The following is a 57,671-nucleotide window of genomic DNA, read 5'->3' on the forward strand; positions in this document are numbered from 1 at the left end:
CGGATTTTCTCGGTATGGACGATGCCATTCTGTATTCCTCCTGTTTTGACGCCAACGGAGGTTTATTTGAAACGCTGCTAGGTGAAGAGGATGCGATTATCTCCGATGCGCTTAATCATGCGTCGATAATCGACGGTGTACGTCTGTGCAAAGCCAAACGCTATCGTTACGCCAACAACAATATGGCGGAGCTTGAAGCGCGTTTACAGCAGGCGAAAGATGAGGGTGCGCGCCACATTCTGGTCGCGACTGACGGTGTTTTTTCCATGGATGGCGTGATTGCCAACCTCAGGGGCGTGTGCGATCTGGCCGAGCGTTTTGATGCGCTGGTAATGGTCGATGATTCCCATGCCGTTGGCTTTGTCGGCGCAGAGGGGCGGGGGACGCACGAATATTGTGACGTCATGGGCCGCGTGGATATTATCACTGGTACACTCGGCAAGGCGCTGGGTGGCGCATCAGGCGGTTATACGGCGGCGCGTCAGGAAGTGATCGACTGGCTGCGTCAGCGCTCGCGTCCTTATCTCTTCTCGAACTCTCTGGCACCCTCGATTGTTGCTGCGTCTCTTGAAGTTTTGTCGATGCTCGAAAAAGGCAGCGAACTGCGCGAGAAGCTTCTCTCCAATTCCAAACTGTTCCGAGAAAAAATGACCGCTGCCGGTTTTACGCTGGCCGGTGCCGATCACGCCATTATCCCGGTCATGCTCGGCGAAGCGCGTCTGGCACAGGATTTCGCCGCTCAGTTGCAACAGGAAGGGATTTACGTCACCGGTTTCTTTTATCCGGTGGTCCCACAGGGACAGGCGCGTATTCGTACCCAAATGTCCGCGGCGCATACTACGGAACAGATCGAACAAGCCGTTGACGCCTTCACCCGTATTGGCAGAAAACTTGGCGTGATCGCCTGAGGAGTGTCCATGAAAGCGTTAGCAAAACTGAAACGTGAAGAAGGTATCTGGATGACCGATGCGCCGGTGCCGGAGTTAGGGCACAACGATTTGCTGATCAAAATCCGCAAAACGGCGATCTGCGGCACTGATGTGCATATTTATAATTGGGACGCATGGTCACAAAAAACGATTCCTGTGCCGATGGTGGTCGGGCATGAGTATGTTGGCGAAGTGGTCGGGATCGGGCAGGAAGTTAAAGGCTTCAGTCTGGGTGACCGGGTGTCCGGCGAAGGGCACATCACCTGCGGGCATTGCCGTAACTGTCGCGGTGGTCGAACGCATCTTTGCCGTAATGCGCAGGGCGTAGGCGTTAACCGTCCGGGCGCATTTGCGGAATATCTCGTTTTGCCGGCGTTCAATGCCTTTAAAATACCTGACAACATTTCCGATGATCTGGCCGCGATTTTCGACCCGCTCGGCAATGCGGTGCACACCGCGTTGTCGTTTGATCTGGTTGGCGAGGATGTATTGATCAGCGGTGCCGGACCGATCGGCATCATGGCCGCGGCAATTTGTAAACACGTCGGCGCGCGTCACGTAGTCATTACTGACATGAACGAATACCGGCTGGAACTGGCGCGCAAAATGGGCGTTACGCGGGCGGTCAATGTGAGCCAGCAAAGCCTGCCAGAAGTGATGGAAGAGCTGGGCATGACCGAAGGGTTTGATGTCGGGCTGGAAATGTCAGGCGCACCCGCCGCCTTTCGCAGCATGCTCAGTGCTATGAACCACGGCGGCCGAATTGCGATGCTGGGTATTCCTTCAGCTGAAATGGCCATAGACTGGAATCAGGTGATTTTCAAAGGGCTGTTTATCAAAGGGATTTATGGTCGTGAAATGTTTGAAACCTGGTACAAAATGGCAGCGCTGATCCAGTCGGGATTAGACCTCACGCCACTGATTACCCACCATTTCCCGATTGATGACTTCCAGAAAGGCTTCGACGCCATGCGTTCCGGCCATTCAGGAAAAGTGATCCTGGACTGGTAATATTCTCTGAAATGACAAAGGCCCGCTATATCAGCGGGCCTTTGTTTATGTCTGGCAAAAAAACTCAAGCTGCCGGATCCGCCGTTTGCTTTTCAGCATCCGTCAGATAACGTACTTTGCGCGTGTAATCCTGCCCTTTAAACAATAACTCGTTATCCGGCGAGGCCAGATACTTTTGCCATTCAGTCAGCGGAAAACCGCCGTGTGCGCCAATCACTTCTTTGGGAATAATTGACGGTGTGCCGCCAATTTTCTTCGACACCGGCCAGTTCATCCAGTCGCCTAAATTAACGCTTTTGATGTCCAGCGTGTCGAGCATCGCGGCAAGGGGTAATTGATCCGTTGGCGGCTGATTGTCAGGCAGAATATTCCAGGTATCGCGAAAGAACATAATCCACAGCGGACACAAACGTTCCCAGGTTTTACGCGTTGCGGCTAAGAATGCGCCGTTGACGTGATCAACGATGTAAGGCCGCACGCTGTCTTTGTAATAAGCCGGAATGATCGCCGGATCGCATCCGTCGAGTTTTGCGATCATTTTTCCCTGACGGAAGCTCGAGTAAATGTGATTTTCATGCAGCTGGATTTCGGGCATCTTCAGCAAGTTCAAATCAGAATCGATCATCAAAATACCGTCGGTTCTGGCCTGCAAAGGAGCCATCAGTTTGATCAAACGGCTGAGATAAATTTGCTTATAGCGATAGTCGCCGGACTTTGTCTCCGGGTTCAGCGTCACAATGCGGACTTTTTCCGGCAGCGGCCTGAACTGGCTGGCGTCCTGATCGGTCACGATAACAATTTCCTGCAGCTGGGTGGCAAATTTGTCAGCAAATTCTGCGCACAAACAGGCTTCTTCAATATAGTCAGCGCCCGCGGAAGGGATTACCACGGACGTCACACTGTTCTCAGGCTTGCCTGCTGTCACTGTCTGCGAATAAGGCAGATTGTGGCGCGAAAGAATGTGACGATATTTTGAATTCAGGAATTTGAACATGTTCAGCCTTGTTTCTTTTTGACACTGCTTAAAACGGTTTCAACGCCAGAGACATATTTCTCAATGGCAAATTTATCGCGAACATTGGCGTTCGCCTGCTGTGCTATTTCGTTACGAAGGTGCTCGTTAAGATACAACGTTTTCATATGGTTAAAGAGCATCTCAACGTCGCCGTACTCGAATAACATGCCGGTTTCAGCATTCTTTACCAGTTCAGCGGTACCGGTTACGTTGGAACCAATGACCGGTGTTTCCAGCAGCATCGATTCTAAAACAACACGCGGCAGGCCTTCGCTTTTCGACCCTAAAATAAAGGCATCGAACGCGGACAGATATTCCAGCGCGTTGCTTTGAAAACCGGTAAAGACCACTTTATCCATCATGTTCAGGCTTGCAGCCTGCTGGATAAGGCGACGTAAATTTGGCCCTTCGCCGACAAAAACCATCATCCATTTTGCTTCCGGGAAAGCCCGGTTAAATTTATCCAGTGCAAGCAAGGTGAAATGATGTGCTTTACGGTTGATCAGCGAGCCGATGCTGCCAAAGATAAAAGTATCATCGGTCGCACCCAATTCCTTACGGATGTTGGCCCCATCGGGCAAGGGTTGATTGATATCAATACCGTTGAAAACGGTAAAACAGAGCTCACTGCGCACTCCGCGCTTTAGCAACTGTTCCTGCACGCCCTGAGAAACAGAAATAATGCTGTGGCAGAACTTATTCACAATGCGCACGACATCGCGGTTCAGTACCGGCTCGATGCGGCAATGCTGGACAATGGCGGTCGGTAAACCTGCGGTAGAATAATAGCCTTCAACATTCGAACTGGGCTGATTGTTCATATACAAAATATCGAACTGTCCGAGCTCAAGCAGGGAATGGATCTTGCGAATGTTGGGGTTGATTCGCCAGATTTTATCAATGGAGTAAATTGCTTTCTGACGCAGATGACTGCTGAAGAAAAACAGGGTACGCAGCACTTCTTTACTGATTTTAGCCCATGCAGGTTGTTTGACCTGCGGGATGAAGAAGACGGGAACGTTCAGCGAGTTCAGTATCTGGCTGATGGTTTCCCCGTTATCCCGCGAATAATCATTGTAAAAGCAGCAGCTAATTTCAAATTTTTCCCGATCGATTCTTTTCAGCAGCTCTAACATACTGTTAGTGCCACCTCCCCATTCTTTGCCGCTGTCGAGCAGCAGAATTTTAGATCGATCTTGTCCCATTTGTGAGCGCCCCTGCGCAGTCTGAATCCCAAAACATGCAGCGCCCATTATAGGGGGCAAATTCTTTAAGCTCTACCTATTTGGTTTTGAGTGCTAAAATCATATTTATCAATATGTTGGATTCTTATTTATTTTCTTTGCGTCAGGGTTTATCTCTGTAGCCGGTTCAACCGGTACGGATCCCCGCATTTGTGGGAACGTTGTTAACGTATGATACTGGCGCTCAATGAACAGGACAGCCGGCGTCGTCACCAGACTTTCACCGATGGCTTTAAACATGCTATCCGCATAAATCTGAGGAACAGGATGTTTCACGCGACAAACGCTGATGCCTTTAGCTGCTGATTTGGCTGGTGTGGTCTTTGGCGGCTTACCCGCAGAGGCTGAACTGCGTATTGGTTCATTGAGCAGATCGCTTGGCCGCACCAGTACGATATCGGAAGGCAAATTCGGCAGCATTTGTTGCAGTACTTTCACCGTCGTGGGATGCGGATGGCCTATAGCGATCGCATAGCCATTTTTGCGTGCCAGTTGAATGGCGCGCTCAAACTGACGGCGAATTTCAGCCTCATTTTGTACATCATCTAAAAAGACGTTGCGCTTGATGACTTTCACTCGGGTTCCCTCAGCGGCCTGGACCGACTTGGTATTACCGATAGTCATGCTGTCGAGGAAGAACAGATTGTGGGCGTTCATGGCCTGCATGACGTTTTCCATGCCGGTCAGGCTTGAAGTCATGGCGCTGCCCATATGATTGTTGATGCCAATCGCGTAGGGAATATTGGCGATCGCCTGATCGACTATCCGCTTCACTTCCCCGGCACTCATGGAGGGCGTCAGCGTATTTTTTTCCAGCGGTTGTTTGCTCAGCGGTGCCATCGGCAGGTGGATCAGAATTTCACGCCCCTGCTGGTGGGCCTTGTTCATCATCATCTGCGAATCGGGTGCATTGGGGAAAATCGCCACGGATACCGCTTTTGGCATCTGAAGTACCTGGTTTTCCTCATGCTGGCGATAACCAAAGTCATCAATCAGAATGGATAATTTCGCTGCCTGAACCTGACAAACGAATAACGCAGTACCACAAAGGGCAGCTAAAACGGACTTTTTATATTGCAATGCTATCTTCCCAACCACGGCTGTGGGTTAACGGCCTGGCCCTGACGACGAATTTCAAAATACAACGATGGCTGGCCCTGTCCGCCGCTGTTCCCTACTTTGGCAATGGCCTGACCGGTTTTCACCTGATCGCCCACGCTGACCAGCGCATCCTGGTTATACCCGTAAAGGCTCATGTCACCCCTGCCGTGGTCGATCACCACAACCAGCCCGTAGCCTTGTAACCAGTCCGCCAGAATGACGCGGCCTTCTGCAATTGCACGTACATCACTGCCTTCACGTGCCGAAATTACAATTCCTTTCCAGCGTAGTTCACCCTGCAACTGTTCGCCGAAACGGTGTATCAAAGAACCGGTCACCGGCCACATATTCTGCCCTGATGGCCTTCCCAGCCCGCCGGTGCGCGCCATCAGCGATTGCTCGCTTTGCGTCGGTTTGTAGGTGGAGCCTTTTTTCTTCGCCTGCTGTTCTTTCGCCCGCACAGCGGCGGCTTCGCGCGCTTCTTTCTCAGCACGGGCTTTTGCAGCACGCTCAGCGGCCGCAATTTTGTTTTGCAGGCTCGATTCGTTGGCACGCAGTTCTGTCAGGCTTTGCTCATCTTTTTGCAAAGAGGACTCGAGTGCTGTCAGCGTTTGTTTGCGCGCTGCACGAGCTTGCTCAAGTTTTTGCTGCTGAGTCTGTTGCTCGCCTAACAGATTCTTCTGCTGAGTTTGTTTGGACTCCAACGCAACCCGCTGTTCGCCGAGCGTGGTGCGCGTTTGTTTGAGTTCTTCGATGGTCTTCTGGCGGGCTTCATTCAGATAGCCGAAATAGGCCAGGATCCGCTCGCTGCGTTCGCTCTCTTCACTACTGAGAAGCAGTTGCAGGCCTTTATGCTGACCGATGCGGAATGCGGAATCGAGCTGTTTGGCGAGAATGCCTTCCTGCGTTTTTTGCTGTTTCTGCAATTTGTCGATAGACAGCGTCAGCCCGGAGATATCCTTCCCAAGCGTACTCAGCGTCGATTGTGTGCTGCGAAGTTGGGAGCTGGCTGAAGCAATGGTTTTTTCCTGCGCCTGCAATTGTTGTAACAGCGTGCCACGTTGTTGTTTCTGCTGTTTAACGCTTTTCTCTTTTTCTGCGATGTTTTGCTGAATGGTTTTGAGCTGATCTTTATTATCATCAGCATGGGCAGTAAGAGAGAGCGTCATTAAGGAGGCGCAAAGCAATAAGGCTGAAGATGGGAAGGCGGATACGACCTTGTCCGAAGCGGAAAGGCGGGTTCTCATCAGGCTGAAATGAATGAATTTGCTCAAACTTTTTTCCGCTTGTCGACCGTGGATGATAGACAATATGGCTGTCCCTGGCCGTATCGTAACACTAATCAACCGGCTGATGCACAAACAAAAAAGGCGTACCCACCTGAGCGGATACGCCTGTATTTCAGTGTTTTTAAGGAAATTAACGTGCGATAAACAGCGGTTTGCCGCTCATTTCTGGCGGAATTTCCATTCCCATCAGAGAGAGCATAGTCGGCGCGATATCCGACAGCTTACCGCCTTCCACGGCTTCTGCGTTGCCGCCGATATAAATCAGCGGGACAGGCAGGCTGGTGTGCGCGGTGTGCGCCTGACCGGTGGCCGGATCACGCATCTGTTCTGCGTTACCGTGGTCAGCGGTGATCAGCAACTGGCCGCCAACGGCTTTCACGGCTTCAACCACTTGCGCAACACAGTTATCCAGCGTTTCTACTGCATTGATGGCTGCCTCATAAACACCCGTGTGGCCGACCATGTCGCCATTCGGATAGTTACAAATGATGGCATCGTATTTGCCGCTGGCAATGGCGCCCAGCAGTTTGTCTGTGAGCTCTGCGGAGCTCATTTCCGGTTGCAGATCATAAGTTGCCACGTTCGGCGATTTCACCAGAATACGGTCTTCGCCAGTAAACGCGTCTTCCATACCGCCATTAAAGAAGAAGGTCACATGTGCGTATTTCTCAGTTTCGGAGATGCGCAGCTGCGTTTTTTCGTGCGCCATCAGCCATTCACCCAGTGTATTTTTCAGGGATGCAGGGGGATACGCGCAGGCTGCGTCGATGTCGGCAGCATATTCGGTCAGCATGACGAAATCGCCGAAGTTGATCACTTTTTCGCGGGTAAAACCGTCGAAGTCCGGGCTTATGAAAGCGCGGGTGATTTCGCGTGCGCGGTCGGCGCGGAAGTTCATGAAGATCATCGCGTCGCCATCGTTGATCGCGGCGGTTTCTTCCCCGGCAGCCTGTAACACAGTCGGCTTCACGAATTCATCATTTTCATCGCGGGCATACGCAGCTTGCAGGCCTGACAGTGCGTTTTCGGCCGTGAACGCGCCTTTTGCTTCAGTCATCAGGTCATAGGACAGTTGTACGCGATCCCAACGATTATCGCGGTCCATGGCGTAGTAACGGCCAACGATTGATGCAATGCGGCCAGTGCCGATTTCAGCGAATTTCTCAGTGAAACGTTTTAAGGCAGATTCTGCGCTGCGCGGTGGCGTATCGCGGCCATCGAGGAAAGCATGCAGATAAATCGCTTTTGCGCCGCGACGATGAGCTAATTCGACCATCGCCATTATGTGGTCTTCGTGGCTATGAACGCCGCCCGCAGAGAGAAGACCCATGATGTGAACCGCTTTGCCCGCATTGACGGCACGATCTACAGCAGCGGTCAGTACGCTATTATTAAAGAAATCGCCTTCTTTGATCTCTTTATCGAGGCGGGTCAGATCCTGATAGACGATGCGGCCAGCGCCTAAATTGACATGGCCGACCTCGGAGTTGCCCATCTGGCCGTCTGGCAGACCGACGTCCAGACCGGATGCGGCGATTAGCGTATGGGGTTGGGTCGCCCAAAGATTATCCATGACCGGTGTTTTGGCATTCAGAATCGCGTTGTCTTGTTGTTCTTCACGATGGCCGTAACCATCAAGAATCACCAGAACCATCGGTTTTTTGTTGCTCGACATGTCAATTGACCTCAGTTAAAAAGATGAAATGCTCAATAGCCTCGCCGGCTGAACAGGCGTAAACAGGCGCGGCTATAAGCATTCAGGCGGGCTGATTTTACCCCAGTGAGCGAGGCGAATAGCCGTGAGAGATCAAAGATGGGGTGAGGTGAGGGTTAACTTTCATCATAAAGGCGTGTTAATTTTTCGGGATGTGCCGCAGATTGTGGCATTAGCCCGTGCTTACTGGCTGTATTTGCTCCGACGCGCAGGTATACTCTGAAGCCTTGAATTTTCCCCTAACTGACGGGAGTTGCTACACCCCATGCAAGATATTATGCCATTCATCAGTGCGCATCCGGTTCTCAGCCTGGCGTGGGTTGCGTTACTGATTGCAGTAATTGTGACCACCTTTAAAACACGTTTTTCTAAAGTGAAAGAGATCACCCGTGGTGAAGCAACCCGCCTGATCAATAAAGAAGATGCCGTCGTCGTCGATGTGCGTACGCGTGAAGAGTTCCGCAAAGGCCACATCGCCACGTCCCTGAATGTGCTGACCACAGACATCAAAAGCAATAATCTGGGTGAGCTGACTAAACATAAAGCGCAGCCGGTTATTGTGGTATGTGCTTCAGGCCAGACTTCCCGCACAGCGGCAGAAGGTCTGATCGCGGCCGGTTTTGAGCGTGTTTTCACGTTGAAAGAAGGCATCAGCGGCTGGAGCAGTGAAAATCTGCCACTGGCGCGCGGTAAATAAGATCTCAGCCCAATCGCAACGGCATTAAAATCTACGACTTAGAGGTGGAACCCATGGCTAAAATTGAAATCTACACCAAGGCAACCTGTCCTTATTGCCATCGTGCGAAAGCCCTGCTTAATAGCAAAGGCGCTTCATTCGATGAAATCGCAATTGATGGCGATGCGGATAAACGTGAAAAGATGATCGCCCGTAGCGGTCGTTCAACCGTTCCTCAGATTTTTATCGATGGACAGCACGTTGGCGGTTGCGATGATTTACATGCACTTGATGCACGCGGTGGCCTTGACCCATTACTGGGATAACTGGGGCGGCTGCGTATTTTCATTAAGTGTTTAAAGGACTTTTAACTCAAGGGTACTACTCACATGTCAGAACAAAATAACACCGAGATGGCTTTCCAGATCCAGCGTATTTATACCAAAGATATCTCTTTTGAAGCGCCAAACGCACCTCAGGTTTTCCAGCAAGACTGGCAGCCAGAAGTGAAACTGGATCTTGATACTGCTTCCAGCCAGCTGGCTGAAGGCGTGTACGAAGTTGTATTGCGTGTAACGGTAACTTCTTCACTGGGCGACGAAACCGCGTTCCTGTGCGAAGTTCAGCAAGGTGGTATCTTCAGCATCTCCGGTATTGATGGCAACCAGATGGCGCATTGCCTGGGTGCATATTGCCCGAACATTCTGTTCCCGTATGCCCGTGAGTGCATCACCAGCCTGGTTTCCCGCGGTACCTTCCCGCAACTGAATCTGGCACCTGTCAACTTCGACGCGCTGTTCATGAACTATCTGCAACAGCAAGCTGAAACCGAAGGTGCTGAACCACATCAGGATGCCTGATGAAAACCGTCAATGCGTCAATGACTGTAATCGGTGCCGGCTCGTACGGCACCGCTTTAGCAATTACCCTTGCCAGAAATGGGCATCCCGTTGTGCTGTGGGGACATAATCCCGACCACATCAACGCCTTGCAACGTGCCCGTTGTAATCAGGAATTCCTTCCTGATGTGCCATTCCCCGACAATCTGCTGCTCGAAACTGATCTGTCTGTCGCGTTAGCGGCCAGCCGCAATGTGCTGGTTGTCGTGCCGAGCCATGTGTTTGGTGACGTGTTGCGTCAGTTGAAACCGCATCTGCGCGCTGATGCGCGTGTGGTATGGGCGACCAAAGGTCTGGAAGCAGAAACCGGACGTTTGCTGCAGGATGTCGCGCGTGAAGAACTCGGCGATACTATCCCGTTAGCCGTGATTTCTGGCCCGACGTTCGCCAAAGAGCTGGCGGCGGGAATGCCGACGGCGATTTCTCTGGCGGCTACGGATGCCAATTTTGCCGACGATTTACAGCAACTGCTGCACTGCGGCAAAAGCTTCCGCGTTTACAGCAACCCCGATTTCATCGGCGTGCAGCTGGGCGGTGCGATTAAAAACGTGATTGCCATCGGTGCCGGTATGTCTGACGGCATTGGTTTCGGTGCAAATGCCAGAACGGCATTAATCACCCGTGGTCTGGCAGAAATGAGCCGCCTCGGAACTGCGCTGGGTGCCGATCCTGCTACCTTTATGGGCATGGCAGGCTTGGGTGATTTGGTGTTAACCTGCACAGACAACCAGTCACGTAACCGCCGCTTCGGTATTATGCTGGGGCAGGGAATGGATGTTCAGGCAGCACAGAACACCATCGGTCAGGTTGTTGAAGGCTATCGCAACACCAAAGAAGTACGGGTTTTGGCGCAGCGCCATAACGTTGAAATGCCTATTACGGAACAGATTTACCAGGTCTTATACTGCGGTAAAGATGCCCGTGAAGCAGCCACGAATTTACTTGCCCGTGCGAGCAAGGACGAAAAACACAGCCACTGACCGGCGATAAGTAGCATAGCCACCTTGTCGGAGATCTCCACAGGGCGGCTTTTTATTATCCGAATCTGCAAAGTCGTAAGGAACAGTGATGTCGTTAGAAGAATTAGAACTGGTCTGGAATAACATTAAATCAGAGGCGCGAGCGCTGGCGGAGTGTGAACCTATGCTGGCGAGCTTCTTCCACGCGACGTTACTTAAGCATGAAACGCTGGGCAGTGCGTTGAGCTATATTCTGGCCAACAAACTGGGCAACCCGATCATGCCTGCGATGGCCATCCGTGAAGTCGTCGAAGAAGCCTATCGCAACGACGAGCAAATGATCCTCTCCGCCGCGCGCGATATTCTGGCAGTGCATCAGCGCGATGCTGCCGTCGACAAATACTCCACGCCGCTGCTTTATCTGAAAGGATTCCACGCGCTACAGGCTTATCGCATCGGCAACTGGCTGTGGAAACAGGACCGAAAAGCGCTGGCGATCTATTTCCAGAATCAGATTTCCGTTTCCTTCGGCGTGGATATCCACCCTGCGGCGCGTATTGGTTGCGGCATTATGCTCGACCACGCCACAGGGATTGTTATCGGTGAAACGGCCGTCGTCGAAAACGACGTCTCTATTCTGCAATCCGTCACGCTCGGTGGTACCGGTAAAACATGCGGTGACCGACATCCGAAAATTCGTGAAGGTGTAATGATTGGGGCGGGCGCGAAGATTCTCGGCAATATTGAGGTCGGCGTGGGCGCGAAGATTGGAGCAGGGTCTGTGGTCTTGCAGTCAGTGCCCGCACATACCACGGCTGCAGGTGTGCCCGCGCGTATCGTCGGCAGGCCGGAAAGCGAGCGTCCTTCGATGGATATGGATCAGCACTTTAACGGTATCGTGCAGGGTTTTGAATTCGGCGACGGTATCTGATACAAAAATGGCATGTTTCTGCATGCCATCGTTTTACTTTCTTCCCTTCGGAGTTATTCCTTTAGCAAAGCACCGGGATATCCCAGCTGACGCCACGCTTCATACACTACTACAGACACGGCATTCGAAAGATTCATGCTGCGGCTTTCCGCGAGCATCGGAATGCGAATTTTATGACTGGCGGGCAGATTATCTAAGATGTATGCCGGAAGGCCGCGGGTCTCGGGACCAAACACGAGAAAGTCATTATCCTGATAGCTCACCGCGCTGTGGGCAGGCGTACCTTTGGTGGTCAGTGCGAACAGGCGCTGTGGATTTTCACTGCTGAGAAAGGCATCGTAATTCGCATGATGTTTGATGCTGGCGAATTCGTGGTAATCAAGCCCTGCACGGCGCAGACGTTTATCGTCCCAGCCGAACCCTAAAGGTTCGATGAGGTGAAGCTGACATCCCGTGTTGGCACACAGGCGGATGATGTTGCCGGTATTTGGCGGGATTTCTGGTTCAAATAAAACGATGTTAAGCATGCGTCCCCCTGATAGAGGGACGCAGAATAACAGAAACTTAGCGCTGGTGCAGTGGCAGCCAGATAATCAGCCTCAGGCCGCCCAGCGGGCTGTCTTCGGCCCTGACCTTACCGCGATGCTGCTGAACCGCCGTATCGACGATAGCCAGCCCAAGGCCGGTACCGCCAGATTCACGGTCGCGCGCTTCATCGGTGCGATAGAACGGGCGGAAAATTTGTTCGCGATCGGTTTCACTGACACCCGGACCGTCGTCGTCCACGGTGATAGTGATCCCGTCACTGTCGTGGGCGAAATTCAGTGCAATGTGGTGATGTGAATAACGCAGGGCATTACGCACGATATTCTCCAGCGCACTGTCGAGCGCGGCAGCATTACCGATGAGCTTCCACGGACCCGGAGGTGAGGTCACTTCCAGCGTTTTGCCCATTTGCTCAGCTTCAAACTGCGCATCGTCAATCACACCGGCCCACAACTCATTAGCCTTCAGTGTTTCCCGCGACAGCTCATTCTTGTGCTGACTGCGTGATAACACCAGTAAGTCGTTGATCATGCTATCGAGACGTTGCGCTTCGTTTTCGATGCGTTGCAGTTCTTTGCCTTCACCGTGACGACGACGCATCAGCGCGGTAGCCAGCTGGAGACGGGTCAATGGGGTACGCAGCTCATGCGAGATGTCCGAAATCAGCCGTTGCTGTGCGGTCACCATGCGTTCGAGAGCGCTCACCATCTGATTGAAACTGGCACCGGTAGCGAGGAATTCCTGCGGGCCAGCCTCGAGTTCCGGATGCTGTTTGAGATTTCCCCGTGCCACATCGTCCGCCGCATTTTTTAATTTACGCGCCGGTTTTGCCAGGCTCCACGCCAGCCAGAGCAGGAGCGGTGCACTGATCAGCATCGTGACAATCAGCAGCAGCAGCGGCCGGTCAAACATCAGGTTAATGAAGTCAGACTGCGAACTGCTGGCCGGACGCATCAGATAGAGCTGATAGTTGTCTTCGCCGTCACGAACCGAGAACGGGCCGACCATTTCCACGCGACCGTATTTTTTCTTTTTCGGACGATCTGAGTTATCAGACTGCCCGATAAAGTTACGCACAATTTGCATTTCATTGCGTTGCGCACCAATGACCCGGCCTTCGCTTGTGACCAGTAGCAAGCGCTGGCCCGGCGGTGCCCACTTGTCGATCGCGCGGAACAGCCTGCGCCACCACATCAAATCATTTGCCGGATCGTTCGCCAGCTCAGCTTCGACGTGTTGCTCAATCATCAGACCTTGCCGTTGCTCGTTATCAAGCAACGGCGTTATCTGGCGTGAATCGAGTTTCGGCACCATCAATACCAACATTAACACCAGTGCTAATGTGAACCAGAAAATGGCAAAAATACGTGCCGTAAGGCTGTTTATCATGAAGCAGAAACCATCAGATAACCGCGTCCACGAAGGGTTTTAAACCATGGATGTCCGTCCTGACGATCGGGCAATTTTCGGCGTAAATTCGAAATATGCATATCGATGGCGCGGTCAAACGGTGTCAGCCGTTTCCCCAAAACTTCCTGACTCAGATGTTCACGGGAAACAACCTGGCCGAGATGTTTTGCCAGTAAATACAACAGCGTAAACTCAGTACCCGTTAAATCCAGCGCTTCGCCGTCAAAGCTGGCTTCCTGACGCCCCGGGTTCAGCTGCAAGCCATCGACTTCCAGCGTTGGGGAACCATTATTTTCATTGGTCTGCTGTTGTTCGCTCCAGTTGGAACGGCGCAGCATTGCACGAATACGCGCGACCAGTTCGCGGTCATTAAACGGCTTTGGCAGGTAGTCATCGGCGCCGAGTTCCAGCCCCAATACACGATCCAGTTCACTGCCGCGCGCGGTTAACATAATCACTGGCGTCTGATGACGCTGGCGTAATTCTTTAAGGGTTTCAATGCCGTTTTTCTTCGGCATCATGACGTCAAGCAACAGCAGATCGATAGTGTTATCGACTTTCTCTAATGCCTGCTCACCGTCGTAAGCAACCACAACATTAAAGCCTTCCATTTCGAGCAATTCTTTCAAAAGTGAAGTCAGTTCACGGTCATCATCAACTAACAAAATTTTATTCATTGTATTTACCTCTAGACGCAAAATACGTCATCAATTGCCGCTATTCCATGACTTTACGTACTTTTACAAGCACTGACGCTTGTTTGCAGCAGCAGGTTTAGACTGCTTTTCAATGATTCGCGATGAGCGATAAAGACTTTTAGGAGTGTGTGATGTTTAAGGCAGCTTCACTAGGTTTGGCCACGCTACTGACACTGAGTTCAGGTGTCGCTTTAGCAGAGGGTGCAAAACCGATGTCGGCGATGCCAGCAGAACATAATAGCACGATGTTGGATAAGCCTCAGGAACGCAACACCATGTTTGATGGTGTAAATCTGACGGAGCAACAACGTCAGCAAATGCGTGACCTCATGCATCAGGCGCGAAAAGATTTGCCTGATATAAATGTAGAACAGTTAGAAACGATGCACCGTCTGGTTACCGCTGAAAAATTTGACCAGAAAGCTGTGCGGGCCCAAGCCGAATTAATGGCTCAGGAGCAGGTGGATCGCCAGGTCGAAATGGCCCGCATCCGCAACCAGATGTTTAATCTGCTGACGCCTGAGCAAAAGAACGTACTGAACCAGAAACACGAGCTGCGCATTGAACAGATGCGACAGCAGTTATCTGGCTTACAAACCCCTTCTGCCCAGAAGACGAGTAGTACCAGCACGACCGAGTAAGATCCCTGTTTTTCCTTGCCATAGACACCATCCCTGTCTTCCCCCACCGAAAGGTGGGGTTTTTTTTGCCTTGAGTTTGCGATCTTTACCTCATCGGGAATTAACAAGCTGGAAATCTGCCCGTAACGAACGGGAAATATCTTGTAAAAGCCGTATGAATCAGTAAATTGCGAAGTACAGAGTGATGTATGCGTGTTCTTGCTGACTTGAATCAATTCAGCTTCGCTGTTTTGTTATACTATAGGCTCAAACGCTAATAAGCCCTTTGGCTGCACGAGTTAAATCCGCCCAACAGGCAGGCTCAAGATTCTTAAGAAATTGCATCTACAAGTTCAGAGGTAGTCATGATCAAAAAAATTGGTGTACTGACAAGCGGTGGCGATGCCCCAGGTATGAATGCTGCGATCCGTGGCGTTGTGCGTGCGGCTTTATCAGCAGATTTGGAAGTTTACGGTATCGAAGACGGCTACCTCGGCATGTATGAAAACCGCATGAGAAAACTGGACCGCTATAGCGTTTCAGACATGATCAACCGCGGTGGTACTTTCCTGGGTTCAGCACGTTTCCCTGAATTCCGCGATCCGGGCATGCGTAAAATTGCTCTGCAGAACATGAAAGATCGTGGCATTGATGGTCTGGTAGTGATTGGTGGTGACGGCTCCTACGCTGGCGCAGACCTGCTGACCAAAGAAGGCGGCATTCGCTGTATCGGCCTGCCGGGCACAATCGACAACGACGTAGCAGGCACCGACTACACCATCGGTTTCTTCACTGCACTGGGCACTGTGGTTGAAGCAATTGACCGTCTGCGTGACACTTCTTCGTCACACCAGCGTATCTCTATCGTTGAAGTTATGGGCCGCTACTGCGGTGACCTGACTTTGGCTGCTGCCATCGCCGGTGGTTGCGAATTTATCGCTATCCCTGAAGTCGAATTCAAACGTGATGATCTGGTTGCTGAAATCAAAGCCGGTATCGCGAAAGGTAAAAAACACGCTATCGTCGCCATCACTGAAAAGTTAGATGATATTGATGAGCTGGCTAAATATATCGAGAAAGAAACCTGTCGTGAAACCCGTGGTACCGTATTGGGCCACATCCAGCGCGGCGGTGCGCCAGTCGCTTACGATCGTATCTTAGCTTCCCGTATGGGCGCTTATGCGGTCGACCTGCTACTTGAAGAAGGCCGTGATTATTCTCAGGGCGGTTTCTGCGTCGGTGTTGAAAACGAAAAAATGGTGCATGAATTAATCTCCGTGTGCATCGCGCCAGAAAATAAGAAAAGCAAATTTAAAGAAGACTGGTACAACACTGCTAAAAAACTGTTCTAAAACAGCGGATTGTCTGAGTCAAAGAGCCTCCTTAACCGGAGGTTTTTTTTAGTCTGGTTTCTGGTTATTCCATAAAGTAATAGTAAAAAACCTTTTATTCTTTATTCGTTTTCTTTTTCTCTGGCACGCTCTCTTCATCAGACCAAACAAATGAAATCCATAGAAACTATCTTCGGGAGAGAGTGCGATGCGTAAATGGGGTGCAGGCCTGGCATTACTGCTGGTAGCAACAGGGGCGATTGCCAAAGACATTCAGATTCTGAACGTGTCGTACGATCCAACCCGCGAATTCTATGAACAATACAACAAAGCCTTCAGCAAATACTGGCAGGGCAAAACCGGCGATACTGTGACCGTACGTCAGTCACACGGCGGTTCAGGCAAGCAGGCAACGTCGGTGATCAACGGGATTGAAGCCGACGTGGTGACGCTTGCGCTGGCTTATGACGTGGATGCGATTGCTGAACGTGGCCGGATCGACAAAAACTGGATCACCCGTCTGCCGGACAATTCTGCGCCATACACCTCGACCATCGTGTTCCTGGTACGTAAAGGCAACCCGAAACAAATTCATGACTGGAATGATTTAATCAAACCGGGTGTATCCGTGATTACGCCGAACCCTAAAACATCAGGCGGTGCGCGCTGGAACTATCTGGCTGCGTGGGGTTACGCACTGCATCACAACAATAATGACAAAGCCAAAGCGCAGGACTTTGTGAAAGCGTTATACAAAAACGTCGAAGTGCTGGATTCCGGTGCACGTGGCGCGACCAATACCTTCGTGGAACGTGGTATCGGCGATGTGCTGATTGCATGGGAAAACGAAGCGCTGCTGGCAACCAAAGAAGTGGGTAAAGACAAGTTTGAAATCGTGACGCCAAGCGAATCCATTTTGGCTGAGCCAACGGTTTCTGTGGTGGATAAAGTGGTTGATAAGCGTGATACCCGCACCGTGGCGGATGCTTATCTGAAATATCTCTATTCACCGGAAGGCCAGACCATCGCGGCAGAAAACTATTATCGTCCACGTGATGCGGAAGTAGAGAAAAAATTCGCGTCTGAATTCCCTAAGCTCAAACTGTTCACGATTGATCAGGTGGCAGGTACATGGGCACAGGCGCAGAAAGAACACTTCGCGACTGACGGCATTTTCGACCAAATCTCCAAACGCTGATGCGCTGAGTTAAAATATTCAGGCAATAAAAAACCCCGGCATGCCGGGGTTTTTTGTGCGCAGAAGAAACAGACTTACGCTTTTTTAGCTTCGGCTGCCGCTTTCACGATCACAGCGAATGCATCAGCTTTCAGAGATGCGCCGCCAACCAGAGCACCATCGATGTCTGGCTGAGTGAACAGTTCTGCTGCATTAGCCGCGTTAACAGAGCCGCCGTACTGGATGATCACTTGTTCAGCAACCGCAGCGTCTTGTTTTGCCACGTGGTCACGAATGAACTTGTGAACGGCCTGAGCCTGCGCAGGCGTCGCTGATTTGCCGGTACCGATCGCCCAGACAGGTTCGTAAGCGATAACTGCACCTTCGAACGCTTTCGCACCCAGGGTGTTCAGTACTGCGTCCAGCTGCTTGGCGCAAACGGCTTCAGTCTGACCTGCTTCATTTTCTGCTTCGGTTTCACCGATGCACAGAACCGGGATCAGACCAGCGTCTTTCAGCACGCCGAATTTCTTGGCGATGAACTCGTCGCTTTCTTTGTGGTAAGTACGGCGTTCTGAGTGACCGATGATGATGTATTTCGCACCGATATCTTTCAGCATGTCGGCAGAGATTTCACCGGTGAATGCGCCGGACAGGTTAGCATCAACGTTCTGAGCACCCAGCGCGATACGGCTGCCAGCCAGAGCGTGTTTAGCCTGTGACAGGTAAACTTCTGGTGGAGCAATCGCAACGCCACAACCTTCAACTGTGCTCAGTTCAGTGCGCAGAGCAGCAATCAGTTCGTTAACCATGTGGGTGCTACCGTTAAGCTTCCAGTTACCCATCACTAATGGATGTCGCATGTTTTTTCCTCCAAAAGGGGACGCGAGTGTCGATTAAAATTTCTGCCAAACAAGCAGATTACCTGTCCAACAGTATAGAGATCATTGAAGGCAAAGGCTTTGCTTTTTGTCATTAAATACCGTCATGTCATGGCTCAGCCAGTGCCAGCTTGACGGGCTCAACGGCAAACGTCAGCCCTTTTTCTCCATTATCTGAAACCACAAAACGCACCGCGCCGACCTCCTGCTGGTAATACTGCTGCCCTTTGCCTTTTTGGATAAGCGATGCCACTTTTGCCACGCTTTGTTCTGTCGAAAGGGTGGCATCAAACTGACGCATGAGATTCGCCATGTAGCTTATTGCCAGTGCGCGCGCGGCTTTTTCCTCTGCCCCCTGAATCGGCAGATAGGTGATTTGCAGCGTTTTGATTTTGCCGGTGCCTTTTTCCAGCGCGGTAGAAGCGTAGAGATTTTCATTAATCTTGCTGGCCGCGCGGGTCAGCGGGCTGTTAGCCACTTTTTCATTGATGGAGCGGAATTCACCAATCTGTTGAGTCGGATTGGCTTCATTATATTTTGCGCGAAAGTTAACAAGCGTCGTTTCAAAGGTGGGCGCGCCTGCGAGCAGATAAGGTGCTTTCGGCATTTCTTCCGTGCCGGAGTGATCGACCGGCGGCTCGGCGATGGCCATCTTTGCGCCTGCGAGCATCAGCAATACCGGGAGTGCCAAAGATAAAAGGGTTTTTGCAGCATTCATAAGTTTTTTCTTATCGTATCTGAATAGTCCGATTAAAGCGGGGATCGGGGGGTAATGTCAAAAGGAGACCGTAAACATTCTCACGGCGACGATCGCTGGGTTACACTCGCTCCGGTTTATCAATTTACTCCCATTGTCTTCTATGGAACTGACTGTCAATGACGTTACAGCACGCACTGTTTTCTTTTAATGGCCGGATGGGCCGCCGGGATTTTTGGCTCTGGATGGTCAGCTGGCTCGTCCTGATGGCGGCTGATTTTCTCTTTGCCGCGCAGGAATGGATAACTTATCAGTCCGCCGGATTTGCGCTGGTCGTTTTACTCTGGCCGACCGCCGCTGTGCTGGTGAAAAGGTTACATGACCGCAATAAGTCGGCGTGGTGGGCGCTGTTGTTTGTACTGGCCTGGATGTTGGTCGCCGGTAACTGGGCCGCAGCGATGCCGCAGACGTGGAGCTGGGTATTAGGCCGGCTGGTGCCGTCGGTTATCTTTATTATGCTGATTATCGACTGCGGTGCCTTTATCGGTACACCGGGCACAAATCGCTTTGGCCCGGAGCCGGACGAGGTCAGGTTTAAATAGAGGCTTACCAGTAATGCTCGCTGGTCATGTGCCCCGGCTTGCGTTTGAGATGTTTGCGCATACCCCGGGTGTCTTTCAGCACCTGCTGGGTATCGCGTACCATCTGCGGATTGCCGCACAGCATAACGTGGCTGTCGTCGGCGAGCATTTTCAGGCCGACCGCTTCTTCGAGCGTGCCGTTCTCAATCAGTGCAGGAACACGCCCGGTCAGCGAGCCAGAGATTTCTTCGCGGCTGACCACGGTCTGGATGTGCAGTTTGCCTTCATAGCGGCGCTGAAGTGCCTGCATCAGAGGCAGATAACTGAGATCGGCTGCGAAGCGTGCGGCGTGTACCAGAACGATATTTTTGAACCGCTCCAGCCCTTTACCTTCCTGCAAAATCGATAAGTACGGCCCGATTGCGGTCCCGGTCGCCAGCATCCACAACTGGTCGCACTCCGGCACTTCATCGATCACGAAGAAACCGGCGGCCTCTTTCGTGACCTGAACTTCATCACCGGGCTGCATCACGTGCAGATGCGGGCTGAGTTTTCCTTCCGGTACGTTGACCAGGTAGAATTCCAAATCGCTGCTGGACGGCGGATTCACGTAGGAATAGGCGCGCTGAACGCGCTCGCCGCCGAGTTCTAACGAGAGTTTGGCAAACTGGCCTGCGGTGAAAGGATCGACTGGCGCATTGACCGTGATGCTGAACAAATTGTCCGTCCAGTGCTCAACTTTTGTGACTTTTCCCGTGACCCAGTCAGCCATAAAAACTCCCGTCTTTTTTGATTACCCAATATAGGTGCTGATTTTATTTCAATTTTTTTCGATCCCTTATCGGTTAAATGTTATCAGCCTGTTCCTTGCCCGTTATGCCCTGTCGAATTCCGTACACTTTGCGTTACACCACTGGCTCCTGCCGCTGCCAGCAAGGGCACAGGAGAGTTGGCCCTAACCCTCGCTTATTCATCTTAATTTGTTAACTTATGCGCCGCCGTAACACGCTCAATTTCGCGGTTATTTGTTCTGCACTTTCCCAACTCCATTTGATAATGAACTGAAAAATGAAAAATCTGGAAAACATTCACCTGTTAGTGATGTTGATTTTGCTGGTGGCCGTCGGGCAAATGGCGCAAACCATTTACGTGCCGAATATCGCGGATATGGCCACCAGCTTGTCTGTCAAACCGGGCGCGGTACAGCGTGTGATGGCGGCGTATCTGATCACCTATGGCGCTTCGCAGCTGATTTATGGGCCGTTGTCGGACAATATTGGCCGCAGGCCAGTGATCCTGACCGGGCTAATGATTTTTCTGATCGGTGCGGCTGGCGCGATGATGTCCTCCAGTCTGAACATGTTGATCGTCACCAGCGCTGTGCAGGGAATGGGCACCGGCGTGGCGGGCGTGATGGCGCGAACCATGCCGCGCGATCTGTACAGCGGGGGCGCATTACGCCATGCCAACAGCCTGCTGAATATGGGCATTCTGGTCAGCCCGCTGATGGCACCGGTGATAGGTGGCGCGCTCTCAGCATGGTTAGGCTGGCGTGCCAGTTTTGGTTTTCTGCTGATCCTGTGTGCCGGTGTGGCGTTCTCAATGTATCGCTGGCTGCCGGAGACGCGCCCGGCATTCACCGCCGATCATCAGCCACGCAAAATGTTGAGCAGCCTGCGTCTGTTGCTGGCCGACGGCAACTTCAGCCGTTATCTGGTAATGCTGGTAGGCGCACTGGCCGGTGTGGCGGTGTTTGAGGCGAGCTGCGGCGTACTGATGGGCGGCGTGCTTGGCCTGAGCGGGCTGATGGTCAGCATTCTGTTTATCCTACCGATCCCGGCGGCTTTTTTTGGTGCCTGGTACGCTGGCCGTTCGGAGAAAAGCTTCCAGCAACTGATGTGGCACTCGGTCATCAGCTGTCTGCTGGCGGGGCTGACGATGTGGATCCCCGGCTGGCTGGGCATCATGAATATCTGGACGCTGATCGTTCCGGCCTCTTTATTCTTCTTCGGCGCCGGAATGTTATTCCCGCTGGCGACGACGGGTGCGATGGAGCCTTTCCCTTATCTCGCGGGTGCGGCAGGTGCGCTGGTGGGCGGATTACAGAATATGGGATCGGGGCTGGTGGCGTGGATGTCGGCGATGTTGCCGCAAACCGGTCAGTTCAGTCTTGGCCTGCTCATGTTTGCGATGTCGCTGCTGATTTTGCTGTGCTGGTGGCCGATGTCCAACCGTCAGCAAGAGCAGGGTCATACGGTGTAATCCTCTTTTCAGGCCAAAACAAGCAGAGCAAGTCGCTCTGCTTTTTGTTTTTCTGGCGTCTGATCAGATAATAAATTCGTGCAGCGCAGCGTCTTTGCGGTCGAGATAATGTGTCGAGCGGATACGGCGGATGGTGCGGGATTTACCACGGATCAGCAGGGTTTCGGTGGTCGCCATATTGCCCTGACGGCTGATGCCTTCCAGCAAATCGCCCTTGGTGATGCCGGTTGCCGAGAAGATAACGTTATCGTTGCGCGCCATGTCATCGAGTTTAAGGACTTTGCCCGCTTCGATGCCCATCGCTTTACAGCGCGTTAACTCTTCTTCGCCTATGCGGCGATTTTCAGGCGTATCGCCTTTCACGTCATGGCGCGCCAGTAAACGGCCCTGCATGTCGCCATCCAGCGCACGGATCACTGCGGCCGAAATCACGCCTTCCGGTGCGCCGCCGATGCCGTACAACACATCGACTTCACTTTCAGGCATACAGGTCAGAATGGTTGCGGCGACATCGCCGTCCGGGAAAGCAAACACGCGGACGCCGGCGGCGAGCATTTCACGGATCGCCTCATCGTGACGTGGTTTCGCCAGCACGGCGACGGTCAGTTCGGTCAGCGGTTTGTTCAGCGCGCTGGCAATGTTCGCCAGATTTTCCGCCAGCGTCAGATCCAGATTAATCGCGCCTCTGGCGCCCGGACCCACGGCGATTTTTTCCATGTACATGTCAGGCGCATTGAGGAATGAGCCCTGATCGCCAACCGCCAGCACTGCCAGCGCGTTGGACTGGCCCATTGCCGTCATGCGTGTGCCTTCAATCGGGTCGACCGCGATATCCACCGCGTCGCCGTTGCCGGTTCCCACTTTTTCGCCGATATACAGCATTGGCGCTTCATCAATTTCCCCTTCGCCAATCACGATGGTGCCATCAATATCGACGTTGTTGAGCATGATGCGCATCGCCTGAACGGCGGCGTTGTCGGCGAGGTTTTTGTCGCCACGGCCAAGCCACTTATAACCGGCTAGCGCGGCCGCTTCGGTCACACGGGAAAACTCGATTGCTAATTCACGTTTCATTGGGAAGCCTGTAGAAAGAAAAAAAGAGGTCGGTGAGGCAAGGCTCATCTGTGGGGGGATTTTAGCACAGTGGGAAAGACGCATAAAAAAACTCCCCAGAGGGGAGTTTCAGAATGGGTGTTGGCGTTAAAAAATGACGGTTACTCGTCGTGATCTTCCCAAGAACGCACGCGGGCAACGGCTTTCTGCCAGCCTTTGTAGCGAACATTGCGTTCTGTAGTTTCAATGCTCGGACGGAATTCGCGTTCGATAGTCGCTTTGCTGCGCACTTCGTCCAGATCGTTCCAGAAACCGACGGCCAGACCGGCGAGGAAGGCTGAACCCAACGCGGTGACTTCCAGAACGGCAGGGCGCTCAACACGTGTGCCAAGAATATCTGACTGGAACTGCATCAGGAAATTGTTGGCGACAGCGCCGCCGTCCACGCGCAGGGATTGCAGGCGGGTGCCTGAATCAGCCTGCATTGCGTCAAGTACGTCGCGCGTCTGGTAAGCGATGGATTCCAGCGTTGCACGGATGATGTGATTGCTGTTCGCGCCGCGGCTCAGGCCGAAGATCGCGCCACGGGCATACGGGTCCCAGTAAGGCGCGCCGAGGCCGGTGAAGGCTGGTACCACGTAAACACCGTTGGTGTCTTTGACTTTGCTGGCGAAATATTCGGAGTCTGTCGCGTCGCTGATCAGCTTCAGTTCGTCGCGTAGCCACTGAATGGAGGCACCGCCGACAAAGACCGCACCTTCCAGCGCATAGTTTACTTCACCACGCGGACCGCAGGCGATGGTGGTCAGCAGGCCATTTTTCGACGTCACGGCTTCTGTACCGGTATTCATCAGCAGGAAGCAGCCGGTGCCGTAAGTATTTTTCGCCATACCCGGTTGAACGCACAGCTGGCCATACAGCGCGGCCTGCTGGTCACCCGCGATACCGGCGATCGGAATACGCGTACCGCCTTTACCACCAATGTTGGTCTGGCCGTAAATTTCTGAGGAAGGACGGACTTCCGGCAGCATGGCGCGCGGGATATCCAGCACTTCCAGCATGCGTTCATCCCATTCCAGATTGTGGATATTGAACATCATGGTACGGGAGGCGTTGGTGTAATCGGTAACGTGAACGCGTCCCTGAGTCATTTTCCACACCAGCCAGGTATCAACGGTGCCGAACAGCAACTCGCCGCGGGCAGCGCGTTCACGGGAGCCTTCAACGTGGTCGAGGATCCATTTCAGCTTGGTACCAGAAAAGTAAGGGTCAACCACCAGGCCGGTGTTGTGACGGATGTACTCTTCCATTCCGTCTTTCTTCAGCTTTTCACAGATCTCAGCAGTACGACGGCATTGCCACACAATTGCGTTGTAAATCGGCTTGCCGGTTTCTTTTTCCCACACGATAGTGGTTTCACGCTGGTTGGTGATACCGATACCGGCGATCTGATCCGAATTGATGTCGGCTTTCGCCAGCACTTCTACCAATACCGAGCTTTGCGATGACCAGATTTCCATCGGGTCGTGTTCTACCCAACCGGATTTCGGGTAGATCTGGGTGAATTCGCGCTGTGAAACGCTGACGATGTTGGCATCGTGATCCAGAACTACGGCGCGTGAGCTGGTCGTACCCTGGTCGAGCGCAACGATGTATTTTTTTTCGTGAGTCGTATCTGCTGACATAATTTTCATCCTGCGAATAAGTAAGCTATGGAACAGTTTAGCCGATCAGGCCTTACGCTGTTTGGTAGGCTGCTGCGCTTTGTCTTCCGCAATATCATTGATCTGATGCGGCAGATGGCGGCTAATCAGCGCTTTATAGCCTGCGGCACCCAGTATCGCGCCGAGTAACGGGCCAAAAATCGGTACCAGGAAGTAAGGGATATCACGTGCGCCGGTGAAGGCCACTTTGCCCCAGCCCGCAAAGAAAGCGAACAGTTTTGGACCGAAATCACGTGCCGGGTTCAGGGCGAAGCCGGTCAGTGGGCCCATGGAGGCACCGATGACGGCAATCAGAATACCGATCAGCAGCGGAGCCAGCGGGCCACGCGGAAGGCCGTTACCGTCGTCGGTCAGGCCGAGGATCAGTGCCATCAGAACAGCGGTGATCACCGTTTCAACCAGGAAGGCCTGAAGCACGCTGATATGCGGGTTTGGATAGGTCGAGAAAATACCGGCCAGATCCAGACTTTCCACACTGCCGCGCACCATGTTGTGGCTTTGCTCGAAATCGAAGAACAGGTTGTAATAAAGGCCGTAAACCAGTGCAGCTGCGCAGAAGGCGCCTGCGACTTGTGCGATGATGTAGGGCAGAACTTTGCGTCCTTCAAAGTTCGCGAACAAACATAAGGCGACGGTGACAGCCGGGTTCAGATGTGCGCCCGAAATCGCGGCGGTCAGGTAAATGGCCATTGCGACACCGAATCCCCAGACGATACTGATTTCCCACTGGCCAAAGGATGCTCCGGCAAGTTTCAGCGCAGCAACACAGCCTGCGCCAAAGAAAATGATAAGCCCGGTACCCAGAAACTCAGCGATGCACTGACCTTTTAATGTGGAACTCATGGTTTGGCTCATAGTTTGATCCTGCTAAGGATGATGTTAATGGTTAGTTATAGTTTTTCTGTCTTGCGTACGTGAACGTAATCGGATTTTGCCGTTCATCATTAAATGAGAACGTAATGTGAATTTATCGTTAACGAGCATAAACGAGAAATAGCGAAATCAATATTTGTGTGTTGCGTCATAAAAATGAGCGATTTCGCGTGTTCAAAGGTCATACTGACGGGTAAAAAAGCCACGCTGTGACAACTTCGCGAAGGGGTTACCGCTCATCGCGTATGTCAGAATGGCGCTCAGAGTATTCGGTATTCAGTGATATTTCTGGTGAGTGCCTCTGCTTTTTAAGCATTTCCTGATACCCGGCCCGTTAAAATTGCAACAGACTGCGTGCTGAGAGGGGTTCTTGCTAGACAGGGCATGGCTGGCTACATACAATCACCCGTTAAGACACCCGCCGGTTTTGAAGGGTTCAGACGTTTTTCTGGTTTGAATTTGTTATAAAAATCGACGAAGTGCAGGAATTTTTGAGCCGTGTCCGGACGATGCGGCAGAACATAAGATGTGCGCCTTGCGAACATAAGGGGACCGAAAAATGTCATTTGAAGTATTTGAGAAACTAGAAGCTAAAGTTCAGCAAGCGATCGATACCATTACTCTGTTGCAGATGGAAATCGAAGAACTGAAAGAGCAGAACAACACCCTGTCTCATGAAGTTCAGCAGGCGAGTGGTAATCACGAGTCGCTGGTGCGTGAAAATGCGCAACTGAAAGAAGAACAACACGTGTGGCAGGATCGTTTGCGTGCACTGTTGGGAAAAATGGAAGAAGTCTGAGGACTTCCGCCGAAGCGCTTGATGTATAAGCATAAAAAAGGACGCCAGGGCGTCCTTTTTTGTTGCTGAAAGCGAAGATTATTCGATATCGAGCGGGTCTTCTGAAAGGATGATACCGGTGTTATCAGCATACAGATGGTCACCGGAGAAGAAGGTCACGCCGCCGAAATTGACACGAATGTCGCTTTCGCCGATCCCTTCACTGCCTGCGCCCGCCGGAATCGCTGCCATCGCCTGAATGCCAATATCGAGCTCTTCCAGATCGTCCACCTGACGAACTGCACCGTAAATCAAAATGCCTTCCCATTCGTTTTGCAGAGCCTGACGTGCCAGACCGGCATCAAGCAACGCGCGACGAACAGAACCCCCACCATCGACCACCAGCACGCGCCCACGGCCATTCTCTTCCAGCAGGTCATAAAGCAAGCCATTGTCTTCGAAACACTTCACTGTCGTGATTTGCCCGCCAAATGAAGTACGTCCACCAAAGTTGGAGAACAGGGGTTCGACAACATTCACTTCTTCATGGTAGATATCGCAAAGTTCGGAAGTATCGTATTTCATAGGATTTCATCTGGTTGCTGCATGAGTGTTCAGTATATCCCTTTAGAGCGGATGTTGGCAAAATCATCAATTGTTAAATGTGAAAAGCAGCGCGATTAGCGCACGCCTGGCTACTTTTCATCAATTGAGTAACAGACCTACTGCAAACAATACGTTAGTCAGTAACGCAGCTTTTACCATGTGCTCCAGCAGAGGGCGCACTTCCATTGACGTTTTGGCGTGATTCACGCGTTTGATGTGAACAGCCAGCATCGGCAGTGCCAGAAGGAACAGCCAGCCGGTCCAGTGATGCAGGTGAACGGCAGAGAATATCGCCAGACAAAGCGAGGCGGCGCTCAGAATAATGGTGTGATAACGGCGGGCATTTACCGGCCCGAGGCGCACTGCCAGCGTATTTTTGCCGTTGGCGCTGTCGGTTTCGATATCGCGCAAATTGTTAATGTTGAGCACCGCAGTAGACAGCAAACCGGTTGCCGTTGCTGGCAACATGACTATCCAGTCAAAATATCCGGCCTGCAAATAGAATGTCCCCGCTACGCTTATCCAGCCAAAGAAAATCAGTACCGAAATATCTCCGAGCCCCATGTAACCGTAAGGGCGGGTGCCTACTGTGTAGGTGATCGCCGCGCCAATCGACAGCAAACCGAGGATCAGGAAACCGACCACGTCGCTCGGCTTATGACACGCTACGGCGATAAGCGCGATGCCGCAGACAATGGTCAGCGCGATGGTCAGCATAATGGCGCGCTTCATCTGTGCAGCCGTAATCATCCCTTTTTGCATTCCGCGCAAAGGCCCCACGCGATCCGGCGTATCGCTGCCTTTTTCGGCATCGCCATAATCATTCGCCAGATTCGACAAGATTTGCAGACACCCGGCGGTGAGCAACGCCAGCAGCGCGATCAGCGGATGAAAAACGCCTTGCAAGCTGGCAATAGCAGAACCCATGACGATAGAGGCAAAAGCCAGAGGCAGCGTTTTAGGACGCAGGCTTTCGAGCCAGGCGCGGGTGGGCGTCGTCGGAGTGCAGGGAGTCATAGTGCTCATAGTGGATTCGCTCAGGTGAACAAGTCAGTCCGAAATCAAAAAAAACAGGGAGGCAAACGCCTCCCTGAAGATCACTTTCGGAACGTATGAGCAAATTATAAGATAAAACGGCTCAGATCTTCATCAGCTACCAGCTGATCAAGGTGGCTTCTAACATAATCTGCATCAATGTTTATGGAAATACCGTTGCTTTCACTGGCGTCGTAAGAGATATCTTCCATCAGACGCTCCAGAACGGTATGCAGACGACGCGCACCAATGTTCTCGGTGGTTTCGTTTACCTGCCATGCCGCTTCAGCGATACGGCGGATGCCGTCAGCAGTAAAATCAATCGTCACACCTTCGGTCGCCATCAATGCTTTGTACTGATGGGTCAGGGAAGCACTTGGCTCGGTCAGGATGCGTTCGAAGTCTTCGGTCGACAGCGCCTGCAGTTCCACACGGATCGGCAAACGACCCTGCAATTCAGGGATCAGATCAGACGGACTTGCCGTCTGGAAAGCGCCGGAGGCAATAAACAGAATGTGATCCGTTTTCACCATGCCGTGCTTGGTGGACACCGTACAGCCTTCCACCAGCGGCAGCAGGTCGCGCTGGACACCTTCGCGGGATACGTCAGGACCAGAGCTTTGTCCGCCGCGTTTACAGATTTTGTCGATTTCATCGATGAACACGATCCCGTGCTGCTCAACGGCTTCAATCGCCTGTTCTTTCAGATCTTCCGGATTCACCAGCTTTGCCGCTTCTTCTTCAATCAGCAGCTTGTAGGCTTCTTTGATTTTCAGCTTGCGCGGTTTCTGTTTCTGCCCGGCCATGTTCTGGAACATTGACTGTAGCTGGTTGGTCATTTCTTCCATGCCCGGAGGGGACATGATTTCAACGCCCATCGGCCCGGAGGCCAGACTGATTTCGATTTCTTTGTCGTCGAGCTGACCTTCACGCAGTTTTTTGCGGAAGTTCTGGCGCGCGGCAGAAGGTTCCTGCGCTTCGTCCGGCTGGCCCCAGTTGTTTTTGGCAGGCGGGATCAGCACATCGAGAATACGTTCTTCGGCCAGTTCTTCGGCGCGATGGCGGTTTTTGTCGATCGATTGCAGACGGATCATTTTCACGGCGGAATCGGTCAGATCGCGGATAATAGAATCCACTTCTTTCCCGACGTAACCGACTTCTGTGAATTTGGTCGCTTCGACTTTAATGAACGGCGCATTGGCCAGTTTTGCCAGACGGCGGGCGATTTCGGTTTTACCCACACCGGTTGGACCGATCATCAGAATGTTTTTCGGGGTGACTTCATGGCGCAGCGCTTCGTCGAGCTGCATGCGGCGCCAGCGGTTACGCAACGCAATGGCCACGGCGCGTTTCGCCTTATCCTGACCAATGATGTAGCTGTCTAGTTCGCTGACAATCTCGCGCGGGGTCATCTCAGACATAATTTTCGATCCTTACGCTTTAGAAGACAATTCTTCGATGGTGTGGAATTGGTTGGTGTAGATACAAATGTCACCGGCGATGCTCAGCGATTTTTCGACGATATCACGCGCGCCCAGCTCGGAGTTTTCCAGCAGCGCGCGGGCAGCCGCCTGTGCATAAGGTCCACCGGAACCAATCGCGATCAGATCGTTTTCAGGCTGAATCACGTCACCGTTGCCGCTGATAATCAGCGAGGCATTTTCATCTGCGACGGCCAGCAGCGCTTCCAAACGACGCAGCATACGGTCGGTACGCCAGTCTTTCGCCAGTTCTACAGCGGCTTTCACCAGATGACCCTGATGCATTTCCAGTTTGCGCTCGAACAGCTCAAACAGCGTGAAGGCATCAGCCGTACCGCCGGCAAAGCCCGCGATCACTTTATCGTTATACAGGCGACGTACTTTTTTCACGTTGCCCTTCATGACGGTATTTCCCAATGTGGCCTGGCCATCACCACCGATAACGACCTTGCCGTTGCGGCGTACACTTACAATTGTTGTCACGAGCGGTTCCTCGTTGCAGACGGGAAAGATCCCCGCAGGCTTGTGGGACACGCTGTGTGTCTCACAAGCTTACGAGGCATATTGAAAGTATAGATTGGGGAAGGATTACGGGTTTTCAACCCCCGGTTGCGAGGGGAATGCAACCGGAGATGCCTGCGTTCTTCAGGCGGGCTAAGGTGCTGTCGGCACCTGAACGATTGTTATAAGGGCCGATTACGACGCGATTCCAGCCGCCGCCAGTGGTGATACGGCCTTCAAAACCTTCGAAAGCCAGCTTGGCGCGCTGGGATTCCGCCTGTTCGGTACCGTGGAAGGAACCGCACTGAACCATAAAGCGCTGGGTTTTTTCCTGCTCTTTCGGTTTCTCCGGGGCAACCTGCGTGATCGCAGCAGGTTGCTGCGTTTTAGGTTGTTCCTTCGGCTGCTCTTTCACCGTTTCTTTCGGCACAGGTTTTGGCTTCGGCTGTACCGGTTGTGTCTGAACCTGAGCCTGCGGCGCCCGTACCGGCTGGGTTTGCGGTGTGTACGTTGGCTGCTGCTGGACCTGACGCGGCTGGGTCTGCACCGGCTGCTGCTGCGTATAAGTCGGCTGCTGTTGTTGCTGAACCTGACGCTGCGCTGGCGCAGTACGCGTGGCCTGATTCGGATCGTTATACGGCACTTCAGACAGCTGTGTTGGCGTCTGGCGCATATCGGCCTGCATCTGCTCAAGCAGCTGACGTTGTTCCGGCGTCAGCTGAGTTTTGGATTCTACCTGGCCGCCCGCCGTCGGTTCTGTTGGCGTGGTGACGCCCATCTGACGGTTTTCCAGTTCTTTAATATAGCGCCAGCGTTCTTCCGGTTTAGGCGGCAAGCCGTTACCCGGACGAACAGGATGGGTTGGCACGACGACGGCTTCTTCGTGCTTATTGTGAGCAATAAAATAGAGGCCACCGACAAACACCACCAGCACCGCAACGGCTAACACCACCATGGTTTTGGAGATCGTTGTGGAATTGCGTTTTTTACTCCGGCTGGTACTTTTCCGCCGCGCTCCTGAGCGCCCACGGCTTACATAGTCTTTCTGTGCCACTATCGTTTCGCTGTGTCGTGATGATTAAAGAAGAAGTGCGTCATGTTACTTAACCCTGAACATTTACTGAAATTAAAACTTCATGATTGGATAAAAAAACAACTCACGCTTTGGGTGCTGCTGTACTTTCGCGAACGATGAGCTCGCTGTCGAGCAGCAGTGAACCGTTTTGTCCCGGATTCCCTTGTAACTGTTCAAGTAATAATAACATGGCCTGTTGACCAAGCTGGAATCTGGGCTGCGCCACGGTGGTCAGCGGAGGGTCGGTGAACTGACTGGCTTTGATGTCATCGAACCCGACAATCGACAGATCTCTGGGAATATTTAGACCCATTTTCTTCGCCTGGAACATCGCACCAATCGCCATCACGTCGTTGTGGCAGAAAATCGCCGTCGGCGGCGTCGGCTGTGACATCAGCTCAATAACCGCTTGTGCGCCTGATTCATAGCTAAAATCACCATGCACGGTCAGCCCGCTTTCGACGCTCATGCCGTTACGGCGTAGTGCCTGAACGTAGCCCTGTGAACGGTACTGGCACAGCGGCATGTGTTTCGGACCGGCAATGCAGGCAATGCGCTGATGCCCGAGCTTAAGCAGATAATGCACGGCTTCGAAGGCGGCGGTCAGGTTGTCGATGTGTACGGTCGGCAACTCGAGTTCCGGCGCAAATTCATTGGCCATCACCATTGGCGGCAAATTACGTTGTTCTTCTTTGCTGGCGTCGAAAGGTAAATCGGAGCCGAGCAGAAGCATGCCGTCAATTTGTTTGGTGATGATCAGATTGATGAAGGTTTTTTCCTGCTGGTTCTGATGAGCGCAGTCACCGATAAGCACCAGATAGCCACTTTTCGCCGCCGTATGCTCGATCCCCTGGATCAAATCGGCAAAAAATGGATCGCAGATATCCGGGACGATCACCAGAATCGTGCGTGATTCGTTGCGTTTCAAATTGCGTGACATGGCATGAGGGGAATATCCCACGGCCATGACCGCCTGATCCACTTTCTGACGGGTGGAAGCGGAGACTTTTTCCGGATTCATTAACGCGCGGGATACCGTTGCTGTTGAAACGCCTGCCTGTTCAGCCACATCTTTCATTGTCGCGGCGGGTAATTCTTTCTTGTGCTCCAACGCATCTCTCCTTGCAACTGCATCAAACGGACACGACAACATCAACCTTCCTTACCTGCTACGCCTGCGTGCTGTGTAGCTCATCACATTCTAAACAGAATGTGAGTAGGATTTGTTACCTAATTTGCATGAAAAGTGTGATGCAGATGCTTTTTTTCGATCCATCACGCAGAAATCCCAAGGTTTTATAGGAATTAGCTGTCGATGGGATCCACATCCAGCGTCCATTTCACCTTTCTGGCCTGCGGCAGGCTGGCGATAAGCGGCTGAGAACTCTTGATCAAATGCTGTAAAACGCGACGGGAAGGATGCTGTAATAACAGCTGCCAGCGGAAGCGGCCGTTGCGTTTAGCCGCGAGTGCGGGAACCGGCCCTAAAATCCACAGCGAATCATCTTTCAGCGGGCTGGATTCCAGCAAATTACGTAACTGCTGGAGGAACAGCGGGGCTTGCTGATTATCGTGATCTTCAGAGCGGATCAGGATATGGCTGGTGTAAGGCGGTAAAAAGACGCTTTTGCGCTCGGCGAGCGTCTGCCGGGCAAATTCGTCATAACCTTTTTGCAGTAAAACCTGCAACAGCGGATGTTCAGGATGGTGGGTTTGCAGCACCACTTCGCCCTGTTTACCGGCGCGGCCTGCGCGGCCTGACACCTGTGTATACAGCTGGGCAAAGCGTTCTGCCGAGCGGAAATCCGCCGAGAATAGCGCGCCGTCGACGTCCAGCAGTGACACCAGCGTAACGTCGGGGAAGTGATGACCTTTCGCCAGCATTTGCGTGCCGATAAGAATGCGGGCACCGCCGCGGTGGATTTCGTTCAGATGCAGTTCCAGCGAACCTTTACGGCTGGTGGTATCGCGGTCGATACGGGTAATCGGCGTATCCGGAAACAGTGGCGCGAGTTCGTTTTCCAGCTGTTCTGTGCCGACGCCGACGGAAACCAGTTGCGTCGAGCCGCAGTGCGGACACTGATGCGGCACCGCACGCTGGCTGTCGCAGTGATGACAGCGCAGCTGGCGCTGGTTCTGATGAATTGTGTAATAGTGATCGCAGCGCTGACACTCGGCTATCCACCCGCACTCATGGCACAGCAGGGCAGGCGCGTAGCCACGACGGTTGAGGAACAGCATGACCTGATTATCGGCTTTCAGATGCTCATGCATTTTCTGGATCAGCGGCTGCGACAGCCCGACTTTCAGCTGCAACCCTTTCAGATCAAGCAGATTCTGCCGGGCGAGCTTAGCGTTACCGGCGCGCTTGGTCAGCTTCAGCTGGCGATATTTTCCCAGTTCAACGTTATGTAACGTTTCCAGCGCGGGCGTCGCCGAGCCCATGATAATAGGAATGTTTTCTGCGTGAGCGCGGTACACCGCCAGATCGCGGGCGTGATAGCGCCAGCCTTCCTGCTGCTTATAAGAGCTGTCGTGTTCTTCATCGATGATGATCACGCCAAGGCGGGCAAACGGCGTAAACAGCGAAGAACGCGTGCCGATCACAATACCCGCTTCGCCGTTGCGGGCGCGCAGCCAGACGGCGAGACGTTCGCTGTCATTGAGGCCGGAATGCAGGACATCCACAGGCGCACTAAAACGTTCGCGAAAGCGGGCGATAGTCTGCGGCGTCAGGCCGATTTCCGGCACCATCACCAGCGCCTGCCGCCCCTGTTCGAGGATGTTTTCCAGCACGCTGAGATACACTTCTGTCTTACCCGAACCGGTTACACCGGCCAGCAGCCAGGCGGAAAATTGCTGATCTTCACTGCGGATTGCCCCAACGGCAGTGGCCTGTTCAGTGTTCAGACGTAAACGCTCGCCGACCACCGAAAAATCTTTGCGCCAGTCTGCAGCGTCGGGCGCGATGCTGCGTAAATCCGTCAGCCCTTTCGCCCGCAGCGCCTGCAACGCCGTATCGGTGAGATCCAGATCCGCGACCTGATGACGGTACACCGGTTTTTGCATCAACGCGGCCATCGCCTGCTGCTGTTTTGGCGCACGCTTGAGCGAATCGAGCGGCGTCGCGCGCCCCTGCTCGGTGGCGAACCATTGCCACAACGGCGTCAGCTCGGCGGGTTTCCCCTGTCTCAGCAACACCGGCAGCGCGTGGAACAGCACTTCACCAATCGGGAAATGGTAATAATCGGCGGCCCAGAACAGGATGCGCCACAAATCGGGGGTAAAAAGGCTGGTGCGGTCGAGCACATCGCGCACGGGTTTCAGCTTCTCCAGACCGAATTCGCTGGAGTCACTGATCTTCGTCACAATACCAATCGCGTCGCGTTTACCAAAAGGCACACTGACCCGACAACCCTGCGTCACCTGCATTCCGGGTGGCAGTAAATAATCGAAAGTACGGGCAAGCGGAACAGGTAAAGCAACGTGGGCAACAGGCATCGGGGGTCCAGACTTTAAAAAAATGACGAGATAGTGTACACTGAGTCCTTCGAAATGCATGAACATCATTGCGCGGCTATCAGAGATTCTGTATGATTCGCCGCCTTTAGTGCATTTCGTACTAAAGCCTATCATCCACTACGCGTGGTGTCTGACGGAACAGGGTTGGATAGCGACGCGGCCTTAAGAAGAGGTTTTCCCATGAAACAAGGTATTCACCCTAAATACGTAGAAATTACTGCAAACTGCTCATGCGGTAATGTTATCAAAACTCACTCAACTGTGGGTCACGACCTGAACCTGGACGTTTGTGGCGAATGCCACCCGTTCTATACTGGTAAGCAACGTGAAGTCGCTACCGGTGGCCGTGTTGACCGCTTTAACAAGCGTTTCAGCGTGCCAAGCAGCAAATAATATTGCTGGCTTGAGAGCAAAAAAAGGCGCCGATGGCGCCTTTTTTGTTGCCTGTCGTTTTACATCCCGCCAGACAAATCTTCCTGATGAAATCCTGCGTTAATCATCCGATACACTGAAACCCGCACAATCATCCGCACGGGATTTTCAGCTGTAATCAGCTCATCAATATTCCCAGGTATCAGGATCCACACCCAGTTCACGCATCAGGATCTTCGCCGCTTCCGGGATTTCGTCACTGCGTTCTTTACGCAGGTCTTCGTCATTCGGCAAAGGCTGACCGGTAAAGGCATGCAGGAAAGCCTCACACAATAATTCACTGTTGGTCGCATGACGCAGGTTGTTGACCTGACGACGGGTGCGTTCATCGGTGAGAATTTTGAGGACTTTCAGCGGAATGGATACCGTGATTTTCTTAACTTGTTCGCTTTTCTTACCGTGTTCAGCGTAAGGGCTGACATATTCGCCGTTCCACTCAGCCATGGGACACCTTAAATTTATCAAAAAATAAAATTCTGAAAACCCGGCGATTATGCCCGATTTTCACTGTTCTCACTAAGCAAATGTCCGTATTTAACAGGGTTATCTCACGATTTTCCCTGCGGCATTGTGCATTTTGTCGCCTGACGCAGGCTTGTGTTCAGTGGCCTGTGCGTCCGCGATCGGCCAGACATTCTCATAACGCCATAATTTTAGCGGGTATTGCGCCGTTGCTCAATCTATACGCAAAGAAGTTTAGATGTCCAGATGTATTGACGTCTATAACTGCGGGCGTTACTCTTTATCTCCTCACCCTTCGCATATCGCAGGAAGAAAAGACTATGACGCACAAGCAAGCCACCATTGCCGTGGGCAGTGGCCTGAACAATGATCAGCAGTATGGTTGTGTAGTTCCGCCCATCGCGCTTTCCAGCACCTACAACTTTGAAGACTTCAATCAGCCAAGAGCCCACGATTATTCACGCCGCGGTAACCCGACGCGTGATATCGCTCAGCGTGCACTGGCGGATCTGGAAGGCGGCGCGGGCGCGGTACTGACCAGCAGTGGTATGTCTGCGATTCATCTGGTGTGTACGGTCTTTCTGAAACCTGGCGATTTACTGCTGGCCCCGCACGACTGTTACGGCGGCAGCTATCGTTTGTTCGACAGCCTGAGCAAGCGCGGCGCGTATCGCGTACGTTTTGTCGATCAGGGTGATCCGCTGGCGCTGGCCGAAGCGCTGAAGGAAAAACCGGCGCTGGTGCTGATCGAAACCCCGAGCAATCCGCTGCTGCGCGTGGTGGATATTCAGGCGATTTGCACGGCATCTCATGAAGCGGGTGCGTTGACGGTCGTTGATAACACCTTCCTCAGCCCGGCGCTGCAAAACCCGTTGCAGCTCGGTGCGGATTTAGTTGTTCATTCTTGTACTAAATATCTTAACGGCCATTCTGATGTGGTCGCCGGTACGGTAATATCTAAGACCGCTGAACATGCGACGGAACTGGCCTGGTGGGCAAACAACATCGGCGTCACCGCCGCCGCCTTTGACAGCTATCTGTTGCTGCGTGGTCTGCGCACGTTAACGGTTCGCGTGAAACAGCAGCAGGAAAATGCACTGGCGATTGTGGCTTATTTACAACAGCAATCGCAGGTCAAAAAGCTGTATCATCCGTCGCTGCCGGAAAACCAGGGGCATGACATTGCCCGCCGTCAGCAACGTGGCTTTGGCGCGATGATCAGTTTTGAATTTAACGGTGATGAAGCGCAGCTGCGTCATTTCCTGAAAGAATTGAAGTTATTTACCCTCGCAGAATCCTTGGGAGGTGTCGAAAGCCTGATTTCTCATACCGCCACCATGACGCACGCCGGTATGGCGCCTGAGGCGCGTAAAGCCGCCGGGATTTCTGACAGCTTGCTCCGTATTTCTGTAGGTCTTGAAGACAGTGAAGATTTGATTGCTGATCTGGAACACGCATTCCAGTCAGTGGCAACGAGGTAAGTATGAATGCAATAGCGGTCGCAGCACCGGCGGGAAGCCGGCAGTTGCACAAATTTGGTGGCAGCAGTCTGGCCGACGTGAAATGTTATCTGCGCGTCGCAGGCATTATGTCCGAGTACGCCAAACCCGGCGACATGATGGTGGTGTCGGCGGCGGGCAGCACGACGAACCAGCTGATCAGCTGGTTGAAACTGAGCCAGACCGACAGGATTTCCGCGCATCAGGTCCAGCAGACACTGCGCCGTTATCAGAGTGATTTGATTTCCGGTCTGCTACCGCCGGAAATGGCTGAGCCGCTTATTGCTTCCTTTATTCACGATCTCGAACGTCTGGCCGTGTTGCTCGACGGTAAGGTTACCGACGCGATTTATGCGGAAGTGGTCGGGCACGGCGAGATCTGGTCGGCCCGCCTGATGTCGGCGGTGCTGTGCAAGCTGGAGCTTCCGGCTGCCTGGCTGGACGCCCGCGAATTCCTGCGTGCCGAACGCGCCGCGCAGCCGCAGGTGGATGAAGGCCGGTCTTATCCGCTGCTGCAACAGCTGCTCGCGCAACATCCTCAGCAATATCTGGTGGTGACCGGCTTTATCTCGCGCAATGACGCGGGCGAAACCGTGCTGCTTGGCCGTAACGGCAGCGACTATTCCGCCACCCAGATTGGCGCACTGGCCGATGCCAGCCGCGTAACAATCTGGAGCGACGTTGCCGGTGTGTACAGCGCTGACCCGCGTAAAGTGAAAGATGCGTGTTTGTTGCCGTTGCTGCGTCTGGATGAAGCCAGTGAACTGGCGCGTCTGGCCGCTCCCGTTCTCCACACCCGTACTTTGCAGCCGGTCTCCGGCAGCGACATCGATTTGCAGCTGCGTTGCAGCTACCAGCCGGAGCAGGGCTCGACGCGCATTGAGCGTGTGCTGGCGTCCGGTACCGGTGCCAAGATTGTCACCAGTCACGATGATATTTGCCTGATCGAAGTGGCGATCCCGTCCGGTCACGATTTTGGTCTGGCCCACAAAGACGTCGAATTGTTGCTCAAGCGCGCGCAGGTCAAACCGCTTTGTACCGGCGTACATCCTGACCGCAATTTGCTGCAACTTTGCTACACCTCCGAAGTGGCAGGCAGCGCATTGCAGGTGCTGGAAGAAGCAGCGCTGCCGGGGCGTCTGACGTTGCGTGAAGGGCTGGCGCTGGTGGCGCTGGTCGGTGCGGGCGTGTGTAAAAACCCGCTGCACAGTCACCGTTTTTATCAGGAAATGAAAGATCAGCCGGTGGAATTTATCTGGCAGGCCGAAGACGGGATTAGCCTGGTCGCGGTTCTGCGCATTGGCCCGACGGCGCACCTGATTCAGGGGCTGCACAAAACCCTGTTCCGCGCTGAAAAACAAATCGGCCTGATGCTGTTTGGTAAAGGCAATATCGGTTCGCGCTGGCTGGAGCTGTTTGCCCGCGAGCAAAAAAACATTTCCGCCCGCAGCGGTTTCGAGTTTGTGCTGGCCGGCGTGGTCGACAGCAAACGCAGCCTGCTCAATTACGACGGGCTGGACGCCAGCCGTGCGCTGGCCTTCTTCGATGACGAATCACAGGCGCACGACGAAGAGTCGCTGTTCCTGTGGATGCGTGCGCATCCTTACGACGATCTGGTGGTGCTGGATGTCACCGCCAGCGCCGAACTGGCCGATCAGTATCTGGATTTCGCCAGCTATGGATTCCATGTCATCAGTGCCAACAAACTGGCGGGTGCATCTGACACCAATAAATACCGTCAGATCCGCGATGCATTCTCCAAAACCGACAGCCACTGGCTGTACAACGCTACCGTTGGCGCGGGTTTACCGGTGAACCATACGGTGCGTGATTTACGCGAAAGCGGCGACAGCATTCTGGCGATCAGCGGGATTTTCTCCGGCACATTATCCTGGCTGTTCCTGCAATTCGACGGCACGCTGCCATTCACCGAACTGGTGGATCTGGCGTGGCAGCAGGGGCTGACGGAACCGGATCCACGTGATGATTTATCGGGTCAGGACGTCATGCGCAAGCTGGTGATTCTGGCGCGTGAGGCCGGTTATGACATCGAGCCGACGCAGGTTCGCGTGGAATCGCTGGTGCCGCCAGCTTGCGCCACCGGTTCTGTCGATCAGTTCTTTGAAGACGGCGAGGCGCTGAACCAGCAAATGTTGCAGCGTCTGGAAGCGGCCCGTGAAATGGGGCTGGTGCTGCGCTACGTGGCGCGTTTCGATGCCAATGGCAAAGCGCGCGTGGGTGTCGAAGCGGTGCGTGAAGACCATCCACTGGCGGCTCTGCTGCCGTGCGACAACGTCTTTGCCATCGAAAGCCGCTGGTACCGCGATAACCCGCTGGTCATCCGCGGACCAGGTGCCGGGCGCGATGTCACTGCTGGCGCATTACAGTCTGACCTTAACCGCCTGACGCAATTGCTTTAATTCTTCTGCGCCCTCCCCTGTGAAGGGGAGGGCTGGGTTGGGGTATAGCAAACGCGGCCGAAATGCCTGCCAATCCCCCTCCCAATCTTCCCTTCGCAAGAAGGGGAACGAATCCCGACATCTTCCTCACTCCCTATCACCAAGATGAAATTCTTTCAGTTTGCGTGAAGATTAATCATCCCCCGACATCATTTTCACGTTGACAGGTTGCCTGCTTTCCGTCATTTTCTATCTATACGTTTAGACGTCCAGACGTTCATCATAAAAAATCATAATGAAAACGCAGTGTTCTATGAGGTAGTGTTATATGAGCTTTTTCCACGCTAACCAGCGCGAAGCGCTGAATCAAAACCTGGCAGAGTTGCAGGGTCAGATTAACGTCTCTTTCGAGTTTTTCCCGCCGCGTACGAGCGAGATGGAAGATACGTTGTGGAGCTCTATCGACCGTCTGAGCAGCCTCAAACCTAAGTTTGTTTCCGTCACCTACGGCGCAAACTCCGGCGAGCGCGACCGCACGCACAGCATCATTAAAGGCATCAAAGAGCGTACCGGTCTGGAAGCCGCCCCGCACCTGACCTGTATTGACGCCAATCGCGACGAGCTGCGTCAGATTGCACAGGATTACTGGCAGAGCGGTATCCGTCACATCGTGGCGCTGCGCGGCGATTTGCCTGCGGGCAGCGGCAAGCCGGAAATGTACGCCACCGATCTGGTGCATCTGCTGAAAGAAGTCGGCGATTTTGATATCTCTGTCGCGGCTTACCCGGAAGTTCACCCGGAAGCGAAAAGCGCGCAGGCAGATCTCATCAACCTGAAGCGTAAAATTGATGCCGGCGCCAACCGTGCTATCACACAGTTTTTCTTCGACGTGGAAAGTTACCTGCGTTTCCGTGACCGCTGCGCCGGTCAGGGCATTGATGTGGAAATCGTGCCAGGCATTCTGCCGGTCTCTAACTTCAGACAGCTGACGCGCTTTGCGACCATGACCAACGTCCGTGTACCGCACTGGATGAACAGCATGTTTGAAGGGCTGGATGACGACGCCGAGACCCGCAAAATGGTCGGTGCCAATATCGCGATGGACATGGTGAAAATCCTCAGCCGCGAAGGCGTGAAGGACTTCCACTTCTATACTCTGAACCGTGCAGAAATGAGTTATGCGATTTGTCATACGCTGGGGGTTCGCCCTGACATTGCTGTCCCCGTTCGTGCCTGATTTATTGCATCAAAAATGCTGAAAACAAAAAACCCGCGAATTCGCGGGTTTTTGCTTAATTGCTGTCAGACAGGGCTAGCCGGTATTGCGCATACCCGCTGCCACGCCGGCAATCGTCACCATCAGTGCCTGTTCGATATTGGCATCCTGCTTGCCCTCTTTTTCCAGCTCGCGTGAACGGTGCAGCAGTTCAGCCTGCAGGACGTTCAGCGGATCGGTATAGACGTTACGCAGTGCGATGGATTCAGCAATCCACGGCAAATCTTCCATCAGGTGATCGTCGTTGGAAATCGCCAGAATCACTTTGATGTCGCTGGCCAGCTGATCGCGCAGTTGCTGGCCGAGCGGCCACAGTTCTTTTTCCACCAGACGGTGATCGTAGTATTCCGCCAGCCACAGGTCGGCTTTGGCAAACACCATTTCCAGCATCCCGATGCGGGTGGAGAAGAACGGCCAGTCGCGGCACATGGTTTCCAGTTCATCACGTTTACCGTCATCCACCACGGCCTGCAAACCGGCACCGGCGCCCAGCCAGGCTGGCAGCATCAGACGGTTTTGTGTCCACGCGAAGATCCACGGAATGGCGCGAAGGCTTTCAACGCCACCGCTGGCTTTACGTTTCGCAGGGCGTGAACCCAGCGGAAGCTTAGCCAGTTCCTGCTCCGGCGTTGCGGCGCGGAAGTAAGGCACGAAGTCTTTATTCTCGCGGATGTAACCACGGTACATCTTGCAGGACACGTCGGACAGTTGTTCCATGATGTCCACCCAGGCTTTTTTCGGCTCCGGCGGTGGCAACAGGTTGGCTTCCAGAATGGCGGAGGTGTACAGCGCCAGGCTGCTGATGGTGACTTCCGGCAGGCCAAACTTGAAGCGGATCATCTCGCCCTGTTCGGTTACGCGCAGGCCACCTTTCAGGCTGCCCGGAGGCTGAGACAGCAATGCCGCCTGCGCCGGTGCGCCGCCACGGCCGATGGAACCGCCGCGTCCGTGGAACAGAGTCAGAGCAATTCCGGCTTTCTCGCAGGTTTTGATCAGTGCATCCTGCGCGCGATACTGCGCCCATGACGCCGCCATCACGCCCGCGTCTTTCGCGGAATCGGAATAGCCAATCATCACCATCTGTTTGCCCTGAATGAAACCGCGATACCAGTCGATGCTCAGCAACTGCTTCATCACGTCGTCCGCGTTGTTCAGGTCGTCCAGCGTTTCGAACAGTGGCGCGACCGGCATCGGGAACGGGCAACCTGCTTCTTTCAGCAGCAGATGCACAGCCAGCACGTCAGACGGCGTGCGTGCCATGGAAATCACATACGCGGCGATAGAGCCTTCCGGCGCTTCTGCGATGACCTGACAGGTATCCAGCACTTCTTTGGTATCGGCGCTCGGTTCCCAGTTGCGCGGGACCAATGGGCGCTGAGAATTCAGTTCGCGGATCAGGAACGCCTGCTTGTCAGATTCTGACCAGCTTTCATAATCGCCCAGACCCAGATAACGGGTGATTTCTGCGATGGCGTCGGTGTGACGGGTACTTTCCTGGCGCACGTCGATGCGCACTAACGGCACGCCGAAGCAGCGCACGCGACGCAGGGTATCGAGCAACTGACCGTTGGCGATGATCCCCATGTTGCAGGCTTGCAATGACTGATAGCAGGCGTACAGCGGTGCCCATAGCTGGTCATTTTTCACCAGCAAATCGTGCGGACGCGTCACACGTTCACCTTTCAGACGCGCTTCCAGATAGACCTGCGTGGAGGTCAGCTGCGCGCGCAACTGCTTCATGATTTCGCGGTACGGCTCGAGGATATCCGCGCCGCCCGCCAGTTCACGCAGTTCAGGCGTACATTCGGTCATCGACAGTTCCGACACCAGCACGGCAACGTCGCGCAGGAACAGATCGGTCGCTTTCCAGCGGCTCAGCAGCAACACGTGACGGGTAATATCGGCGGTCACATTCGGATTGCCGTCGCGGTCGCCACCCATCCAGGAGGTGAAGCGTACAGGCACGGCTTCTACCGGCATTTTGTAATCCAGCGACGTTTCCAGCTGCTCGTTGAGTTCGCGCAGGAAAGCAGGAACGCCTTCCCACAGGCTGTTTTCAACGACCGCAAAACCCCATTTGGCTTCATCTACCGGAGAAGGGCGGTTCTTACGGATTTCATCGGTGTGCCATGACTGCGCGATCAACTGGCGCAGGCGGCGCATAATCTGTTTGCGTTCGTAATCGGCCAAATCGTTGTGGTCGAGCTGCTTGAGGCAGTTATTCACTTCGACCAGTTTATGGATCAGCGTGCGGCGGGCGATTTCGGTCGGGTGCGCGGTCAGGACCAGTTCGATGGAAAGCTGTTCAACGGCGTCACGTAATTGCTGATCAGAGAGATTTTTGGATTTCAGACGGTCGAACAACAACGCCAGCGCTTCGGGATTGCTGGCCGCCTCGCCGTGCGGCGAAATACTGTGATATTGCTCAGCCACGTTGGCTAAATTCAGGAACTGGCTGAATGCGCGGGCAACCGGCAGCAGTTCATCATTTGACAGATTTTGCAGCGTTGACAGTAATTCCTGACGATCCGCTTCGTTTCCGGCGCGGGAGGATTTCGACAGTTTACGAATTTGCTCAACACGATCGAGGATATGTTCTCCCAACGTATCTTTGATCGTATCGCCCAGCAGTTTACCTAACGTACTGACATTACTTCGCATTGCGGAATATTGTTCGTTCATATCACCTCTGACCCGTTCTCTCGTTTAATTTTTATATTCTGTAAATAACTTTCACCCGTCAGGCATTCTTGCCCCGTTCACCCTGCCAACCTGGCCCTACTTTTCAAAAGCAGCCCCTGTTTTAACCCAAAAAGCCCCGATCACTCACGTGAAAAATGGTCTTTTTAGCAATGTCGCTGAAATTTAATTACAACCGCGACGATATCAGTTTGGCTAATCCACTTTTGCGAACTCGTTTTGTACAGTAGCAAAGGGCGCCCCGGAGCGCCCTGATTGTTTCTTCATCAACCCTGATTCAGGATCAGTGATAACAGAAGTGATGCACAACCTGAGATATCAGCTCGCGTGTCGGTTTAATGAACGCGGTATCAATATATTCATCTGGCTGATGCGCCTGATCGATAGAACCGGGGCCAAGCACCAGTGTCGGGCACAGCTCCTGAATAAATGGCGCTTCGGTGCAGTAGTTAACGATTTCCGTTTCCACACCCAGCAACTTCTCAACCACCTGCACCAGCTGATGATCCGGCGGGCATTCATAGCCAGGAATCGGCGGATGCAGTTCTTCAATCACGATACGCCCAGGCCAGCGCTGACTCACTGGCTCCAGCGCTTCGTTCAGCAGGCCGTTGATTTCGGACAGTGTCAGACCCGGCAGCGGGCGGATATCCATATGCAGTTCACAACAGGCGCAGATGCGGTTTGGCGCATCGCCGCCGTTGATATGACCGAAGTTCATGGTCGGATAAGGGATTACGAAACCACTGTGGTTGTATCGGGTTTTCAACGTATTGCGCAGGGTCATTAAATGGGTAATCGACTCGTGCATCAGCTCAATGGCGTTCACGCCGCGTGACGGATCGCTTGAGTGGCCGGACTGACCTGTGATGCGAATGGCGTTCGATAAATGACCTTTATGCGCACGAACCGGCTTCAGCGAGGTTGGTTCGCCAATGATCGCGCAGTCAGGGCGGATTTTCGCATTTTTAGAAAAATAGCTGGCACCGGCCATGGTGGTTTCTTCATCGGCGGTCGCCAAAATATACAGCGGTTTAGTCAGTTTTGTCAGATCGACGTCGCGCAGCGAATCGAGGATAAACGCGAAGAAACCTTTCATGTCGGCAGTACCCAAACCATAGAGCTTATTTTCGTGCTCGGTTAGGGTGAAAGGATCACGCGTCCAGCGGCCATCGTCGAACGGAACGGTGTCAGTATGACCGGCCAGCAGTAAACCGCCCGCACCTTCACCGGTACTGGCTAACATATTGAATTTGTTTCGGGTTCCCGGCACTGGCTGCACTTCAACTTTAAAACCTAAATCACCAAACCAGCCTGCCAGTAAGTTGATTAGCGTTTCATTGCTCTGGTCCAACGCGCTGTCTGTGGCGCTGATGGAAGGGGTTGCGATTAACGCCCGATAGAGCTCAATAAAAGGAGGTAATTTCATCTTCACTGTTGACAGCCTTTAGTTAGGGTAGTATTCATATTCATGCAATAATTGTGAATAAAAATACAATAAGCCAGCGCGTAAGGAAACCGGAAAAAATCCCGGTAAGGTAAAACGACACGGCTGAATCTCGCGGGTGAGCGGCGTACAACGCAGTGACCACCTGTTACCTGTTGAAGTCCCTGTATCGCAAAGCCATACAGATAAGTTGAGAAGGTGAACAGATCCTATGTTGAATACGCTGATTGTTGGTGCCACAGGTTATGCCGGAGCTGAACTCGCTGCCTACCTGAATCGCCACCCACATATGAACATAACCGGTTTAACGGTTTCAGCGCAAAGTGCAGATGCAGGAAAATTGCTTTCTGATTTGCATCCTCAATTAAAAGGTATTGTCGATTTGCCTGTTTTGCCGCTGACGGATGTTGCCGAAGCTGCAAAAGGCGTCGATGTCGTGTTTCTGGCGACCGCGCATGAAGTCAGCCACGATTTAGCTCCGCAGTTTCTGGCGGCGGGCTGCGTGGTGTTTGACCTGTCCGGTGCCTTCCGCGTCAAAAAACCTGAGTTTTATACCGAATTCTACGGTTTCGAGCACCAGCACCTCGAGCTGCTGGATAAAGCCGTGTACGGCCTTGCCGAATGGCAGGCGGACAAACTGAAAGAGGCGCAGCTCATCGCCGTGCCGGGCTGCTATCCGACCGCGTCGCAGCTGGCGCTCAAACCGCTTATCGAAAACGGTTTGCTTAATGACAGCCAGTGGCCGGTGATCAATGCTACCAGCGGCGTCAGCGGCGCAGGGCGTAAAGCCACGCTGGGCAACAGCTTCTGCGAAGTCAGCCTGCAACCTTACAAACTGTTCAGCCATCGTCATGAACCTGAAATCGTTGAGCACCTCGGCGTGCCGGTGATTTTCACGCCGCATCTGGGCAACTTCCCGCGCGGAATTCTGGCGACCATCACCTGTCGTCTGAAAGCGGGTGTAACGCAGCAGGAAGTGGCGCAAGCCTTTCATAATGCGTATCACGATAAACCTCTGGTGCGTCTGTACACCCAAGGCGTACCTGCGCTGAAAGACGTGGTCGGGCTGCCGTTCTGCGATATCGGTTTTGCCGTGAAAGGCGAACATCTGATTGTGGTGGCGACGGAAGATAACGTGCTGAAAGGCGCGTCGGCGCAGGCGGTGCAGTGTATGAACATTCGCTTTGGCTTCCCGGAAACGCAATCACTGCTTTAATAATCAGTCAGATTGTCAGCAAACAGAAAACAACCGTCCCTGAGCGTTTATTCAGATGCGCAGGGATGTTAGATTAAATTAAACATATTGTTATTCATTAACATAAACAATCGGTCGAGGCGCAAACAGCTATGAATCCGTTAGTCATCAAATTGGGTGGAGTGTTGCTGGATAATGAAGAAGCGCTTGAGCGCCTGTTCATGGCGGTCGTCGCTTATCGTCAGGAATATCAGCGCCCGCTGGTGATCGTTCACGGTGGCGGCTGCCTGGTTGATGAGCTGATGAAAAAGCTGAATCTGCCGGTCGTTAAGAAAGCTGGCCTGCGTGTCACGCCTGCTGACCAGATTGACATCATTACCGGCGCACTGGCCGGAAGCGCCAACAAAACCCTGCTGGCGTGGGCCGTCAAAAATCACATCAACGCGGTCGGCTTGTCACTGGCAGACGGTGGCTCAGTCAGCGTAACGCAACTGAGCGAAGAGCTGGGCAACGTCGGCAAAGCCGAAGCGGGTAACCCGGCGCTGATTAACACCCTGACCGGCGCAGGCTACCTGCCGATCGTCAGCTCTATCGGGATCACGGCAGCCGGTGACTTGATGAACGTCAACGCCGATCAGGCCGCGACAGCTCTGGCCGCCACGCTGGGCGCAGATCTCATTCTGCTCTCCGACGTCAGCGGCATTCTTGACGGCAAAGGTCAGCGCATTCCGCAAATGAGCGCGGAAAGAGCTGAACAGCTGATCGACCAGGGTATTATTACCGACGGCATGATCGTCAAAGTTCACGCCGCGCTGGACGCCGCACGCACTCTCGGACGTCCGGTGGATATCGCCAGCTGGCGTCACGCCGAGCAATTACCGGCACTGTTTAACGGCGTCGCAATCGGAACACGTATTCTGGCGTAACACCTTTCGGCAGACACTTTCTAGGGCGCAGCGTAGTGCGCCCTTTTGCATAAAAATTTCAGGAGCGGGAACATGGCACTTTGGGGCGGACGTTTTACTCAGGCGGCGGATCAGCGGTTTAAAGAACTCAATGACTCACTGCGTTTCGATTACCGGCTGGCAGAGCAAGATATCGTCGGTTCGGTGGCGTGGTCGAAAGCGCTGGTCACCGTCAACGTACTGACGGCTGACGAGCAGATTGAGCTCGAAGGCGCGCTGAACGTGCTGCTCGAAGAAGTCCGTGCGAATCCCCGCGCTATTTTAGCCAGTGATGCAGAAGATATTCACAGCTGGGTCGAAGGCAAACTGATCGACAAAGTCGGTAACCTCGGCAAAAAACTGCACACTGGCCGCAGCCGTAACGATCAGGTCGCGACTGACCTCAAGCTGTGGTGCAAAGCGCAGGTGATTGAACTTGGCGGCGCACTGCATCATCTGCAACAGGCGCTGGTCGCGACTGCAGAAGCCAATCAGGATGCCGTGATGCCGGGTTATACCCATCTGCAACGTGCCCAGCCGGTGACCTTCGCGCACTGGTGTATGGCGTATGTGGAAATGCTGGCGCGTGACGAAAGCCGTCTGAAAGATACCCTGACCCGTCTGGACGTCAGCCCGCTGGGTTGTGGCGCACTGGCCGGTACCGCTTATCCGATGGATCGTGAACAGCTGGCCAGCTGGTTAGGTTTCGCTTCTGCAACCCGTAACAGCCTCGACAGCGTGTCAGACCGTGACCACGTGCTGGAGTTACTGTCCAACGCGGCCATCAGCATGGTTCACCTTTCGCGTTTCGCCGAAGATCTGATCTTCTTCAACACCGGTGAAGCGGCGTTTATCGATCTGTCTGACCGCGTGACCTCCGGCTCTTCACTGATGCCGCAGAAGAAAAACCCGGATGCGCTGGAGCTTATTCGTGGCAAATGTGGCCGCGTACAGGGCGCACTGACCGGCATGATGATGACCATGAAAGGCCTGCCGCTGGCCTACAACAAAGACATGCAGGAAGATAAAGAAGGGCTGTTTGACGCACTCGACACCTGGATGGATTGCCTGAATATGGCGGCACTGGTGCTCGATGGTATTCAGGTCAAACGCCCGCGTGCGAAAGAAGCCGCGCAGCAGGGCTACGCTAACTCCACCGAACTGGCGGATTATCTGGTCGCCAAAGGCGTCCCGTTCCGCGAAGCACACCATATTGTGGGTGAAGCGGTGGTGGAAGCGATCAATCAGGGCAAAGCGCTGGAAGCGCTATCGTTGCAGGATTTGCAGAAATTCAGCAGCGTGATTGGCGACGATGTTTACCCGATCCTCGAACTGCAATCCTGCCTCGACAAACGCGCAGCCAAGGGCGGCGTTTCTCCTCAGCAGGTTGCACAGGCGATTGCTGATGCGAAAGCGCGACTCGGGATGTAAATCTTTTCGTTCTCCCCCTGCGAAGGGGGAGAACGAGAGGGGTTTTACAAACGACGGCAGTTCTACAAACAAATGTCTTTCCACGCTCTCGGGCTTTGCGTCAGCACGTCGCTGCCGCTTTCTGTGACCAGAACATCATCCTCAATTCTCACGCCGCCAAGACCCGGAATATAAATTCCCGGCTCGATGGTGATCACCATCCCCGGTTCCAGCGACTGCGTGTTTTGCGGGCTGAGCGCGGGGGCTTCGTGGACATCCAGCCCTAAACCGTGACCAAGATTGTGACTGAAGTAGCCGCCGTATCCGGCTGCCGCGATAATGTCGCGCGCCACGGCGTCGAGCTCCTGACAGCGCATTCCTGGTCTGACGGCGTCACGGGCGGATTGTTGTGCCGTCAACACCGTGTCGTATAACGCTTTCAGCTCAGGGTTGACGTTACCCAGCGCAAATGTCCGGGTCATGTCGGAGCAGTAATGCTGATACACCGCGCCAAAATCAATCGTCACTATTTCTCCTTCTGCCAGCTTTTTATCCGTCGGACGCCCGTGCGGCAACGCGCCGCGTGTGCCGGATACCACCACGGTATCAAACGACGTTTTACTGCCACCGGCCTGACGCACCGCCATTTCGAGATGATCCGCCAGTGCCTTTTCGGTTATACCGGGCTGAATCCGCGGCATCACTGTTCGTAAAGCCTCGTCAGCGATAGCCGCAGCCTGGCGGATTTTCGCGATTTCATCGGGATATTTATGCACGCGCAGAACCGACGCATCCCAGTGTTGCAGCCGTACGCTGCACTGCTTTTCCAGCGTTTGCCATGCCAGATGAGACAACGCGCTGGCATCGGTAAAGAGCGTGCCATGGTCGGAAAGATGCTCTGCCAGCGGATGTTCGGTGGTGAGCGTGATGACGTCTGTGCCGGGGTTATTGAGACGACATTCAGCGCTGTAGCGACCATCGACCAGCATCAGCAGTTTGTCAGCGGTGACCAGCACATAGCCGGATGCGCTGTAGAGCTCGGTCAGCGCATATTTGCTGAATCTGTGCGGGTATTTGGCATTCGGCCATGCGCTGGCGCAGAACGGTAAGACGTTGCTGACGGCTCATGGTTCCTCCCGTGAGCATGTCAGGGCGTGGGTGCGCCCTGAGGAGATGAAGGTCAGGCGACTTCGAGCAGACCTTTTTTGATCAGACGGTTGCGATAGAACACGCAGGTCACGGCGATAAACAGCGAACCGCCAAGCAGACCGATCAGATAAGCCGGAATGTTGGTGATGAGCGGCCATGCCCAGATGGCGGATTCTGGGAACCATTGCACCGCGCCCAGCGAAACCCCGAGCAGTGCGCCGATGATCGCGCCAGTCACGTACACCGGAATCACGAATCCCGGACGTTCCAGCGCGAACGGAATCGATCCTTCTGAAATTCCCATAAAACCGAGGAAAATCGCAGTGCGGCCAATCTGATTGAACTGACGGTCGTACACCCGGCGGCCTACCAGCCATTTGTCGATCACCGTCGAAAGGCCGAGGCCGAACGACGGAATGACCACGGCCAGACAGCGCGCGGTGATCGGCAGCACTTTCTCGGTCGTGAAGCCGAGAGCGACGAATCCTGCGGCTTTGTTTACAGGCCCGCCGAGGTCAAACGCCGTGGCGGCGGCCAGTAACGTGGCGTAGAAATAGGTGCCTGCTGCGCCTGCGGCCTGCAACGCTTCTTTGATGAGCGTATTCAGCCAGCCGCCAATCGGCGTGATGAGAAATACCATCAGCAGCATTGCGACAATCGCGGAGATCAAAGGAATAAAGAAGGTCGTTTTGAACGCCAGCCAGTTGTGCGAAACCTTGATGGCGTTGTTCAGCCAGCGGACGAAATAGCCCACCACGAAAGCAATCACGATTGCGCCGAGGAACCCGGAGGCGACGGGCGCAACCGCTGACCATTCACCGCCGAGAAGCGTGGGAACCGCCACCGGTTTGATCGCCACGTATCCGCCGATAAATCCGGCCGCCAGCGCGGTTTTCCCCCCGATGGAGTTGGCGGTAAATGCGGCGAACATCGGAATAGCGAAGCCAAAAAGTGTGAAACCGAAGCTTTCCATGATGCTGGCGATTTGCAGCATCCAGACAGAACTGCCGCTGTAACGGCCGCTGTTGAGCGCCGCCATGATGGATTCATCCGGCGACATGCCGAGGAAAACATAGGGAATGATTTGCGACAGCGCGCCAATCAGACCGCCCATGATAAGCACGGGGATCATGTAGGAAATGCCGGTCATGATGTGTTTGCTGAATTCTTTCCAGGCATGGCTCTGGCCTTTGCCTGATGCCCCGCCAGAAGGCGGCGGGGCGTCGGATGTCTGACTGTGACCGGTATTAATAACTCTTTTTCTTATCGCCACGGAAAACTCCTTGCGCTTAAAAAAGCAAAAGTGGGATCACTGCGCCTGATCTTCTTCGATCTCGTCGATCAGCCCGCCTGCATTTTTTACGGCGTCTTTCAGCTCGACTTCATACACAGCCAGCCCGTTGAAACGCTCAATGTTTTGCGGCGTGATGCCGGTGGCGTGGATGATCACCGTGGCCTGCGCGATGTCTTCCGCCGTCAGTTCGTTCTGGATGCCATCGGCGCCCTGGGTTTCGATTTTTACGTCATAACCGCGGGCGCGGGCGGCGACTTCAATGGCTTCGGCGGCCATAAAGGTATGAGCCAGACCCATCGGACAGGCGCACAGCGCAATCAGTTTTTTTGCAGACATGTTCAATGACCTCGTTTTTCAGAAGATGCGGCGGGCAGGTTTGCCAGCCGGTAAAGGGCTTCGGCGTAGATGCCGATGGCGCTGATAAAGCGGCATAAGCTGCCGTATTCGTCCGCGCTGTGGGTGTTGCCAGAAGAACCGTCGGGAAATTCGCAGCCAAAAATCACTGCATTTTGCATCGCGCTGGCGTAGCTGCCAGCACCTGTGGTGCGCGACGGATGGTTTTTATCGCCGGTATGACGGGTGTAAATCTCATGCAGCGTGTGTACCAGCGCGCTGTCCGGCGGGTATAGACTCGGCAGTTTGACCGGTTCAGCCTCAATGCGGCTTGAAGGCCAGTCGCGGTTCCAGTGCGACAGTTTTTCGCTGATGTCTTCTGCGGTCAGGTTTTCGGGATACCGCACGTTCAGCGTCAGCATCATCAGGCCGTTTTCAATGTTCAGGACGGTCGGTACCAGCAGGATCTGCCCGCACTCGCCCGGCGCATCCAGCGCAAAACGCACGCCGCTCTGGCCGGACCTGGCGTCAGTGATCTCGTAAAGTTGCTGCGTCCAGGATGTATTGAATTGCTGATGCAGCAACTGTGCGGTGGCGGCAATTGGATTGAGGCACATTTCCGGTTTCGAAGAGTGGCCGCCACGCCCGTAAAGCTGCCAGCGATCAACGTGTCCCGGCTCCGCCAGCAGTGTAAAACCGTCATCCAGCGTCCAGTTGCCGCAGGACAGTGACAGCCCGCGCAGGTGTGCCACATCAGGAATGCTATTTACCACGTCGCCACAGGAAACCTGCAGATCGGGTTGTCCGGTGAGTGAGGTCAGCGTTATCAGTAAGGAGCCTTTTTCGCCATAAATCACCGGGAATTTTCCGTCAGGCGTGAAGGCGAAAGCCGGTTGCGGCTGTGTTTCAAAATAACGGCGAATACAGCGAAACCCCGTTTCTTCATTGCCGCCCGCCACCAGCCTGATGCGGCGGCTAAGCGGAAGTTTCAGCTCACGCAGAATATCCAGCGCCAGCCACGCGGCAATCATCGGGCCTTTGTCATCCACCACGCCGCGGCCAATCAGTTTGTCTCCGAGGCGGGAGACCTGATACGGCGGGAAATGCCAGCCTTCGCCGGCAGGTACGACGTCGGCATGACCAAACACATACACGATTTCCTCGCCGCTGCCGTATTCGATATGTACGGCATGATGATCGACATTCAGCGTATGCAACCCGGCGTTATCACCGAGTTGCTGCCACCAGCCGAGTGCGTCGGCGATGCCCCGGCCAAAGGGCGCATCCGGTTGCACCGTCGCGCTGTCGTACGGCGAAGGGATCGCCACCCATTGAGCGAGTAATGTGAGGAATTGATTCGCCCGATCCCGGGCGTGTGCTGCGAAGTCGATCATTGACGTTAATCCTCCGAAAACAATGGTCTTAGCATTGAGGCTGGAGGAAAAAGCGTCAAAAGGCAGGGATCAGAATTGATAAATAAAACGGGTAAATTTTTTCGCCGGTTTTTTTAACCCGCCTTCAACGTAGCGCAAAGCGAGGGGGAAATACCTGTCGGAGCGACCGTGAGGCGTGGATCGTCTGGCAATAACGGATCACCGGCAAGTTGCGCGTGCAGGCATTCTATCGCGCGCGCGGTTAACGCATCGTGGCAGGGGAGAATTTGTGGTAGTGACTGTTTCACCAGTTCTTCACACTTACCAAAACCGGCCAGCACAATGCGGCGCGAAAACAGCCGCCATTTGGAGGTTTGTAATCCCTCCGCCAGCGCGTAATGTGCGGCCAGCAATACTGTCGGGTTGTCGCACAGGATGGCGGAAATTTTGGGGTTTTGTTTCAGCAACTGCGCGGTGGAGCGAAAACCGTCTTCAAAGGTTGCCGCGCACGGCTGGCTAAGCGATGGCGAAAACGCCACGCCGGATTTACCGAGTGCGAGGGAAAGACCGCCCAGCCTTTCAGCGCGCACCAGCGAATGGCTTTCACCCCCGAGATACGCAATGTGGCAATGTTGCTGATGAAGGAAGGCTTCCACCGCCTGATGCGCGGCCTGCGCATTATCCGGGTGTACCGTTGTGACCGGCCCCGGGTGATAATGTTCTCCGACGCCGATAAGTGCCACATGACGCGCAATCGCCCGGGCACTCAGAGCTTTCAGCATTTCCGGGCTGGCATTAAGTAATTTTCCGCACACAATGATTGCGCGTACGTCCTGCGCCAGAAGTTGCCCGGCATGTTCCAGAAGTGTCTGGGAGTTTGCGTAGTAAAGTAACAGTGAGAATCCGGCCCCCTGCAATCCCTGTGAAAGATCCGGGAGCAAATCTGTCGCGAACTGACAACCCGGCATCAGCAAAACACCAATCCGTGGAAGGGGCGTGACGGAAGATGACGATGGCGACCGGTAACCGAGCTGGTCGATGGCATGATAAATACGCTCCACGCCTTGCGGCGAGATGCGTCCTTTTCCGCCGAGCACCAGTGAAACCGCCGCGACGGAAACGCCAGCCAGGCGCGCGACATCCTGTTGAGTGATTCTATTGCGCGGTTTTTGCGTCATCATCGTCCTGCCGTCAATAATGCATTAACCGCAAAGTGTGGCAGGAGAGGGGCATGAAAAAACAGGCGGGGATCTCAGAACGGTGGATTGATGAAGCAAAAAAAGGCGGACCCAAGGTCCGCCGAAAGTTCACGTAGTCTAACTTTGCTTTTTTGTTGGTAATGCAGGGACTCTTGTCTTACTTCTTACTCTGGGTATTCACTGAGACTTATTGTGCAACTTCGCATACTTCCTGGGTTTCTGAATGCAGGTAAACGTCCAGATCGTCGCTTCCGCCGATGTGGCGTCCGCCGATGAAGACCTGCGGCACGGTCGCACGGCCGGTAACGGCGCGCAGGCTGACGGTGGTCGCGTCTTTACCTAATACAATTTCTTCGTACTGAATACCGCGCTCCTGCAGCATCTGTTTGGCTTTAGCACAGAACGGACAGCCCGGTTTAGTGAAAATGGAAACGGACTCCTGCACTTTATATTCTGGTGCCAGGTACTTCAGCATGGTGTCTGCATCAGACACTTCAAATGGGTCGCCCGGCTTGTTTGGCTCGACGAACATTTTCTCGACCACGCCGTTACGCACCAGCATGGAATAACGCCATGAACGCGGACCGAAGCCTAAATCCGCCTTCTCGACCAGCATGTCCATGCCTTTAGTGAACTCACCATTACCGTCCGGAATGAAAGTGATGTTGGCGGCGCTTTGTTCTGCTTTCCACGCATTCATCACGAAGGTGTCATTCACGGAGACGCACAGAATGCTATCTACGCCGTGGCTTTTGAACACCGGAGCCAGCTCGTTGTAACGTGGCAGGTGGCTCGAAGAACAGGTCGGGGTAAATGCACCCGGCAGTGAAAAGACAATCACCGTTTTATTTTTGAACAGCTCATCCGTCGTCAGGTCTACCCATTTGTCGCCCTGACGGGTGTGAAAAGTAACTTGCGGTACGTGTTTCCCTTCCTGGCTTGCAAACATGAATAACCTCTTAATTAATCTATAAAATGAACAATATTTTCGGCGGTGCCGTTTCGATGGGGGGCATTATTAACGATTGTGGTTGATAGATATAATCGTTGGTTGCTATCTTATCTATCGTTAACGGCTATCGCATTGCCTATGAGGGACTGGGGGAAAAATGAACATTCGTGATTTAGAGTATCTGGTGGCACTGGCTGAGTTTCGCCATTTCCGCCGCGCCGCAGATTCATGCCACGTCAGTCAGCCAACGCTGAGCGGGCAAATCCGTAAGCTGGAAGATGAGCTTGGCGTCATGCTGCTCGAAAGAACCAGCCGCAAAGTACTGTTCACCCAGGCCGGTCTGCTGCTGGTGGATCAGGCACGCACGGTATTGCGCGAAGTAAAAGTGCTCAAAGAAATGGCGAGCCAGCAGGGCGAAGCGATGTCCGGGCCGATGCATATCGGTCTGATCCCAACTGTCGGGCCTTACCTGCTGCCGCAAATTATTCCAACGCTGCACAAAACTTTTCCGAAACTGGAGATGTATCTGCACGAAGCGCAAACCCATCAGCTGCTGGCGCAGCTTGACAGCGGAAAGCTCGATTGTGCCATTCTGGCGCTGGTGAAAGAGAGCGAAGCATTTATCGAAGTGCCGCTGTTTGACGAGCCGATGAAGCTGGCAATTTACGATGACCATCCGTGGGCATCGCGCGATCGTGTGGCGATGGCCGATCTGGCCGGTGAGAAACTGCTGATGCTGGAAGATGGCCACTGTCTGCGCGATCAGGCGCTCGGTTTTTGCTTCCAGGCGGGTGCGGATGAAGATACCCACTTCCGCGCCACCAGTCTTGAAACGCTGCGTAACATGGTGGCGGCAGGGAGCGGGATTACGTTACTGCCATCACTCGCTGTGCCGCGCGAGCGCAGCCGTGATGGTGTGACTTATCTTACCTGTGACAAACCGGAACCGCGCCGTACAATTGCGCTGGTCTATCGTCCCGGTTCGCCACTGCGCGGGCGTTACGAACAGCTTGCCGAAGCCATCAAAGAACATATGCAGGCTTACTGGGATAACGCCGCTGCCTTAAAAAAGGCGGTTTAATCCGTTAAGCGCAGCCACGCGATAGGCTTCGGCCATGGTCGGATAGTTGAAGGTGGTATTGACGAAATACTCGATAGTATTACCTTCACCTTTCTGTTCCATGATCGCCTGCCCGATATGAATGATTTCGGCGGCACGTTCACCGAAACAGTGAATGCCCAGGATTTCCTTGGTTTCACGATGGAACAACAATTTCAGGCTGCCCACGTTCATGCCGGCGATTTGTGCGCGAGCCAGATGCTTAAACTGCGCGCGGCCAACTTCGTACGGGACTTTCATCGACGTCAGTTCCTGCTCGGTTTTACCCACCGAACTTATCTCCGGAATGGTGTAAATCCCGGTCGGAATGTTTTCGATTAAGTGGACTTTGGCTTCGCCCTGGATCATCGCCTGTGCGGCAATGCGTCCCTGATCGTAAGCCGCTGAGGCCAGACTTGGGTAACCAATCACATCACCAACAGCATAAATGTGCGACAGTGCGGTCTGATACATGCTGTTTACTTTCAGCAAGCCCCGGCTGTCTGCTTCCAGCCCGATGTTTTCCAGACCCAGTTTATCCGTGTTACCGGTGCGACCGTTGGCGTACAGCAGCGCATCAGCTTTCACTTTCTTACCGGATTTCAGGTGCATAATCACACCATCTTCCACACCTTCAATCTTCTCGAACTCTTCGTTATGGCGAATAACTACGCCGTTATTCCAGAAGTGGTACGAAAGCGCGTCTGACATTTCCTGATCAAGGAAAGACAACAGCCGGTCGCGGGTGTTGATTAAGTCCACTTTGACGTTCAGACCACGGAAGATCGACGCATATTCGCAGCCGATCACGCCCGCACCGTAAATAATCACGTGGCGCGGTTCATGGCTGAGTTCAAGGATTAAATCGCTGTCATAAATGCGCGGGTGACCAAAATCGACGTTGGCCGGGCGGTAAGGGCGCGAACCACAGGCGATGACGATGTTATCCGCGGTGATCTGCTCATGCGTGCCGTCGGCGTAGCGGATGCTGATGGTATTGGCATCGACAAAACTGGCGTCGCCGGAAAACAGCTGGCACTGGTTTCTTTCGTAGAAACCCTGACGCATGCGGGTTTGCTGATTTATGACCGAATCCGCATGACGCAGGATATCGGGAAAGCTGGAGCTCATGGTGCGCGAGTTATCGCTGTAGAGCGGATTTTGGTTAAATTCGATGATTCGGCTGACGGCGTGACGCAGTGCTTTGGAAGGGATGGTGCCCCAATGTGTACAACCGCCACCGACGTTGTTATAGCGTTCGATGACAGCAACTCTGGCGCCTTGTTTAACCAGTCCCATCGCGGCGCCTTCTCCGCCAGGGCCTGAACCAATGATGATGGCATCAAAATGTGAGTGCTGTTGCATTGTTCGAAACCTATTTTTATACAAAATCACAACGAGAAAGTAACATATTACACCTATTTACCCCACATGCAGTTGTCATTTAATGGGAATGTCGCAACATTCAGACCCATTTTATGCTGCTGTTTCTATGACTCGGACCGATAAAAATTTTGGTATAGTGAAACCATGTCGGGCTAACAACTAAAAAGAAGAACACTATCCGGATGAAGGTTATGGGAGTCAGAGCACAACAAAAAGAGCGTACGCGTCGCACGCTGATTGAGGCGGCTTTCAGCCAGCTCAGCGCTGAGCGTAGTTTCGCCAGTCTGAGTTTGCGTGAGGTCTCGCGCGAAGCAGGCATTGCGCCGACGTCCTTTTACCGGCACTTCCGTGATGTGGATGAGCTCGGTCTGACGATGGTAGATGAAAGTGGTCTGATGCTGCGCCAGCTAATGCGTCAGGCGCGCCAGCGAATTGCCAAAGGCGGCAGCGTCATCCGCACCTCGGTCTCGACGTTTATGGAATTCATCGGCAATAACCCCAAC

General features: G+C 53.6%; 53 protein-coding genes (2 of these 53 cut by a window edge). 22 read left to right on the forward strand and 31 right to left on the reverse strand.

From position 1 onward, the window contains the following. Nucleotides 1–908: the 3' portion of a glycine C-acetyltransferase gene (gene kbl / locus ACMHLI_RS21220; protein WP_413531190.1), read on the forward strand. Its footprint begins 289 nt before the window's first position; 908 of the gene's 1,197 nt are visible here — the last part of the coding sequence; its start codon lies beyond the left edge, outside the window; the stop codon is at nucleotides 906–908. Between the two features lie 9 nt (nucleotides 909–917). Continuing rightward, complete coding sequence (tdh, locus tag ACMHLI_RS21225) at nucleotides 918–1,940, forward strand: L-threonine 3-dehydrogenase (protein WP_112165139.1); 1,023 nt, start codon at nucleotides 918–920, stop codon at nucleotides 1,938–1,940. A gap of 64 nt (nucleotides 1,941–2,004) precedes the next feature. Here the strand turns inward: tdh and ACMHLI_RS21230 are convergent, their stop codons facing one another. The 5 genes from ACMHLI_RS21230 to gpmM form a co-directional block, all read right to left on the reverse strand. Beyond that, on the reverse strand, nucleotides 2,005–2,934 hold the full coding sequence (locus ACMHLI_RS21230) for a hypothetical protein (RefSeq protein WP_413531191.1): 930 nt from the start codon (nucleotides 2,932–2,934) through the stop codon (nucleotides 2,005–2,007). A gap of 2 nt (nucleotides 2,935–2,936) precedes the next feature. After that, entirely contained in the window at nucleotides 2,937–4,160 is a 1,224-nt protein-coding gene (locus ACMHLI_RS21235) for a glycosyltransferase (protein ID WP_413531192.1), read from the reverse strand. A gap of 108 nt (nucleotides 4,161–4,268) precedes the next feature. Beyond that, entirely contained in the window at nucleotides 4,269–5,279 is a 1,011-nt protein-coding gene (locus ACMHLI_RS21240) for a divergent polysaccharide deacetylase family protein (RefSeq protein ID WP_413531193.1), read from the reverse strand. 2 nt (nucleotides 5,280–5,281) lie between these two features. Continuing rightward, nucleotides 5,282–6,547, reverse strand: a complete 1,266-nt coding sequence (envC, locus tag ACMHLI_RS21245; protein ID WP_413531236.1) for a murein hydrolase activator EnvC — start codon at nucleotides 6,545–6,547, stop codon at nucleotides 5,282–5,284. A gap of 172 nt (nucleotides 6,548–6,719) precedes the next feature. Beyond that, the gene (gene gpmM, locus ACMHLI_RS21250) at nucleotides 6,720–8,264 is read right to left on the reverse strand and encodes a 2,3-bisphosphoglycerate-independent phosphoglycerate mutase (protein WP_413531194.1); all 1,545 of its coding nucleotides are present in this window, start codon (nucleotides 8,262–8,264) and stop codon (nucleotides 6,720–6,722) included. Nucleotides 8,265–8,568: 304 nt separating this feature from the next. Between gpmM and ACMHLI_RS21255 the strand changes: the two genes are divergently transcribed. The 5 genes from ACMHLI_RS21255 to cysE all read left to right on the forward strand — a co-directional run bounded on the left by ACMHLI_RS21255 (nucleotide 8,569) and on the right by cysE (nucleotide 11,768). Beyond that, nucleotides 8,569–9,000 carry a rhodanese-like domain-containing protein gene (locus ACMHLI_RS21255; RefSeq protein WP_413531195.1) on the forward strand — a complete coding sequence of 144 codons (432 nt, stop codon included), beginning with the start codon at nucleotides 8,569–8,571 and terminating at the stop codon, nucleotides 8,998–9,000. 53 nt (nucleotides 9,001–9,053) lie between these two features. Beyond that, nucleotides 9,054–9,305 (forward strand): glutaredoxin 3, encoded by a 252-nt coding sequence (grxC, locus tag ACMHLI_RS21260; RefSeq protein ID WP_056774530.1) that lies wholly within the window; start codon nucleotides 9,054–9,056, stop codon nucleotides 9,303–9,305. Nucleotides 9,306–9,368: 63 nt separating this feature from the next. Next, a complete protein-coding gene (gene secB / locus ACMHLI_RS21265; RefSeq protein WP_056774533.1) occupies nucleotides 9,369–9,839 on the forward strand; it encodes a protein-export chaperone SecB in 471 nt (156 codons plus the stop codon). Further along, nucleotides 9,839–10,858: an NAD(P)H-dependent glycerol-3-phosphate dehydrogenase gene (gene gpsA / locus ACMHLI_RS21270; protein ID WP_413531196.1), complete on the forward strand. Its 1,020-nt coding sequence runs from the start codon at nucleotides 9,839–9,841 to the stop codon at nucleotides 10,856–10,858. Before secB ends, gpsA begins: the two co-directional genes overlap by 1 nt. An 88-nt stretch (nucleotides 10,859–10,946) precedes the next feature. Continuing rightward, complete coding sequence (cysE, locus tag ACMHLI_RS21275; RefSeq protein ID WP_112165120.1) at nucleotides 10,947–11,768, forward strand: serine O-acetyltransferase; 822 nt, start codon at nucleotides 10,947–10,949, stop codon at nucleotides 11,766–11,768. A 53-nt stretch (nucleotides 11,769–11,821) separates the two neighbouring features. Here cysE and trmL read toward each other — a convergent pair whose 3' ends face one another. Genes trmL through cpxR form a run of 3 tightly spaced genes read right to left on the reverse strand, consistent with a single transcriptional unit; the run spans nucleotide 11,822 to nucleotide 14,401 of the window. Further along, nucleotides 11,822–12,295 (reverse strand): tRNA (uridine(34)/cytosine(34)/5-carboxymethylaminomethyluridine(34)-2'-O)-methyltransferase TrmL, encoded by a 474-nt coding sequence (gene trmL, locus ACMHLI_RS21280; protein WP_413531197.1) that lies wholly within the window; start codon nucleotides 12,293–12,295, stop codon nucleotides 11,822–11,824. 37 nt (nucleotides 12,296–12,332) lie between these two features. Further along, nucleotides 12,333–13,703, reverse strand: coding sequence for an envelope stress sensor histidine kinase CpxA (gene cpxA, locus ACMHLI_RS21285; protein WP_413531198.1), 1,371 nt, complete (start codon nucleotides 13,701–13,703; stop codon nucleotides 12,333–12,335). Beyond that, entirely contained in the window at nucleotides 13,700–14,401 is a 702-nt protein-coding gene (gene cpxR, locus ACMHLI_RS21290) for an envelope stress response regulator transcription factor CpxR (protein WP_413531199.1), read from the reverse strand. The genes cpxA and cpxR overlap by 4 nt, the downstream gene beginning before the upstream one ends. A gap of 152 nt (nucleotides 14,402–14,553) precedes the next feature. On the opposite strand from cpxR, the gene cpxP reads away from it, so the two are divergent. From cpxP to ACMHLI_RS21305, 3 genes are all read left to right on the forward strand, one after another. Then, a complete protein-coding gene (cpxP, locus tag ACMHLI_RS21295; RefSeq protein WP_413531200.1) occupies nucleotides 14,554–15,063 on the forward strand; it encodes a cell-envelope stress modulator CpxP in 510 nt (169 codons plus the stop codon). A 344-nt stretch (nucleotides 15,064–15,407) separates the two neighbouring features. Continuing rightward, on the forward strand, nucleotides 15,408–16,394 hold the full coding sequence (gene pfkA / locus ACMHLI_RS21300) for a 6-phosphofructokinase (protein ID WP_112165112.1): 987 nt from the start codon (nucleotides 15,408–15,410) through the stop codon (nucleotides 16,392–16,394). A 187-nt stretch (nucleotides 16,395–16,581) separates the two neighbouring features. After that, nucleotides 16,582–17,571 (forward strand): sulfate ABC transporter substrate-binding protein, encoded by a 990-nt coding sequence (locus tag ACMHLI_RS21305; protein ID WP_120078316.1) that lies wholly within the window; start codon nucleotides 16,582–16,584, stop codon nucleotides 17,569–17,571. 74 nt (nucleotides 17,572–17,645) lie between these two features. Here the strand turns inward: ACMHLI_RS21305 and tpiA are convergent, their stop codons facing one another. Both tpiA and ACMHLI_RS21315 read right to left on the reverse strand, forming a co-directional pair. After that, nucleotides 17,646–18,413, reverse strand: coding sequence for a triose-phosphate isomerase (tpiA, locus tag ACMHLI_RS21310; RefSeq protein WP_413531201.1), 768 nt, complete (start codon nucleotides 18,411–18,413; stop codon nucleotides 17,646–17,648). Between the two features lie 127 nt (nucleotides 18,414–18,540). Next, on the reverse strand, nucleotides 18,541–19,149 hold the full coding sequence (locus tag ACMHLI_RS21315; protein ID WP_413531202.1) for a DUF1454 family protein: 609 nt from the start codon (nucleotides 19,147–19,149) through the stop codon (nucleotides 18,541–18,543). A gap of 158 nt (nucleotides 19,150–19,307) precedes the next feature. Between ACMHLI_RS21315 and ACMHLI_RS21320 the strand changes: the two genes are divergently transcribed. Next, entirely contained in the window at nucleotides 19,308–19,730 is a 423-nt protein-coding gene (locus tag ACMHLI_RS21320) for a DUF805 domain-containing protein (RefSeq protein ID WP_413531203.1), read from the forward strand. A 4-nt stretch (nucleotides 19,731–19,734) separates the two neighbouring features. Here ACMHLI_RS21320 and fpr read toward each other — a convergent pair whose 3' ends face one another. Then, nucleotides 19,735–20,481 (reverse strand): ferredoxin--NADP(+) reductase, encoded by a 747-nt coding sequence (gene fpr, locus ACMHLI_RS21325; RefSeq protein ID WP_413531204.1) that lies wholly within the window; start codon nucleotides 20,479–20,481, stop codon nucleotides 19,735–19,737. Between the two features lie 296 nt (nucleotides 20,482–20,777). Between fpr and emrD the strand changes: the two genes are divergently transcribed. Continuing rightward, a complete protein-coding gene (gene emrD / locus ACMHLI_RS21330; RefSeq protein ID WP_413531205.1) occupies nucleotides 20,778–21,971 on the forward strand; it encodes a multidrug efflux MFS transporter EmrD in 1,194 nt (397 codons plus the stop codon). Nucleotides 21,972–22,034: 63 nt separating this feature from the next. On the opposite strand, the gene glpX is transcribed toward emrD, so the two are convergent. From glpX to ACMHLI_RS21345, 3 genes are all read right to left on the reverse strand, one after another. Continuing rightward, entirely contained in the window at nucleotides 22,035–23,045 is a 1,011-nt protein-coding gene (glpX, locus tag ACMHLI_RS21335; protein ID WP_413531206.1) for a class II fructose-bisphosphatase, read from the reverse strand. A gap of 140 nt (nucleotides 23,046–23,185) precedes the next feature. Further along, a complete protein-coding gene (gene glpK, locus ACMHLI_RS21340) occupies nucleotides 23,186–24,709 on the reverse strand; it encodes a glycerol kinase GlpK (protein WP_413531207.1) in 1,524 nt (507 codons plus the stop codon). Between the two features lie 45 nt (nucleotides 24,710–24,754). Continuing rightward, complete coding sequence (locus tag ACMHLI_RS21345; RefSeq protein ID WP_413531208.1) at nucleotides 24,755–25,603, reverse strand: MIP/aquaporin family protein; 849 nt, start codon at nucleotides 25,601–25,603, stop codon at nucleotides 24,755–24,757. A 577-nt stretch (nucleotides 25,604–26,180) separates the two neighbouring features. Here ACMHLI_RS21345 and zapB point away from each other — a divergent pair. Further along, on the forward strand, nucleotides 26,181–26,420 hold the full coding sequence (zapB, locus tag ACMHLI_RS21350) for a cell division protein ZapB (RefSeq protein ID WP_056774584.1): 240 nt from the start codon (nucleotides 26,181–26,183) through the stop codon (nucleotides 26,418–26,420). Between the two features lie 78 nt (nucleotides 26,421–26,498). Here the strand turns inward: zapB and rraA are convergent, their stop codons facing one another. The 7 genes from rraA to priA form a co-directional block, all read right to left on the reverse strand. Continuing rightward, entirely contained in the window at nucleotides 26,499–26,984 is a 486-nt protein-coding gene (gene rraA, locus ACMHLI_RS21355; protein ID WP_112168902.1) for a ribonuclease E activity regulator RraA, read from the reverse strand. A 120-nt stretch (nucleotides 26,985–27,104) separates the two neighbouring features. After that, nucleotides 27,105–28,031 carry a 1,4-dihydroxy-2-naphthoate polyprenyltransferase gene (locus ACMHLI_RS21360; RefSeq protein WP_413531209.1) on the reverse strand — a complete coding sequence of 309 codons (927 nt, stop codon included), beginning with the start codon at nucleotides 28,029–28,031 and terminating at the stop codon, nucleotides 27,105–27,107. 95 nt (nucleotides 28,032–28,126) lie between these two features. Then, a complete protein-coding gene (hslU, locus tag ACMHLI_RS21365; RefSeq protein ID WP_413531210.1) occupies nucleotides 28,127–29,461 on the reverse strand; it encodes an HslU--HslV peptidase ATPase subunit in 1,335 nt (444 codons plus the stop codon). Between the two features lie 12 nt (nucleotides 29,462–29,473). Continuing rightward, nucleotides 29,474–30,004 (reverse strand): ATP-dependent protease subunit HslV, encoded by a 531-nt coding sequence (hslV, locus tag ACMHLI_RS21370; RefSeq protein WP_056774599.1) that lies wholly within the window; start codon nucleotides 30,002–30,004, stop codon nucleotides 29,474–29,476. A gap of 115 nt (nucleotides 30,005–30,119) precedes the next feature. Further along, nucleotides 30,120–31,076: a cell division protein FtsN gene (gene ftsN, locus ACMHLI_RS21375; protein WP_413531211.1), complete on the reverse strand. Its 957-nt coding sequence runs from the start codon at nucleotides 31,074–31,076 to the stop codon at nucleotides 30,120–30,122. Nucleotides 31,077–31,179: 103 nt separating this feature from the next. Further along, nucleotides 31,180–32,208 carry a DNA-binding transcriptional regulator CytR gene (cytR, locus tag ACMHLI_RS21380; RefSeq protein ID WP_413531212.1) on the reverse strand — a complete coding sequence of 343 codons (1,029 nt, stop codon included), beginning with the start codon at nucleotides 32,206–32,208 and terminating at the stop codon, nucleotides 31,180–31,182. Nucleotides 32,209–32,402: 194 nt separating this feature from the next. Further along, nucleotides 32,403–34,598, reverse strand: a complete 2,196-nt coding sequence (priA, locus tag ACMHLI_RS21385) for a primosomal protein N' (RefSeq protein WP_413531213.1) — start codon at nucleotides 34,596–34,598, stop codon at nucleotides 32,403–32,405. 201 nt (nucleotides 34,599–34,799) lie between these two features. Here priA and rpmE point away from each other — a divergent pair, with 201 nt between their 5' ends. Further along, nucleotides 34,800–35,012, forward strand: a complete 213-nt coding sequence (gene rpmE, locus ACMHLI_RS21390) for a 50S ribosomal protein L31 (protein ID WP_112168908.1) — start codon at nucleotides 34,800–34,802, stop codon at nucleotides 35,010–35,012. A 165-nt stretch (nucleotides 35,013–35,177) separates the two neighbouring features. On the opposite strand, the gene metJ is transcribed toward rpmE, so the two are convergent. Then, on the reverse strand, nucleotides 35,178–35,495 hold the full coding sequence (gene metJ / locus ACMHLI_RS21395) for a met regulon transcriptional regulator MetJ (protein ID WP_004392248.1): 318 nt from the start codon (nucleotides 35,493–35,495) through the stop codon (nucleotides 35,178–35,180). 338 nt (nucleotides 35,496–35,833) lie between these two features. Between metJ and metB the strand changes: the two genes are divergently transcribed. The 3 genes from metB (at nucleotide 35,834) to metF (ending at nucleotide 40,648) form a co-directional block, all read left to right on the forward strand. Beyond that, entirely contained in the window at nucleotides 35,834–36,994 is a 1,161-nt protein-coding gene (metB, locus tag ACMHLI_RS21400; RefSeq protein WP_413531214.1) for a cystathionine gamma-synthase, read from the forward strand. 2 nt (nucleotides 36,995–36,996) lie between these two features. Further along, on the forward strand, nucleotides 36,997–39,432 hold the full coding sequence (locus ACMHLI_RS21405) for a bifunctional aspartate kinase/homoserine dehydrogenase II (RefSeq protein ID WP_413531215.1): 2,436 nt from the start codon (nucleotides 36,997–36,999) through the stop codon (nucleotides 39,430–39,432). A gap of 307 nt (nucleotides 39,433–39,739) precedes the next feature. Next, complete coding sequence (gene metF / locus ACMHLI_RS21410) at nucleotides 39,740–40,648, forward strand: methylenetetrahydrofolate reductase (protein WP_413531216.1); 909 nt, start codon at nucleotides 39,740–39,742, stop codon at nucleotides 40,646–40,648. 75 nt (nucleotides 40,649–40,723) lie between these two features. Here the strand turns inward: metF and ppc are convergent, their stop codons facing one another. Both ppc and argE read right to left on the reverse strand, forming a co-directional pair. Next, nucleotides 40,724–43,369, reverse strand: a complete 2,646-nt coding sequence (ppc, locus tag ACMHLI_RS21415) for a phosphoenolpyruvate carboxylase (RefSeq protein ID WP_413531217.1) — start codon at nucleotides 43,367–43,369, stop codon at nucleotides 40,724–40,726. Between the two features lie 301 nt (nucleotides 43,370–43,670). After that, complete coding sequence (gene argE, locus ACMHLI_RS21420; RefSeq protein ID WP_112169521.1) at nucleotides 43,671–44,822, reverse strand: acetylornithine deacetylase; 1,152 nt, start codon at nucleotides 44,820–44,822, stop codon at nucleotides 43,671–43,673. Between the two features lie 223 nt (nucleotides 44,823–45,045). Between argE and argC the strand changes: the two genes are divergently transcribed. The 3 genes from argC to argH all read left to right on the forward strand — a co-directional run bounded on the left by argC (nucleotide 45,046) and on the right by argH (nucleotide 48,404). After that, on the forward strand, nucleotides 45,046–46,050 hold the full coding sequence (gene argC, locus ACMHLI_RS21425; protein WP_413531218.1) for an N-acetyl-gamma-glutamyl-phosphate reductase: 1,005 nt from the start codon (nucleotides 45,046–45,048) through the stop codon (nucleotides 46,048–46,050). A 131-nt stretch (nucleotides 46,051–46,181) separates the two neighbouring features. Further along, entirely contained in the window at nucleotides 46,182–46,955 is a 774-nt protein-coding gene (gene argB / locus ACMHLI_RS21430) for an acetylglutamate kinase (RefSeq protein ID WP_413531219.1), read from the forward strand. Nucleotides 46,956–47,027: 72 nt separating this feature from the next. Next, nucleotides 47,028–48,404 carry an argininosuccinate lyase gene (gene argH, locus ACMHLI_RS21435; RefSeq protein ID WP_413531220.1) on the forward strand — a complete coding sequence of 459 codons (1,377 nt, stop codon included), beginning with the start codon at nucleotides 47,028–47,030 and terminating at the stop codon, nucleotides 48,402–48,404. A 62-nt stretch (nucleotides 48,405–48,466) separates the two neighbouring features. Here argH and ACMHLI_RS21440 read toward each other — a convergent pair whose 3' ends face one another. The 6 genes from ACMHLI_RS21440 to ACMHLI_RS21465 form a co-directional block, all read right to left on the reverse strand. Continuing rightward, complete coding sequence (locus tag ACMHLI_RS21440) at nucleotides 48,467–49,399, reverse strand: M24 family metallopeptidase (RefSeq protein ID WP_413531221.1); 933 nt, start codon at nucleotides 49,397–49,399, stop codon at nucleotides 48,467–48,469. A 164-nt stretch (nucleotides 49,400–49,563) separates the two neighbouring features. Next, the gene (locus ACMHLI_RS21445) at nucleotides 49,564–50,805 is read right to left on the reverse strand and encodes a PTS fructose transporter subunit IIC (RefSeq protein WP_413531222.1); all 1,242 of its coding nucleotides are present in this window, start codon (nucleotides 50,803–50,805) and stop codon (nucleotides 49,564–49,566) included. A 36-nt stretch (nucleotides 50,806–50,841) separates the two neighbouring features. Then, nucleotides 50,842–51,162: a PTS fructose transporter subunit IIB gene (locus tag ACMHLI_RS21450; protein WP_413531223.1), complete on the reverse strand. Its 321-nt coding sequence runs from the start codon at nucleotides 51,160–51,162 to the stop codon at nucleotides 50,842–50,844. A 2-nt stretch (nucleotides 51,163–51,164) separates the two neighbouring features. Then, on the reverse strand, nucleotides 51,165–52,553 hold the full coding sequence (locus tag ACMHLI_RS21455) for a Sapep family Mn(2+)-dependent dipeptidase (protein WP_413531224.1): 1,389 nt from the start codon (nucleotides 52,551–52,553) through the stop codon (nucleotides 51,165–51,167). Between the two features lie 113 nt (nucleotides 52,554–52,666). After that, nucleotides 52,667–53,713 carry a LacI family DNA-binding transcriptional regulator gene (locus tag ACMHLI_RS21460; RefSeq protein WP_413531225.1) on the reverse strand — a complete coding sequence of 349 codons (1,047 nt, stop codon included), beginning with the start codon at nucleotides 53,711–53,713 and terminating at the stop codon, nucleotides 52,667–52,669. A gap of 205 nt (nucleotides 53,714–53,918) precedes the next feature. Beyond that, nucleotides 53,919–54,680 carry a glutathione peroxidase gene (locus tag ACMHLI_RS21465; protein ID WP_413531226.1) on the reverse strand — a complete coding sequence of 254 codons (762 nt, stop codon included), beginning with the start codon at nucleotides 54,678–54,680 and terminating at the stop codon, nucleotides 53,919–53,921. A gap of 160 nt (nucleotides 54,681–54,840) precedes the next feature. Here ACMHLI_RS21465 and oxyR point away from each other — a divergent pair, with 160 nt between their 5' ends. Then, on the forward strand, nucleotides 54,841–55,764 hold the full coding sequence (oxyR, locus tag ACMHLI_RS21470) for a DNA-binding transcriptional regulator OxyR (RefSeq protein WP_112169511.1): 924 nt from the start codon (nucleotides 54,841–54,843) through the stop codon (nucleotides 55,762–55,764). On the opposite strand, the gene sthA is transcribed toward oxyR, so the two are convergent. Further along, on the reverse strand, nucleotides 55,747–57,147 hold the full coding sequence (sthA, locus tag ACMHLI_RS21475; protein ID WP_056774645.1) for a Si-specific NAD(P)(+) transhydrogenase: 1,401 nt from the start codon (nucleotides 57,145–57,147) through the stop codon (nucleotides 55,747–55,749). The genes oxyR and sthA overlap by 18 nt on opposite strands. Before the next feature lie 212 nt (nucleotides 57,148–57,359). On the opposite strand from sthA, the gene fabR reads away from it, so the two are divergent. Next, a protein-coding gene (gene fabR, locus ACMHLI_RS21480; protein ID WP_413531227.1) for an HTH-type transcriptional repressor FabR crosses the window boundary here: on the forward strand, nucleotides 57,360–57,671 show its 5' end (the start). It continues 366 nt past the right edge of the window; the window shows 312 of its 678 coding nt (coding positions 1–312); the start codon lies at nucleotides 57,360–57,362; its stop codon lies off the right edge, out of view.

Source organism: Rahnella inusitata, assembly GCF_965118895.1.
Taxonomy (GTDB): Bacteria; Pseudomonadota; Gammaproteobacteria; order Enterobacterales; family Enterobacteriaceae; genus Rahnella; species Rahnella inusitata_A.

Bases quoted from the DNA above. Each gene is read 5' to 3' on its own strand.
- tdh (WP_112165139.1), top strand. From the start codon at position 918: ATGAAAGCGTTAGCAAAACTGAAACGTGAAGAAGGTATCTGGATGACC.
- ACMHLI_RS21230 (WP_413531191.1), bottom strand. From the start codon at position 2,934: ATGTTCAAATTCCTGAATTCAAAATATCGTCACATTCTTTCGCGCCAC.
- ACMHLI_RS21235 (WP_413531192.1), bottom strand. From the start codon at position 4,160: ATGGGACAAGATCGATCTAAAATTCTGCTGCTCGACAGCGGCAAAGAA.
- envC (WP_413531236.1), bottom strand. From the start codon at position 6,547: ATGAGAACCCGCCTTTCCGCTTCGGACAAGGTCGTATCCGCCTTCCCA.
- gpmM (WP_413531194.1), bottom strand. From the start codon at position 8,264: ATGTCGAGCAACAAAAAACCGATGGTTCTGGTGATTCTTGATGGTTAC.
- ACMHLI_RS21255 (WP_413531195.1), top strand. From the start codon at position 8,569: ATGCAAGATATTATGCCATTCATCAGTGCGCATCCGGTTCTCAGCCTG.
- grxC (WP_056774530.1), top strand. From the start codon at position 9,054: ATGGCTAAAATTGAAATCTACACCAAGGCAACCTGTCCTTATTGCCAT.
- secB (WP_056774533.1), top strand. From the start codon at position 9,369: ATGTCAGAACAAAATAACACCGAGATGGCTTTCCAGATCCAGCGTATT.
- gpsA (WP_413531196.1), top strand. From the start codon at position 9,839: ATGAAAACCGTCAATGCGTCAATGACTGTAATCGGTGCCGGCTCGTAC.
- cysE (WP_112165120.1), top strand. From the start codon at position 10,947: ATGTCGTTAGAAGAATTAGAACTGGTCTGGAATAACATTAAATCAGAG.
- trmL (WP_413531197.1), bottom strand. From the start codon at position 12,295: ATGCTTAACATCGTTTTATTTGAACCAGAAATCCCGCCAAATACCGGC.
- cpxA (WP_413531198.1), bottom strand. From the start codon at position 13,703: ATGATAAACAGCCTTACGGCACGTATTTTTGCCATTTTCTGGTTCACA.
- cpxR (WP_413531199.1), bottom strand. From the start codon at position 14,401: ATGAATAAAATTTTGTTAGTTGATGATGACCGTGAACTGACTTCACTT.
- cpxP (WP_413531200.1), top strand. From the start codon at position 14,554: ATGTTTAAGGCAGCTTCACTAGGTTTGGCCACGCTACTGACACTGAGT.
- pfkA (WP_112165112.1), top strand. From the start codon at position 15,408: ATGATCAAAAAAATTGGTGTACTGACAAGCGGTGGCGATGCCCCAGGT.
- ACMHLI_RS21305 (WP_120078316.1), top strand. From the start codon at position 16,582: ATGCGTAAATGGGGTGCAGGCCTGGCATTACTGCTGGTAGCAACAGGG.
- tpiA (WP_413531201.1), bottom strand. From the start codon at position 18,413: ATGCGACATCCATTAGTGATGGGTAACTGGAAGCTTAACGGTAGCACC.
- ACMHLI_RS21315 (WP_413531202.1), bottom strand. From the start codon at position 19,149: ATGAATGCTGCAAAAACCCTTTTATCTTTGGCACTCCCGGTATTGCTG.
- ACMHLI_RS21320 (WP_413531203.1), top strand. From the start codon at position 19,308: ATGACGTTACAGCACGCACTGTTTTCTTTTAATGGCCGGATGGGCCGC.
- fpr (WP_413531204.1), bottom strand. From the start codon at position 20,481: ATGGCTGACTGGGTCACGGGAAAAGTCACAAAAGTTGAGCACTGGACG.
- emrD (WP_413531205.1), top strand. From the start codon at position 20,778: ATGAAAAATCTGGAAAACATTCACCTGTTAGTGATGTTGATTTTGCTG.
- glpX (WP_413531206.1), bottom strand. From the start codon at position 23,045: ATGAAACGTGAATTAGCAATCGAGTTTTCCCGTGTGACCGAAGCGGCC.
- glpK (WP_413531207.1), bottom strand. From the start codon at position 24,709: ATGTCAGCAGATACGACTCACGAAAAAAAATACATCGTTGCGCTCGAC.
- ACMHLI_RS21345 (WP_413531208.1), bottom strand. From the start codon at position 25,603: ATGAGCCAAACCATGAGTTCCACATTAAAAGGTCAGTGCATCGCTGAG.
- zapB (WP_056774584.1), top strand. From the start codon at position 26,181: ATGTCATTTGAAGTATTTGAGAAACTAGAAGCTAAAGTTCAGCAAGCG.
- rraA (WP_112168902.1), bottom strand. From the start codon at position 26,984: ATGAAATACGATACTTCCGAACTTTGCGATATCTACCATGAAGAAGTG.
- ACMHLI_RS21360 (WP_413531209.1), bottom strand. From the start codon at position 28,031: ATGAGCACTATGACTCCCTGCACTCCGACGACGCCCACCCGCGCCTGG.
- hslU (WP_413531210.1), bottom strand. From the start codon at position 29,461: ATGTCTGAGATGACCCCGCGCGAGATTGTCAGCGAACTAGACAGCTAC.
- priA (WP_413531213.1), bottom strand. From the start codon at position 34,598: ATGCCTGTTGCCCACGTTGCTTTACCTGTTCCGCTTGCCCGTACTTTC.
- rpmE (WP_112168908.1), top strand. From the start codon at position 34,800: ATGAAACAAGGTATTCACCCTAAATACGTAGAAATTACTGCAAACTGC.
- metJ (WP_004392248.1), bottom strand. From the start codon at position 35,495: ATGGCTGAGTGGAACGGCGAATATGTCAGCCCTTACGCTGAACACGGT.
- metB (WP_413531214.1), top strand. From the start codon at position 35,834: ATGACGCACAAGCAAGCCACCATTGCCGTGGGCAGTGGCCTGAACAAT.
- ACMHLI_RS21405 (WP_413531215.1), top strand. From the start codon at position 36,997: ATGAATGCAATAGCGGTCGCAGCACCGGCGGGAAGCCGGCAGTTGCAC.
- metF (WP_413531216.1), top strand. From the start codon at position 39,740: ATGAGCTTTTTCCACGCTAACCAGCGCGAAGCGCTGAATCAAAACCTG.
- ppc (WP_413531217.1), bottom strand. From the start codon at position 43,369: ATGAACGAACAATATTCCGCAATGCGAAGTAATGTCAGTACGTTAGGT.
- argC (WP_413531218.1), top strand. From the start codon at position 45,046: ATGTTGAATACGCTGATTGTTGGTGCCACAGGTTATGCCGGAGCTGAA.
- argB (WP_413531219.1), top strand. From the start codon at position 46,182: ATGAATCCGTTAGTCATCAAATTGGGTGGAGTGTTGCTGGATAATGAA.
- argH (WP_413531220.1), top strand. From the start codon at position 47,028: ATGGCACTTTGGGGCGGACGTTTTACTCAGGCGGCGGATCAGCGGTTT.
- ACMHLI_RS21450 (WP_413531223.1), bottom strand. From the start codon at position 51,162: ATGTCTGCAAAAAAACTGATTGCGCTGTGCGCCTGTCCGATGGGTCTG.
- ACMHLI_RS21455 (WP_413531224.1), bottom strand. From the start codon at position 52,553: ATGATCGACTTCGCAGCACACGCCCGGGATCGGGCGAATCAATTCCTC.
- ACMHLI_RS21460 (WP_413531225.1), bottom strand. From the start codon at position 53,713: ATGATGACGCAAAAACCGCGCAATAGAATCACTCAACAGGATGTCGCG.
- ACMHLI_RS21465 (WP_413531226.1), bottom strand. From the start codon at position 54,680: ATGTTTGCAAGCCAGGAAGGGAAACACGTACCGCAAGTTACTTTTCAC.
- oxyR (WP_112169511.1), top strand. From the start codon at position 54,841: ATGAACATTCGTGATTTAGAGTATCTGGTGGCACTGGCTGAGTTTCGC.
- sthA (WP_056774645.1), bottom strand. From the start codon at position 57,147: ATGCAACAGCACTCACATTTTGATGCCATCATCATTGGTTCAGGCCCT.